The sequence below is a fragment of the Pseudomonas sp. DE0157 genome, from assembly GCF_007678615.1.
Lineage (GTDB): Bacteria > Pseudomonadota > Gammaproteobacteria > Pseudomonadales > Pseudomonadaceae > Aquipseudomonas > Aquipseudomonas parafulva_B.
In genome coordinates, this window is record NZ_VEJN01000015.1 from 55570 (window position 1) to 113240 (window position 57671).

General features: G+C 62.1%; 44 protein-coding genes (2 of these 44 only partly in view). 27 read left to right on the plus strand and 17 right to left on the minus strand.

Translation table 11 applies throughout. The features are described from left to right. Nucleotides 1-228 carry the end of a bacterioferritin gene (gene bfr / locus FS777_RS17265; RefSeq protein WP_058605176.1) on the plus strand. It extends 246 nt beyond the left edge of the window, so 228 of the gene's 474 nt are visible here — the last part of the coding sequence; its start codon lies off the left edge, out of view; it ends in the stop codon at nt 226-228. 53 nt (nt 229-281) lie between these two features. Here bfr and grxD read toward each other — a convergent pair whose 3' ends face one another. Beyond that, nucleotides 282-617 (minus strand): Grx4 family monothiol glutaredoxin, encoded by a 336-nt coding sequence (gene grxD / locus FS777_RS17270; protein ID WP_023535214.1) that lies wholly within the window; start codon nt 615-617, stop codon nt 282-284. Between the two features lie 91 nt (nt 618-708). Continuing rightward, a complete protein-coding gene (locus FS777_RS17275; RefSeq protein ID WP_145256634.1) occupies nt 709-2817 on the minus strand; it encodes a molybdopterin-dependent oxidoreductase in 2109 nt (702 codons plus the stop codon). A 370-nt stretch (nt 2818-3187) separates the two neighbouring features. Between FS777_RS17275 and argF the strand changes: the two genes are divergently transcribed. Both argF and FS777_RS17285 read left to right on the plus strand, forming a co-directional pair. Next, complete coding sequence (gene argF, locus FS777_RS17280) at nt 3188-4108, plus strand: ornithine carbamoyltransferase (RefSeq protein WP_058605178.1); 921 nt, start codon at nt 3188-3190, stop codon at nt 4106-4108. Then, entirely contained in the window at nt 4105-5214 is a 1110-nt protein-coding gene (locus FS777_RS17285; RefSeq protein ID WP_145256637.1) for an ABC transporter ATP-binding protein, read from the plus strand. The genes argF and FS777_RS17285 overlap by 4 nt, the downstream gene beginning before the upstream one ends. Before the next feature lie 74 nt (nt 5215-5288). Here FS777_RS17285 and ybaK read toward each other — a convergent pair whose 3' ends face one another. Beyond that, nucleotides 5289-5759, minus strand: coding sequence for a Cys-tRNA(Pro) deacylase (gene ybaK, locus FS777_RS17290; RefSeq protein WP_058605180.1), 471 nt, complete (start codon nt 5757-5759; stop codon nt 5289-5291). Between the two features lie 298 nt (nt 5760-6057). On the opposite strand from ybaK, the gene FS777_RS17295 reads away from it, so the two are divergent. The 4 genes from FS777_RS17295 to glpD all read left to right on the plus strand — a co-directional run bounded on the left by FS777_RS17295 (nt 6058) and on the right by glpD (nt 11073). Continuing rightward, the gene (locus tag FS777_RS17295; RefSeq protein ID WP_058639698.1) at nt 6058-6909 is read left to right on the plus strand and encodes an MIP/aquaporin family protein; all 852 of its coding nucleotides are present in this window, start codon (nt 6058-6060) and stop codon (nt 6907-6909) included. A gap of 48 nt (nt 6910-6957) precedes the next feature. Further along, entirely contained in the window at nt 6958-8457 is a 1500-nt protein-coding gene (glpK, locus tag FS777_RS17300; RefSeq protein WP_058639697.1) for a glycerol kinase GlpK, read from the plus strand. A gap of 128 nt (nt 8458-8585) precedes the next feature. Further along, nucleotides 8586-9341, plus strand: coding sequence for a DeoR/GlpR family transcriptional regulator (locus tag FS777_RS17305; protein ID WP_058639696.1), 756 nt, complete (start codon nt 8586-8588; stop codon nt 9339-9341). Between the two features lie 202 nt (nt 9342-9543). Beyond that, nucleotides 9544-11073, plus strand: a complete 1530-nt coding sequence (glpD, locus tag FS777_RS17310) for a glycerol-3-phosphate dehydrogenase (RefSeq protein ID WP_145256640.1) — start codon at nt 9544-9546, stop codon at nt 11071-11073. A gap of 28 nt (nt 11074-11101) precedes the next feature. Here glpD and FS777_RS17315 read toward each other — a convergent pair whose 3' ends face one another. Continuing rightward, nucleotides 11102-15172 carry an NEL-type E3 ubiquitin ligase domain-containing protein gene (locus FS777_RS17315; protein ID WP_256675191.1) on the minus strand — a complete coding sequence of 1357 codons (4071 nt, stop codon included), beginning with the start codon at nt 15170-15172 and terminating at the stop codon, nt 11102-11104. Between the two features lie 370 nt (nt 15173-15542). On the opposite strand from FS777_RS17315, the gene FS777_RS17320 reads away from it, so the two are divergent. The 7 genes from FS777_RS17320 to metR all read left to right on the plus strand — a co-directional run bounded on the left by FS777_RS17320 (nt 15543) and on the right by metR (nt 23090). After that, the gene (locus FS777_RS17320; protein ID WP_058639693.1) at nt 15543-16460 is read left to right on the plus strand and encodes a glutamate/aspartate ABC transporter substrate-binding protein; all 918 of its coding nucleotides are present in this window, start codon (nt 15543-15545) and stop codon (nt 16458-16460) included. A 142-nt stretch (nt 16461-16602) separates the two neighbouring features. After that, nucleotides 16603-17349: an amino acid ABC transporter permease gene (locus FS777_RS17325; RefSeq protein ID WP_058605186.1), complete on the plus strand. Its 747-nt coding sequence runs from the start codon at nt 16603-16605 to the stop codon at nt 17347-17349. Next, a complete protein-coding gene (locus FS777_RS17330) occupies nt 17350-18021 on the plus strand; it encodes an amino acid ABC transporter permease (RefSeq protein ID WP_023535230.1) in 672 nt (223 codons plus the stop codon). It begins immediately after the preceding gene. Continuing rightward, complete coding sequence (locus tag FS777_RS17335) at nt 18018-18752, plus strand: amino acid ABC transporter ATP-binding protein (protein WP_058605188.1); 735 nt, start codon at nt 18018-18020, stop codon at nt 18750-18752. The genes FS777_RS17330 and FS777_RS17335 overlap by 4 nt, the downstream gene beginning before the upstream one ends. A 73-nt stretch (nt 18753-18825) precedes the next feature. Beyond that, nucleotides 18826-20730 carry an ATP-binding protein gene (locus FS777_RS17340; protein WP_058639300.1) on the plus strand — a complete coding sequence of 635 codons (1905 nt, stop codon included), beginning with the start codon at nt 18826-18828 and terminating at the stop codon, nt 20728-20730. Further along, entirely contained in the window at nt 20727-22055 is a 1329-nt protein-coding gene (locus FS777_RS17345; protein WP_027915364.1) for a sigma-54 dependent transcriptional regulator, read from the plus strand. Before FS777_RS17340 ends, FS777_RS17345 begins: the two co-directional genes overlap by 4 nt. 117 nt (nt 22056-22172) lie before the next feature. Further along, nucleotides 22173-23090, plus strand: coding sequence for a transcriptional regulator MetR (gene metR / locus FS777_RS17350; RefSeq protein WP_023535218.1), 918 nt, complete (start codon nt 22173-22175; stop codon nt 23088-23090). Here the strand turns inward: metR and FS777_RS17355 are convergent. Beyond that, nucleotides 23074-23487 (minus strand): NUDIX domain-containing protein, encoded by a 414-nt coding sequence (locus FS777_RS17355; protein ID WP_078478093.1) that lies wholly within the window; start codon nt 23485-23487, stop codon nt 23074-23076. The genes metR and FS777_RS17355 overlap by 17 nt on opposite strands. Nucleotides 23488-23619: 132 nt before the next feature. On the opposite strand from FS777_RS17355, the gene FS777_RS17360 reads away from it, so the two are divergent. The 5 genes from FS777_RS17360 (at nt 23620) to FS777_RS17380 (ending at nt 34226) form a co-directional block, all read left to right on the plus strand. Continuing rightward, nucleotides 23620-27948 (plus strand): DNA glycosylase AlkZ-like family protein, encoded by a 4329-nt coding sequence (locus FS777_RS17360; protein ID WP_145256646.1) that lies wholly within the window; start codon nt 23620-23622, stop codon nt 27946-27948. Between the two features lie 29 nt (nt 27949-27977). Then, the gene (locus tag FS777_RS17365; protein WP_145256649.1) at nt 27978-29597 is read left to right on the plus strand and encodes an FMN-binding glutamate synthase family protein; all 1620 of its coding nucleotides are present in this window, start codon (nt 27978-27980) and stop codon (nt 29595-29597) included. A 125-nt stretch (nt 29598-29722) separates the two neighbouring features. Further along, nucleotides 29723-32872 (plus strand): transglycosylase domain-containing protein, encoded by a 3150-nt coding sequence (locus tag FS777_RS17370; protein WP_145256652.1) that lies wholly within the window; start codon nt 29723-29725, stop codon nt 32870-32872. A 57-nt stretch (nt 32873-32929) separates the two neighbouring features. Then, nucleotides 32930-33472 (plus strand): PadR family transcriptional regulator, encoded by a 543-nt coding sequence (locus tag FS777_RS17375; protein ID WP_145256667.1) that lies wholly within the window; start codon nt 32930-32932, stop codon nt 33470-33472. Continuing rightward, nucleotides 33465-34226 carry a siderophore-interacting protein gene (locus FS777_RS17380; RefSeq protein WP_078478088.1) on the plus strand — a complete coding sequence of 254 codons (762 nt, stop codon included), beginning with the start codon at nt 33465-33467 and terminating at the stop codon, nt 34224-34226. Before FS777_RS17375 ends, FS777_RS17380 begins: the two co-directional genes overlap by 8 nt. 98 nt (nt 34227-34324) lie before the next feature. Here FS777_RS17380 and FS777_RS17385 read toward each other — a convergent pair whose 3' ends face one another. Continuing rightward, entirely contained in the window at nt 34325-34948 is a 624-nt protein-coding gene (locus tag FS777_RS17385; protein WP_058605196.1) for a Pr6Pr family membrane protein, read from the minus strand. Between the two features lies 1 nt (nt 34949). Continuing rightward, nucleotides 34950-35171 carry a VF530 family DNA-binding protein gene (locus FS777_RS17390; RefSeq protein WP_027915371.1) on the minus strand — a complete coding sequence of 74 codons (222 nt, stop codon included), beginning with the start codon at nt 35169-35171 and terminating at the stop codon, nt 34950-34952. A gap of 160 nt (nt 35172-35331) precedes the next feature. On the opposite strand from FS777_RS17390, the gene FS777_RS17395 reads away from it, so the two are divergent. The 7 genes from FS777_RS17395 to cmoB all read left to right on the plus strand — a co-directional run bounded on the left by FS777_RS17395 (nt 35332) and on the right by cmoB (nt 46276). Next, entirely contained in the window at nt 35332-37371 is a 2040-nt protein-coding gene (locus FS777_RS17395; RefSeq protein ID WP_145256655.1) for a TonB-dependent receptor, read from the plus strand. Between the two features lie 239 nt (nt 37372-37610). Next, nucleotides 37611-38945 carry a carbohydrate porin gene (locus FS777_RS17400; protein ID WP_145256658.1) on the plus strand — a complete coding sequence of 445 codons (1335 nt, stop codon included), beginning with the start codon at nt 37611-37613 and terminating at the stop codon, nt 38943-38945. A gap of 27 nt (nt 38946-38972) precedes the next feature. Beyond that, nucleotides 38973-41384 (plus strand): glucose/quinate/shikimate family membrane-bound PQQ-dependent dehydrogenase, encoded by a 2412-nt coding sequence (locus tag FS777_RS17405; protein ID WP_145256661.1) that lies wholly within the window; start codon nt 38973-38975, stop codon nt 41382-41384. A gap of 134 nt (nt 41385-41518) precedes the next feature. Further along, entirely contained in the window at nt 41519-43939 is a 2421-nt protein-coding gene (lon, locus tag FS777_RS17410) for an endopeptidase La (protein ID WP_058605200.1), read from the plus strand. Nucleotides 43940-44049: 110 nt separating this feature from the next. Further along, on the plus strand, nt 44050-44442 hold the full coding sequence (locus tag FS777_RS17415) for a protease inhibitor I42 family protein (protein ID WP_058639310.1): 393 nt from the start codon (nt 44050-44052) through the stop codon (nt 44440-44442). A gap of 137 nt (nt 44443-44579) precedes the next feature. Continuing rightward, complete coding sequence (cmoA, locus tag FS777_RS17420; RefSeq protein ID WP_078478085.1) at nt 44580-45323, plus strand: carboxy-S-adenosyl-L-methionine synthase CmoA; 744 nt, start codon at nt 44580-44582, stop codon at nt 45321-45323. Continuing rightward, nucleotides 45320-46276 carry a tRNA 5-methoxyuridine(34)/uridine 5-oxyacetic acid(34) synthase CmoB gene (gene cmoB / locus FS777_RS17425; protein WP_078478084.1) on the plus strand — a complete coding sequence of 319 codons (957 nt, stop codon included), beginning with the start codon at nt 45320-45322 and terminating at the stop codon, nt 46274-46276. Before cmoA ends, cmoB begins: the two co-directional genes overlap by 4 nt. An 8-nt stretch (nt 46277-46284) precedes the next feature. Here the strand turns inward: cmoB and pdxJ are convergent, their stop codons facing one another. The 10 genes from pdxJ to rpoE form a co-directional block, all read right to left on the minus strand. Next, nucleotides 46285-47007, minus strand: coding sequence for a pyridoxine 5'-phosphate synthase (pdxJ, locus tag FS777_RS17430; RefSeq protein WP_230377170.1), 723 nt, complete (start codon nt 47005-47007; stop codon nt 46285-46287). Nucleotides 47008-47067: 60 nt separating this feature from the next. Further along, nucleotides 47068-47751 carry a DNA repair protein RecO gene (gene recO / locus FS777_RS17435; protein ID WP_058639314.1) on the minus strand — a complete coding sequence of 228 codons (684 nt, stop codon included), beginning with the start codon at nt 47749-47751 and terminating at the stop codon, nt 47068-47070. Nucleotides 47752-47830: 79 nt separating this feature from the next. Continuing rightward, a complete protein-coding gene (gene era / locus FS777_RS17440; RefSeq protein ID WP_058605208.1) occupies nt 47831-48733 on the minus strand; it encodes a GTPase Era in 903 nt (300 codons plus the stop codon). Next, on the minus strand, nt 48726-49415 hold the full coding sequence (gene rnc, locus FS777_RS17445) for a ribonuclease III (protein ID WP_078478083.1): 690 nt from the start codon (nt 49413-49415) through the stop codon (nt 48726-48728). Before rnc ends, era begins: the two co-directional genes overlap by 8 nt. 157 nt (nt 49416-49572) lie before the next feature. Then, on the minus strand, nt 49573-50427 hold the full coding sequence (gene lepB / locus FS777_RS17450; RefSeq protein ID WP_058605209.1) for a signal peptidase I: 855 nt from the start codon (nt 50425-50427) through the stop codon (nt 49573-49575). Nucleotides 50428-50432: 5 nt separating this feature from the next. Then, a complete protein-coding gene (lepA, locus tag FS777_RS17455; RefSeq protein WP_058639316.1) occupies nt 50433-52232 on the minus strand; it encodes a translation elongation factor 4 in 1800 nt (599 codons plus the stop codon). 182 nt (nt 52233-52414) lie between these two features. Continuing rightward, entirely contained in the window at nt 52415-53800 is a 1386-nt protein-coding gene (locus FS777_RS17460; protein WP_372239223.1) for a DegQ family serine endoprotease, read from the minus strand. A 226-nt stretch (nt 53801-54026) separates the two neighbouring features. After that, nucleotides 54027-54986: a MucB/RseB C-terminal domain-containing protein gene (locus FS777_RS17465; RefSeq protein WP_058639318.1), complete on the minus strand. Its 960-nt coding sequence runs from the start codon at nt 54984-54986 to the stop codon at nt 54027-54029. A 12-nt stretch (nt 54987-54998) separates the two neighbouring features. Further along, nucleotides 54999-55589 carry a sigma-E factor negative regulatory protein gene (locus tag FS777_RS17470; RefSeq protein ID WP_023535291.1) on the minus strand — a complete coding sequence of 197 codons (591 nt, stop codon included), beginning with the start codon at nt 55587-55589 and terminating at the stop codon, nt 54999-55001. Between the two features lie 31 nt (nt 55590-55620). Beyond that, nucleotides 55621-56202, minus strand: coding sequence for an RNA polymerase sigma factor RpoE (gene rpoE / locus FS777_RS17475; protein ID WP_003252049.1), 582 nt, complete (start codon nt 56200-56202; stop codon nt 55621-55623). Between the two features lie 433 nt (nt 56203-56635). Between rpoE and nadB the strand changes: the two genes are divergently transcribed. After that, nucleotides 56636-57671, plus strand: partial view of an L-aspartate oxidase gene (gene nadB, locus FS777_RS17480; protein WP_145256664.1) — the 5' portion only. 569 nt of this gene lie beyond the right edge of the window; the window shows 1036 of its 1605 coding nt (coding positions 1-1036); it begins with the start codon at nt 56636-56638; the stop codon falls past the right edge of the window.

Here is a 57671-nt window from a genome sequence, read left to right on the forward strand (position 1 = left end):
ACCAAGGAGATGCTCGAATGCGACCTGCGCATCGAGCAGAAAGGCCTGATCGACCTGAAGGCGGCCATTGCCCACTGCGAAACAGCAGGTGACTTTGGTTCGCGTGACGTCCTGGAAGATATCCTGGAGTCCGAAGAAGAGCATATCGACTGGTTGGAAACCCAGCTGGGCTTGATCGACAAGATCGGTATCGAAAATTACCTGCAGTCGCAGATGGGCGAAGAATAAGACGCCCAACACAAAAAAACCCGCCAATGGCGGGTTTTTTTATAAGCGCATTTTTACGCTTCGGCAGCCTTCGCCTTGGCGGCGGCATCCTTGATCAGGGTCTGCAGCTCACCCTTTTCGAACATTTCCAGCACGATGTCGCTACCGCCGACCAGCTCACCACCGACCCACAGCTGGGGGAAGGTTGGCCAGTTGGCATATTTGGGCAGGTTGGCGCGAATTTCCGGGTTCTGCAGGATGTCGACGTAGGCGAACTTCTCGCCGCAACCCATCACTGCCTGGGAGGCACGGGCCGAAAAGCCGCACTGCGGCGCATTCGGCGAGCCCTTCATGTAAAGCAGAATGGTGTTGTTGGCAATCTGCTCTTTGATCGTTTCGATGATATCCATGTAGCACCTCGGCTTGACTTTCCGACACGGGCGTCGGCACGGTGACGCATTGTAACGGAAAGCCGAGCTGCATGCTCGGCCTTGCCAAAGCTCAAGCGGCTTCCACGTGCACTGGAACGCCATTGAGCGCAGCATTGCCGCAGACCGAGTCGCGCAGCAGCTCGTCAGTGAGATCGTTGGCGCTGACGCCGGGCTGTGCCTGGGCGGTCTGAAGGCGCACACCGTGACGACCATGCCCGAAGCCATGGGGCAGGCTTACCACCCCTGGCATCATGCTTTCGCACGCCTGTACCTGCACCTGCACCGCCCCTGCTCGCGAGCTGACCCTGACCTGCTGGCCATCCTGCAGTTGGCGCTGGCGCAGGTCATCGGGGTGCATCAACAAGTGATGGCGCGGTTTCCCTTTGACCAGCCTGTGATAGTTGTGCATCCAGGAGTTGTTGCTGCGTACGTGACGCCGCCCTATGAGCAGCAGTTGCCCGGTTTCTGGCGGCGCCTGCCGGGCCAGGCGCTGCAGGTCATCGAGCAGCACACGCGGCGCTGCCTCGACGGTTTTGCTCGCCGTGCCCAGGCGATGGGCAAGGTTGGCCTGCAAGGGGCCCAGGTCCAATCCATGTGGGTGTGCATCGAGTGTTTCGAGTGACAGCTGCCAGGGCGTCGCGTGTCCATAACGCCCACCGCGCAAGGCTTTGTCGATCATCTGCGCTGGCGCTACGGTCGGCGGCAGCTCACGTCCGGCACGGCGCGCATACGCCTTGGCCAGGCCGACGAAGATTTCCCAGTCGTGCAGGGCGCCCTCGGGCCTGGGCAGAATCGCTCGGTTGAACCGGCTCACATTGCGGACCGCCAGCAGGTTGAAGGTGGTGTCGTAGTGATCGTTTTCCAAGGCTGAAGTCGATGGCAGGATCAGATCGGCATGGCGCGTGGTTTCGTTAATGTACAGGTCGATACTGAGCATGAAGTCGAGCGCCGACAGTGCCCTGTCCAATTGCCGCCCGTTGGGCGTCGACAGTACGGGATTGCCCGCGACCGTGACCAGGGCGCGGACCTGCCCCTCACCCGGGGTCAGCATCTCCTCGGCAAGCGCCGCCACCGGCAGTTCTCCGGCGTACTCTGGCAGGCCCGAGACCCGACTCTGCCAGGCGTTGAAGTGGCCACCCGAAGTGCTCGCCACCACGTCCACCGCAGGTTCGGTACACAGTGCCCCGCCCTTGCGATCAAGGTTACCGGTGACCAGGTTGATCAGTTGCACCAGCCAGTGACAGAGCGTGCCGAACACTTGGGTCGATACCCCCATACGCCCGTAACACACCGCCTTGTCGGCGGCGGCGAAATCACGCGCCAACTGGCGAATGGCCTGCGCCGAGATGCCGCACAGGCCGCTCATGTCCTCGGCCGTCATGGGAGCCAGGGCGGCGCGGACATCGGCCAGCCCGGTAATCGGCAGATGCGAGCCGCGTGTCAGGCCCTCCTCGAACAGGGTATTGAGCAGCCCGCACAACAAGGCCGCGTCGCCGCCCGGCCGAATGAATAAATGGTTGTCTGCGATGACCGCAGTTTCAGTGCGCCGCGGATCGATCACCACCAGACGTCCGCCCCTGGCCTGCAAGGCCTTGAGGCGTTTCTCCACATCCGGGACCGTCATGATGCTGCCATTCGAGGCCACGGGGTTGCCGCCCAGTACCAGCATGAAATCGGTGTGGTCGATGTCCGGAATCGGCAGGAGCAGCCCATGGCCATACATCAGGTGGCTGACCAGGTGCTGGGGCAGTTGGTCCACAGATGTGGCGGAATAGCGATTGCGGGTCTTCAACAGCCCTAAAAAGTAGTTGCCATGGGTCATCAACCCATAGTTGTGCACACTCGGGTTGCCTTGATACACGGCAACCGCATTATTGCCGTGGGCCTGCTGCACGCGCCAAAGGCGCTCGGCGGCCAGCTCAAATGCCTCCTCCCAGCCAATCGCCTGCCACTGGTCGCCCACGCGCCGGTGGGGTTGGCGCAGCCGGTCAGGATCATTCTGGATATCCTGCAGTGCCACCGCCTTGGGGCAGACATGGCCGCGGCTGAAGGGGTCCTGAGGATCGCCTTTGATGGACTCGATCCGGGCAGGTTCGCCAGGCGAGTGGCTCAGCACGATGTTCAAACCACAAATGGCTTCACACAGGTGGCAAGCACGGTGGTGCAGGGTACGGGTCATGGCCGCATGCCTCATTGTCTTGATGGCTCGACTATGAACTCAGCCTTGTACAGGAGCCAGCGTGCTTCGCGGTGTGAATTGGTCTTTATCACTCATACAGCAGGACCTGCCCGTTTGCCAATGTGCCCTCAAGCCGTGTACAAACAGCCGTAGCAAATAAAACACAGCGATACAGTGCCCTGCGAAACCCCTTGCAACATCGCCGGGGGGTGCCAAGCGGTTTCACCCCTTGGTTTCAGGCGACATTTAATTATAGTATTGCGCCTTTCCCTATTCGTCCGCCCCGTGCGGCTTACGCCGCAGGTCACCGCCGTTGTCAAAAAAAATCGCACGGTCGGCCTGCATACTGTTGCAGATAAGGTAGTCAATCATGAGCGCTAGGCACTTTCTCTCCCTGCTGGACTTCACCACCGACGAATTGCTCGGGGTGATCCGCCGCGGCATCGAGCTGAAGGACCTGCGCAAGCGGGGCGTGCTGTTCGAGCCGCTGAAGAGCCGTGTGCTGGGCATGATCTTCGAAAAATCGTCGACCCGCACCCGCGTGTCGTTCGAAGCCGGGATGATTCAGCTTGGCGGCCAGGCCATTTTCCTGTCCCCGCGCGATACCCAACTGGGCCGGGGCGAGCCGATCGGCGACAGCGCCATCGTCCTGTCGAGCATGCTCGACGTGGTGATGATACGGACCCACGCCCACAGCACCCTGACTGACTTTGCCGCCAAGTCCCGCGTACCGGTGATCAACGCCCTGTCGGACGAGTCGCACCCCTGTCAGCTTCTGGCCGACATGCAGACGTTCCTCGAGCACCGTGGGGCAATCGAGGGCAAGACCGTCGCGTGGATCGGCGACGGCTTCAACATGTGCAACTCGTACATCGAAGCGGCCCGGCAATTCGGTTTCCAGCTGCGCATCGCCTGCCCCGAGGGATATGAGCCCGACCCACGGTTCCTGGCCATCGGCGCTGAGCACGTGCAGATCGTGCGCGATCCCCGTGAAGCGGTAAAAGGTGCTCACTTGGTGACCACCGACGTCTGGACTTCCATGGGCCAGGAGGAGGAAACTGCTCGTCGCCTGGCGCATTTCGCGCCGTACCAGGTCACCCGCGACATGCTCGACCTGGCAGCACCCGACGTCTTGTTCATGCATTGTCTGCCCGCCCACCGTGGCGAGGAAATCAGCCATGATCTGCTCGATGACCCCCGTTCGGTCGCCTGGGATCAAGCTGAGAACCGTCTGCATGCACAAAAGGCACTCCTGGAATTTCTTGTCGAACCGGCTTACCACCACGCATGAGTCAACCTCTACTGCTCAACCTGCGCAACCTTGCCTGCGGCTATGGCGACCAGCGCATCGTCCAGAACCTGAACCTGCATCTGAATGCAGGCGACATTGGCTGCCTGCTGGGCTCGTCCGGCTGCGGCAAGACCACGACCTTGCGAGCCATCGCAGGTTTCGAGCCGGTGCACGAAGGCGAAATCCAACTGGCCGGCAACGTCATTTCCAAGGCCGGTTTCACCCTGGCGCCGGAGAAGCGCCGCATCGGCATGGTGTTTCAGGACTATGCCCTGTTCCCCCATCTGACGGTGGCGCAGAACATCGCCTTCGGCATCGCCAAGCACCCGCGCCAGGCGGCGGTCATCGACGAGATGCTGGACCTGGTCAAGCTGGGTGGGCTTGGTGGCCGTTACCCTCACGAGCTGTCCGGCGGCCAGCAGCAGCGGGTGGCACTGGCACGGGCGTTGGCGCCAGAGCCGCAATTGCTGCTTCTGGACGAGCCGTTTTCCAACCTTGACGTGGAGCTTCGTCGCAGGCTCAGCCACGAGGTGCGGGATATCCTCAAGCAGCGCGGTACCAGCGCCATCCTGGTCACCCATGATCAGGAAGAAGCCTTCGCGGTCAGCGATCAGGTTGGGGTGTTCAAGGAAGGCCGGCTTGAGCAGTGGGATACACCCTACAACCTGTACCATGAACCGCAGACACCTTTCGTGGCCAGTTTCATCGGCCAGGGCTATTTTATCCGTGGCCAGATGACCAGTGTGGAAGCCGTCAGCACCGAGCTGGGCGAGCTGCGAGGCAACCGCGCCTATCGCATGGCTGTCGGCAGCTCGGTGGATGTGTTGCTACGTCCGGATGACATCGTGCATGCCCCCGACAGCCCGTTGCGCGCAGTGATCGTGGGCAAGAGTTTTCTCGGCGCCTCGACCTTGTACCGCCTGCAACTCCCCACCGGCAGCCAGCTCGAAGCGATCTTCACCAGCCATGTGGATCGTCAGCCAGGAGAAGAGGTGGGCATCGCAGTAAAAGCCGATCACTTGGTGGTGTTTCCGGTGCCAGGCAGCATTGCAACCCAGACGGTGCAGCAGGCAACAGGCGTTCGTCGCCACAGTGGGCCGAACTGACGCCAGGCCCGGGCTACGTCTTGAGCGGGCCCGCTACCGGCTCAACCCGAGCAGGTAGCAAGGATGAATGGGCATCACGTTCTGCCAATACTGGCAAAGGTGGCCTGGGTATGCTCGGCCAGGGTCGTTGCCGCCAGTTCCACCTCCAGCCCACGTCGTCCGGCGCTCACATGGATAGTCGCAAAACGCTGCGCCGCCTCGTCGATGAAGGTGCGCAGACGTTTCTTTTGCCCTAGCGGGCTGATCCCACCTACCAGATAGCCTGTTGCCCGCTGCGCCTTGACAGGGTCGGCCATCTCGCACTTTTTCACCCCCGCCGCATGCGCCAAGGCCTTGAGATCAAGGGTACCCACCACAGGCACCACCGCTACCAGCAACTCCCCTTTCTCGCTACAAGCCAGCAGCGTCTTGAATACCTGCTGCGGGTCCAGGCCGAGCTTATCTGCAGCTTCCAGTCCATAGGACGCTGTCTTGGGGTCATGCTCGTAGCTGTGAACGTGATAGTGCGCGTGATGCTTTTTCAGCAGGTCCAGAGCGGGCGTCATACGAAGTTCCGGTGTAAGACAGATCGGCAGCTACTTTAGGTCAATTCCCACATTCCAGCCAAGAAGCCCGTGCGCCCCGCTCTACGATGGGGCATCACGCTGGTGGCCGTTGCCCAAAACGTGACTGACCGTTCACTTTCGACCTTTGACATCAGCGTTTCTTGTCTATATTTTTTCGTTTCTGAATGCCGGGGGTGCACCTTCACGGTGCACCTCATATCCGCCCAGGACCATCCGGAAGGTCCGGGCCTTGCTGTCGAGCCCCGCGCGACTCACAACAAAAACAACGAGGTCATACATGACAATTGCCCAAGGCCAACCCACGCTGTCCAGTCAGTGCCTGGCCGAATTCCTCGGTACTGCGCTGCTGATCTTCTTCGGTACCGGCTGCGTCGCCGCGCTCAAAGTCGCAGGCGCAAGCTTCGGACTCTGGGAAATCAGCATCATTTGGGGGGTGGGAGTCAGCATGAGCATCTACCTCACCGCCGGGATCTCCGGTGCACACCTGAACCCTGCCGTCAGCATCGCGCTGACCCTGTTCGCCGGCTTCGAGCGGCGCAAGCTGCCTTTCTACATGCTTGCCCAAGTGTGTGGTGCCTTCTGCGGCGCGGCGCTGGTCTACACCCTCTATAGCAGCCTGTTCTTCGATTTCGAACAAGCGCACGCCATGCTGCGCGGTAGTGAATCCAGCCTGGACCTGGCAGCGGTTTTCTCGACCTATCCCCATCCTTCCTTGTCTACGGCGCAAGCGCTGCTGGTGGAGGTGGTGATCACGGCGATCCTCATGGCCGTCATCATGGCCCTGACCGACGATAACAACGGCCTACCCCGCGGCCCGATGGCGCCGCTGCTGATCGGCCTGCTGATCGCGGTGATTGGCAGTGCCATGGGGCCCTTGACCGGCTTTGCCATGAACCCGGCACGCGACCTGGGCCCGAAAATCATGACGTTCCTGGCAGGCTGGGGCGAAATCGCCTTTACCGGCGGCCGAGATGTGCCTTACTTCCTGGTGCCGATATTCGGCCCTATCATCGGCGCCTGCCTGGGTGCTGCCACCTATCGTGGCTTGATTGCCCGCAATTTGCCCGCAGCTCCAACGTCCACGCCTGCGGCAAGCGATGGTCGCCAAGGCGATACGCAAGTCAACTGAGCACGGCAGACAGACCCGCCACGACCCCTATTTTGCAAGGCCAACACCATGACAGACACTCAGGACAAGCAGTACATCATCGCCCTGGACCAGGGCACCACCAGTTCGCGTGCGATCATCTTCGACCGCGACGCCAATGTGGTCGGCACCTCCCAGCGTGAGTTCGTCCAGCATTATCCGCAGGCAGGTTGGGTCGAGCACGACCCCATGGAAATCTTCGCCACCCAGAGTGCGACCATGGTCGAAGCACTGGCCCAAGCTGGCATCAGCCATGCCCAGGTCGCGGCCCTGGGCATCACCAACCAGCGCGAAACGACCGTCGTCTGGGACAAGGAAACCGGCCGCCCGGTATACAACGCCATCGTCTGGCAATGCCGGCGCAGCACCGAAATCTGCGCCCAGCTCAAGCGCGACGGCTTTGAGGACTACATTCGTGAAACCACGGGTCTGGTCACCGACCCGTACTTTTCCGGTACCAAGCTCAAGTGGATCCTGGACAATGTCGACGGCGCCCGGGAACGCGCCGAGCGTGGCGAGCTGCTGTTCGGCACCGTCGATACCTGGCTGATCTGGAAGTTTTCCGGCGGCAAGGTGCATGTCACCGACTACACCAACGCCTCGCGAACCCTCATGTTCAACATCCACACGCTGCAGTGGGATGAAAAGCTGCTCGACATCCTGGGCATCCCTGCGCAAATGCTGCCAGAGGTGCGCTCCTCTTCCGAGGTCTATGGGCATACCAAAAGTGGCATCGCCATCGCCGGCATCGCCGGGGACCAGCAATCGGCCCTGTTCGGGCAGATGTGCGTGGAACCGGGGCAGGCGAAGAACACCTATGGCACTGGTTGTTTCCTGCTGATGAACACGGGCGACAAGGCCGTCACTTCCTCCCATGGCCTGTTGACCACCATCGCCTGTGGCCCGCGCGGTGAAGTGGCCTATGCCCTGGAGGGGGCCGTGTTCAACGGCGGCTCGACGGTCCAGTGGCTGCGCGATGAACTGAAGATCGTCAATGACGCGTTGGATACCGAGTACTTCGCCAGCAAGGTCAAGGACAGCAATGGCGTCTACCTGGTGCCTGCCTTTACCGGCCTTGGCGCCCCCTACTGGGACCCTTATGCCCGCGGCGCGCTGTTTGGCCTGACCCGCGGCGTCAAGGTGGATCACATCATCCGCGCAGCACTGGAGTCCATCGCCTACCAGACCCGCGACGTGCTCGATGCAATGCAGCAGGACTGCGGCCAACGCCTGTCCGAACTGCGGGTTGACGGCGGCGCGGTGGCCAACAACTTCCTGATGCAGTTCCAGGCCGATATCCTCGGCACGTGCGTCGAGCGCCCCAAGATGCGCGAGACCACGGCGCTGGGTGCAGCCTACCTGGCGGGCCTGGCTTGCGGTTTCTGGAGCAGCCTGGACGAATTGCGCAACAAGGCGATCATCGAGCGGGAGTTCAGCCCGCAACTGGATGAAGCGCAGAAAGAGAAGTTGTACGGTGGCTGGAAAAAAGCCGTCGATCGCACCCGCGATTGGGAAGAACACGACGCCTGATCACCGTAGGCAACGGCGCAGTCCGCTCCATGGCCTGCGCCGGATCCACCCTTCGGACGCCACGCTGGTCGTCATCCCCGTCCTACGGCATCATTGCAGCATTTGTCAGGCTGCTCCGAAGGACGTCCATGAATTTGCCTCCACGCCAACAACAAATCCTCGAACTGGTCCGCGACCGCGGCTACGTCAGTATCGAGGAAATGGCGCAGCTGTTCGTCGTTACCCCGCAAACGATCCGCCGCGACATCAATCAACTGGCAGAGCTCGACCTGTTGCGCCGTTACCACGGGGGCGCAGCCTACGATTCAAGCGTCGAGAACACGGCGTATGCCATGCGCGCCGACCAGATGCGTGATGAAAAGCAGCGCATCGCCGAGGCTGTCGCTCGGCAGGTGCCCGATCATGCCTCACTGTTCATCAATATCGGCACCACCACCGAATCCATCGCGCGTGCCTTGCTCAACCACAGCCAACTGAAGGTCATCACCAACAACCTGCACGTCGCCTCCATCCTGGCGGCCAAGGATGACTTCGAGGTCCTGGTGGCGGGCGGTACCGTGCGCCGTGACGGCGGCGTCGTAGGCCAGGCCAGTGTCGACTTCATCAATCAGTTCAAGGTCGATTACGCCCTGGTCGGTATCAGCGGCATCGATGAAGACGGGAGCCTGCTGGATTTCGACTATCAGGAAGTGCGCGTATCCCAGGCGATCATTGCCAATGCTCGGCAGGTGATCCTGGCAGCGGACTCCAGCAAGTTCGGGCGCAATGCCATGGTGCGCCTGGGCGCCATCAGCCTGGTCGACTGCCTGGTGACCGATCAGACCCCAACCCCTGCCCTGGTCCAACTGCTCAATGAACACAAGGTGCGTGTCGAAGTGGTTTAGGTTGTCTCTACAGGCGCTGCAACTGTGGGCGCGGCACAAGCCCGCGCCGTACTGGCTTTTTTCGTTAATGTTCATTTGCTTGTCACCTGATCAGTATTTTCTATGAATACGGACTGGCGAGTCGCGTCCTCTTGCGCTAGTATTTTCGGAAACGAACATAAATGTTCACTTTCGATACAAATTGCTCCAGGAGGCCTTCCCTGTGTCCCAGCCCGATTCGACCAGCGCTCCCGTCGCCGATTGCTATGACCTGGTGGTGATAGGCGGTGGCATCAACGGTGTGGGCATCGCCGCCGACGCTGCCGGCCGCGGCCTGAAAGTCTTTCTGTGTGAAAAGGACGACCTGGCCCGGCACACCTCATCAGCCAGCAGCAAGCTGATTCACGGTGGTCTGCGCTACCTTGAGCATTACGAGTTTCGTCTGGTACGTGAGGCCCTGGCCGAACGCGAAGTCCTGTTGGCCAAGGCACCGCACATTGTTAAGCCCATGCGCTTCGTGCTGCCCCACCGCCCCCATCTGCGCCCAGCCTGGATGATCCGTGCTGGCCTGTTCCTGTACGACCACCTGGGCAAGCGCAAGCGCCTGGGCGCCTCGCGCAGCCTGCGATTTGGCGCGGGCTCCGCGCTCAAGCCGGCCATCACCCGCGGTTTCGAATATGCCGACTGCTGGGTTGACGACGCTCGCCTGGTGGTCCTCAACGCCATGGCCGCCCGTGAACATGGCGCGCATATTCACACCCAGACACTGTGCCTGGGCGCCAGGCGTGTCGGCGCCATCTGGGAAGTGGATGTGCAGCACGCCGACGGCAGCACCCGGACAGTGCGGGCCAAAGGGCTGGTGAACGCCGCCGGCCCATGGGTTGCGCAGTTCATCAAGAACGACCTGAAACTGGACGCTCCTTACGGCATTCGCCTGATTCAGGGGAGTCACCTGATCGTCCCCCGGCTGTATGAAGGCGAGCACGCTTACATTTTGCAGAACGAAGACCAGCGCATCGTTTTCTGCATCCCGTATCTTGATCGTTTTACGCTGATCGGCACCACTGACCGTGAATACACAGGCGACCCTGCCAAGGTAGCGATCACCGATCAGGAAACCGACTATCTGCTGAAGGTGGTCAACGCCCACTTCAATCACCAGCTGCAGCGCAGTGACATCTTCAGCACCTATGCAGGCGTTCGCCCCCTGTGCAATGACGAGTCGGACAACCCGTCGGCCGTTACCCGTGACTACACCTTGGCACTGTCCGCCGCCCACGGTGAAGCCCCCCTGCTCTCGGTCTTCGGTGGCAAGCTCACCACTTACCGCAAGCTGGCCGAATCGGCCATGGCCGAACTCAAGCCATTCTTCAGCCAGATGGGCGGCAGTTGGACGGCCGAAGCAACCCTGCCGGGCGGCGAGGACATGACCACGCCCCAGGCACTTGAAGAAGCCTTGCTTGCTCGGCATACCTGGCTCGCCCCGGCCATTGCCCAGCGCTGGGCACGCACCTATGGCAGCCGCGTCTGGACACTGTTGGCAGGCGTCGAAGGCCCGCAGGACCTGGGTCAAGCCATTGGTGCGGGGCTCTTTGCCCGCGAGGTGGATTACCTGTGCGAGCATGAGTGGGCAACCTGCCTTGAAGATATCCTGTGGCGTCGTACCAAGCTTGGGCTGTTTACCACGGAGGCGGAACAGAACACCCTCGCCCAGTACCTGAAAAAGGCAACGCAGCGCAGCCACGCCGCCTGACCCAGGTGCGCCGCCTGTCAGCCCATGCTCACAGGCGGTTGTAGGCCTCAATGGCGAGCTCATGGTAAAGCGCCTGCTCCTGGGCATCGAGTTCAGCCTTCAAGGCAGCAGCTTGCTGTAGATAGACCTGCTCCCCGTGCTCGCCGGCGGTGCGCTCGGCGGCCTCGAGCCGTTCGTGAAACGGTGCCGCCAGCGCCTCGAAACGTTCGCGATAATAGCTGCGCACAAACGACTGCCAGAACTCGCGTTGCGCCAGCGCTGCTGCCAGCACATCCAGACTTTCACCCGCCAGTACCCGGTCTCCGGCCAGCCTGACCTGCCGACTGATGACGTCGCTGAATTCCGGGTAGTTCATGTAGCTCGGCTGAGCCGGCAACCCCAAGCGACTCGCCAGATTGACCCGATAAGCCAGGTACACTTCGATGTCATCCACCATCGCATAGGGATCGCGTCGCATTTGCTCGATGTGCCGAGCGGCAATACTGTCCACCTGGTCCAGGCGGTACAGCGAACGGCCAAGTCGCAAGAGTTCGCGCTCAGTCTGCCCGGCACTCGTCCCAGCCGTATGCATGGCGATATGCGCCCTCACCTCCAGTTGACTGAGCAGCAGCAACAGACGGTCATCGCAGGTTTGCGGACCTTGGGTCTGCAAGTAGACCGATTCGCGGACATCCGTACTTTCAGCACACAACTCCAGGATGTGCCATATACGTGCGCGGTAGTACTGCGGCCGTTCGTCAAAATCGTCAGACTCGGCAAAGTCGGCGAGGAACCGGAACAGATCGGCCGACCCCTCATCGTCGAGCAAGGCGCTCCAGATGCGTTCATACCGATGGCGTATCTCTGGCTTGGCCGGCCCAATCCAGCTGTCTCGCAGTTCGTTGTCAACGGACACTCGGGCATGGTGGCGTGGGGCGCGTGAGCCCTCGTTTGCAGTGGCGAGTGCTTGCTGACTGGCTTCGTCCAACGGATTGTCGTGCAGGGACAGTTGCTGGATGCGGTCTCCAAGCGCGCGCAGGTGCTCGTTGACCTCACGAATCTGGTTTTCACGGATGTCCATCAGGCCGCGCCACAGCACTTGATGGGGCTGCGGGGGGTTCAACAGGCCCGTGTTGCGCAGTGAAATCGCACGCAGATGACGCAGGGCAGACAGGTTCGGTACGCGGCCGATCGGATTACCGCTCAAGCTGATGTGTTCAAGGTGGGTCAGCCCGGTCAGCACCGTGTCACTGTCGGGTTGCAGTACGATCCGATTGTCATCAAGGCGCAGTGTGCGCAACTGCCCCAGACCGCTGAGTCCTGTAGGCAGCTGCGTCAACTGGTTGCCGCGCAAATCGAGCACCTGCAAGTGCGGGAAGCGTCTGAGAAAGGCATCGCTGACATAGGTAAGCGCCAGGTTGCGCAAGGCCAGTTGCCGCACGTGATTGAAATCGATGTCACCAGGCAGGTCAGGTAGCGTGCCTACCTGCTCGCCCTCTAGACGCAGCACATACTCATCATTCTCGGACGCGACCGTCTTGCGTCGCCAAGCGCGACGAATGTGGGTGGCCACCCTGCGTCGGCGGCGCCGATCAATGAAGCCATTGCCCTGGCGCTCCCAGGAGGCGAGGGACTGACGCAGACGTTCCAGTCGCCCTTCGAGATCGCTCAGGTGGTCCCAAAGGTTCACGTCGCGCTCGATCAATTGCGCCAGATAAGCGTCCATCTGGTCATCGGTCAGTGTCGGGTAAATGCGGCGTATGCCCCGACGCAGTGCTTGCCGACTGCTCTCGCCCCGCCCGCTGAGGGGATAACCGACACGGCCATCCTGGAGTCGGCGAGGCGGATTGAAGCGACCACCCAGCGCCGTCATCCCCAGCGACTGGGCCGTCTTCCCACGGTCGGCAGCCGCCCTATGCAGCAGATCTGCCCCTAATTCGGCTGTCGTAATCGATGGGCCGCCGAAAGCGGTTTTCTGGGTTTCATCCAGGGTCTGCAGCAGGCATGCCAGCAGCCCTTGGTCCCGGGCCTGGATAGGATGTGCTTGCAACTGATATCCCCCGATGGTCTGCACGATCACCTCGGTGCGCTGTGCATCAGCCGGGCCGTGGAAGACCACTAGCTGGCCCTGAGCCTCCCCCAAACGCACCTCGATACGTGTTGACACGGGCCATGGCGATGTTTCATCGATCAGCGCCAGGGCCAGGCGCAGTGTGTCCAGGTTGGCGGCATGCTCATGCTCGAGCCCCAACAACGCGCGATCGATGCGGCTTTCACGCAAAGCCCAACGCGCTCGCTCAGCAAGCGGCAGGGGTACCTTGCCGCTCATCAGCGTCGCCAGTTGTTCGGTGGTGGCGCACTCCACGATTTCTTGCGCCAGTGGCACTGACAGGCCGGTGAAGTCGCGAGTGAGCGTATCCACGCCAACGCCTGGCTCGCCCACTGAAAGTGCCAGCGCTTGCTCGACCAACAGCTCGGAGGTCGGCCCTTGGCTATGCAGCAGGTGCCGTGCCTGCGCTTCCCTGAGCCGTGCTGGCGCCGGCTCCTCGTGTAAACGCAAGCTGCGCAAGTGTTCAGGCGACAGACCCGTGACCTGCATCAGCACGTCGGCATCCAGGTTGGATACCTGCTCAAGATCGGCGCCAAAACTGCGCATCAATTCACCCGGATGCTCCAGGCTGTGGGCCGACGCCGGCATCTTTTTCAGACGCAACCCCCTGTTGGCCACCCTCACCGGCGTGAGGCCGTCGACCAAACCGATGCGCTCTAGCGCGCCGCCGATCGTAGACTGCGCAGCCCCAAGCACTGCGCCCGTGGCCACGACCTGCGCCACATTGAACACATGGGCCAGCGCTTGCTGCCTGTCGCCTATCTGCCAAGCCTCGTAACCGTCGTAGACTTCGCGCGCGACGTCTACGGCTGCCGCTACGAACAAAACTTCGCCCAAGCCGGGAACGAACTGCGCGGCCAGGGTGAGCGCATCGAGCCCTGCCCCTTTCAAGGCGTCGATGCGCTCGTGCCGCTCAAGTTGAGTCAAATCGCCCGTAGGGACGGCCAGCACCCGGGCATCGTCGATCATTGTATTGAGCAAGCGTTTACGCAGGCAGGCAAAGACAGAGCCTTTTATTGCGAAATGGCGACCATCGATGGCGAGCGGTGTAGATCCACCAGAGGATTTGTTCAATTGCGCCAACTGGGCCAGGAACGCAGGCTGCTCGCGCTGGGCGATCAAGCTGACGAAATACCGTCTATATTGACGCTCACGCAGCCGCTTGCCGAGGTGCTCGTAAAATCCAGCCCAGTCCGCATGCCGCCCGATGGGCTCGGCCGGGTCATCGGAAAACCAGCTTATCAAGCCGTGCATGGCCCCATTGGCCGCTGCGCGAAGCTCAATGACCAGGCAACGCTGAACGGGCTTGCCCAGGACAAATAGCTCGAACGGCTGGAACCCCTGAGTCACGGCCGGTACGGTCGGCTTCTGGGCTATCAGTGGCAGAAGTGCCAGGTAGTCTTGCTCGGTCAACTGCCCTTTGAGCCTGGCCATCCTGACTGCAACATCGAGTGCCGCACGTAGACGCTCCTCGAAAATCTGTTCTACCGCACGCTGCCCAAAATCGGCGGGTGCTGGGGGGCGCGCCTTGGGGAACAAGCACGTACGCAGCTGCTGCTGGTACTGCCCGCCCAGGTCCAGCTGCCGGCAGAGCCGAGCAAACGCTTCGAAGGAGAGCGGCAATACAGTGCCGTTTGCCTCTTGCAAGTGAGCGCGCCGGTGCAGGCCGGGAAAGGTCTCGCTTTCATGAAAGTTGTGCAGCGCGGCCACCAGCAGCGACTCTTTGCTGTAAAGCGCTCTCATGGGTGTCTGCAGTCGAGGCGCGGCACTGGGTATCGCAACTTTGTCATGCAGCACCACCTGGGCGGTGTCTACATTCACCTCACCCAAGCCCCTGGCTCGCAGCGCCTCCTGAAGTAATGGGCGGGCAAAGGTCTCTAGCCCAGGCAACGTTTTCAAACGCGCCCTGACCGCCTCGCTCGACAACTGTTCAAGATCGAGCGCCCGGTGGAATGTGCTCAGCAGGTCCGGATCAGCGCTGGTCAGCCAAGCCGGCAACGCCTTCGCCACACATGCATCAACGGAAAGGTGAGGTAGTGCGTTATCTGCCACAAATCTTCCTCTGGTCTGGAAAATGGCGTAGCAGAACATCGGGCTGTCATGGGCAGGTGTTACATATGGCTGGGTACACAAGCATGAACACTCATTCGGATAACCGAACATGAAATTGAAGGTCATTCGAATTTCCGACTCTGTTGAAAAACTCGAATTAGTCGAACAAGGCTAACGCCCACGCTTTCAGCGGGGCTAACATGCTTCACGGACCTTGGCACGACTTCTGCTCATATCCATCAACCGGATGCAACAGCTGCCGTATCCGTTGAACGAAAGAGTCCGCCAACGGCTCCATAAAAAAAACAAACACGTCGAGGAAAATTTGATGCGTATCGTTCGTCAATTGCTGGGCGCCGCCATCGCGGCTGCTGTAATCGCTTCGCCGGCCATGGCCGAAGAACTCACCGGCACCCTGAAGAAGATCAAGGATTCAGGCACCATCACCTTGGGCCACCGCGACTCCTCCATCCCGTTTTCCTACCTGGCCGGCAAGCCAGAGCCTGTAGGCTATTCCCACGACATCCAGCTGGCCGTCGTCGAGGCCCTGAAGAAGCAACTGGGTACCGACATCAAGGTCCGCTATAACCTGGTCACTTCCCAGACCCGCATCCCGCTGGTGCAGAACGGCACCGTCGACCTGGAGTGCGGCTCCACCACCAACAACGTCGAGCGTCAGCAGCAAGTCAGCTTCTCGGTGGGTATCTTCGAGGTTGGCACCCGTCTGCTGACCAAGGTCAAAGACGGTCAGCCGGCCTACAAGGACTTCGCAGACCTGGCTGGCAAGAACGTAGTGACTACCGCAGGCACGACCTCCGAGCGCATTCTCAAGGCCATGAACGCCGACAAGCAGATGAAGATGAACGTGATCTCCGCCAAGGACCACGGTGAAGCCTTCAACATGCTCGAGAGCGGCCGCGCCGTGGCCTTCATGATGGATGACGCGCTGCTGGCTGGCGAAATGGCCAAGGCTCGCAAGCCGTCGGACTGGGTCATCACCGGTACGCCGCAATCCTATGAAATCTACGGTTGCATGGTGCGCAAGGGTGATGAGCCCTTCAAGAAGGCCGTGGATGATGCGATCGTTGGCTACTTCAAGTCCGGTGAAGTCAACAAGAGCTACGACAAGTGGTTCCAGCAGCCAATCCCGCCAAAAGGCCTGAACCTGCAATTCCCGATGAGCGACGAGCTCAAGAAGCTGATCGCCGAGCCGACCGACAAGGCGGCAGACGAGAAGAAATCCTGACCCCCAGCCTGGAGCCTGCCGCGCTGCAAGGCGCGAATTAAACCGGCAGGCTCCCCGTTAGTGTCTAACCTTTCATCCGAGGGCAGTTTGCCCTCGGAAGCTGGAAGGTGCCCGTAAAACAATCGTCTGAGGGGAAATCCCGATGAATTACAACTGGGACTGGGGCGTGTTCTTCAAGTCCACTGGCGTGGGCAGCGAAACCTATCTGGACTGGTACATCACCGGCCTGGGGTGGACCATCGCCATCGCCATTTCCGCCTGGATCATCGCCTTGCTGCTGGGGTCGATCCTGGGCGTGATGCGTACCGTGCCTAACCGGCTCGTTTCCGGTATCGCCACCGCTTACGTCGAGCTGTTCCGCAACGTGCCTTTGCTGGTGCAGCTGTTCATCTGGTACTTTCTGGTGCCGGACCTGCTGCCAGAGGGGCTGCAGGAATGGTTCAAGCAGGACTTGAACCCGACCACGTCGGCCTTGATCAGTGTGGTCGTGTGCCTGGGCCTGTTCACCGCCGCACGGGTGTGCGAGCAGGTTCGCACCGGCATCCAGGCCCTGCCACGTGGCCAGGAATCGGCAGCGCGGGCGATGGGCTTCAGCCTGTCGCAGATCTACACCAATGTGCTGCTACCACAGGCCTTCCGCATCATCATCCCGCCACTCACCTCCGAATTCTTGAACGTGTTCAAGAACTCCTCGGTGGCTTCGTTGATCGGCCTGATGGAACTGCTGGCGCAAACCAAGCAGACCGCCGAGTTCTCGGCCAACCTGTTTGAAGCGTTCACCTTGGCCACGTTGATCTACTTCACCCTCAACATGGGCCTGATGCTGCTCATGCGCGTCGTCGAAAAGAAAGTGGCGGTACCTGGCCTGATCTCTGTAGGGGGCAAGTAAATGGACCTGGATTTCAGCGAAATCATCCCCGCCCTGCCCGCCCTTTGGGATGGCATGGCCATGACCCTGCAACTGATGGTGATGGGCGTCATCGGCGGCATCGTGCTGGGCACCCTGCTGGCGCTGATGCGCCTGTCGTCGAATAAACTGCTGTCCAGGTTGGCCGGCGCCTACGTCAACTATTTCCGCTCGATCCCCTTGTTGCTGGTGATCACCTGGTTCTACCTGGCGGTGCCGTTCGTGCTGCGCTGGATCACCGGGCAGGACACGCCGGTGGGGGCCTTCACCTCCTGCGTGGTCGCCTTCATGATGTTCGAGGCGGCCTATTTCTGCGAAATCGTGCGTGCCGGTGTGCAATCGATCTCCAAGGGCCAGATGGGCGCGGCCCAAGCATTGGGCATGACTTATGGCCAGACCATGCGCCTGATCATCCTGCCCCAGGCCTTCCGCAAGATGACGCCCTTGCTGCTGCAGCAAAGCATCATCCTGTTCCAGGACACGTCCCTGGTCTACACGGTAGGCCTGGTCGACTTCCTCAACTCGGCACGCTCCAACGGCGACATCATCGGGCGCTCCCATGAGTTCCTGATCTTCGCCGGCGTCGTGTACTTCATTATCAGCTTCTCCGCTTCGTGGCTGGTCAAGCGCCTGCAAAAAAGGATCACCGTATGATTTCCATCAAGAACGTCAACAAGTGGTACGGGGACTTCCAGGTGCTGACCGACTGCAGCACCGAGGTCAAGAAAGGTGAGGTGGTGGTGGTGTGCGGGCCTTCGGGGTCGGGCAAGTCCACCCTGATCAAGTGTGTGAACGCGCTGGAGCCTTTCCAGAAAGGTGACATCGTGGTCGACGGCACTTCGATCGCCGATTCCAAGACCAACCTGCCCAAACTGCGCTCGCGCGTGGGCATGGTCTTCCAGCATTTCGAGCTGTTCCCCCACCTGACCATCACCGAAAACCTGACCATTGCCCAGCGCAAGGTATTGGGCCGCAGTGAAGCCGAAGCCACCAAGAAGGGCCTGGCCCTGCTCGACCGCGTCGGCTTGAGTGCCCACGCCAAGAAGCACCCCGGGCAGTTGTCCGGCGGCCAGCAGCAACGGGTCGCCATTGCGCGAGCATTGTCCATGGACCCGATCGTCATGCTGTTCGACGAGCCCACCTCGGCCCTGGACCCGGAGATGGTCAACGAAGTGCTGGACGTGATGGTCGAGCTTGCCCACGAAGGCATGACCATGATGTGCGTGACCCACGAAATGGGCTTTGCCCGCAAAGTGGCCAACCGCGTGATATTCATGGACAAGGGGCACATCATCGAGGATTGCCAGAAGGAAGACTTCTTCGGCAACCCCGAAGGCCGTCACGAACGCACCCAGCACTTCCTGAGCAAGATCCTTCAGCACTGATCCTGCCTCATCGAGCCGCTCGGCCCCGCCGCCCTTCCGGGCAGCGGGCGCTGGCCGTGACGAGGTCACTGTGATGAAATGCGACCCCTCGCTCCTGTTACCTGCCAAGCCTGCCGTGAAAGCCCGCCTTGTTCGCCAACTGCTGTTACCCCCGCTGATCATCCTGCTGATGATCGGGCTGGGCATGGCCGGGTTCCTGATCAGCGAGAGCAACGGCATACGCGTGCTCAGTGAAAATGGCGAGCGCCAGTTGGAATTGCATGCGCGTACGGTCGAGAGCGAAATCAGCAAGTACACCTACCTTCCCAGCCTGCTGGAACTCGAAGACAGCGTGTCGCACCTGCTGACAGACCCTGATGGTGGCTCACGGCAAACCGTCAACGAATACCTCGAAGGCCTCAACCGGCGCAGCCGCAGCCGTGCGATCTTCGTGCTCGATACCCAAGGGCGGGTGCAGGCCACCAGCAACTGGCGCGATACCGACTCGTTCCTGGGCGAGGACCTGTCGTTTCGCGCGTATTTCCAGACCGCCGTGCGTGGCGAACCCGGGCGCTTCTACGGCATCGGCAGCACCACGGGCGAAGCTGGCTACTACTTGGCCCACGGGCTTGAGGAGCACGGCAAAATCATCGGCGTTGCCGTGATCAAGGTGCGTCTCGATACCCTGGAGGAACGTTGGCAGCGGGCCCGCCTGGAAGCGTTCGTCAGCGACGAGAACGGGATCATCATTCTTTCCAGCGATCCGGCTCGACGCCTCAAATCGGTGCGTCCACTGACCCCGCAAACCAAGGAGCGCCTGGCGCGCAGCCTGCAATACTACTGGTGGCCGCTCAATGAGCTGCAACCGCTGGGGCGCGAGACCCTGGCCGACGGGGTAGAAAAGCTGACCTTCCCGGCCAACAGCGAAACGGCCCAGGGCAACCCCGATGAGGTGGCCTACCTGGCCCAGACACGTCGTCTGGTCGATACACCCTGGCACTTTACGCTGCTCACGCCGCTTCAGGATCTGCGTCGCGAATCCATGGTGCAGGGCATCCTGGTCGGTGTGGCGTTTGCCTTGCTGACCATTCTGGGCATCGCCTGGAACGAGCGACGCAAAGTCATCGCTACCCGCCTGGCAGCCCGCGAGGCGCTGGAGCAAGCCAATAGCCAGCTCGAGCGCCGCATCGCCGAGCGTACGGCCGACCTGCGGGCCAGCAACGAACGGCTCAAGGGGCAGATACGCGAGCGCCGTCATGCCGAGCAGACCCTACGCCAGGCGCAAGACGAACTGGTTCAGGCTGGCAAGCTGGCAGCCATCGGACAGATGTCCACCAGTATCGCCCACGAACTCAATCAACCCTTGGCGGCGCTGCGTACCTTGTCGGGCAACACCGTTCGGTTCATCGAACGCGGCGCACTGGAGACCGCCAGTACCAATCTGCGTACCATCAATGGCCTGGTCGACCGCATGGGCCGCATCACCGCCAGCCTGCGTTCATTCGCCCGACGCAGTGACGACAGCGGCCAGGCCGCGGTGGCCAAGGCGGTCGAAGCCAGCCTGCAGGTGCTGGCAGAACGGATCAACAGCAGCCACCTGCAGGTGCACCGCCATTACCAGGACCTGCAGTTGGCCATCGACCAGACCCGGCTGGAGCAGATCCTGGTCAACCTCATCGGCAACGCCCTGGATGCCATGGCTGTCCAGCCCCAACCGGCCTTGTGGCTCGAAGGCGAACTGCAGGGGGATAAATACCGCTTGCAGGTGCGCGACAACGGCCATGGCATCGATCCAGAGGCACGCAAGCATCTTTTCGAACCGTTCTTCACCACCAAGCCGGGCGACAATGGCCTTGGCCTGGGCCTGACCCTCTCGGCTAGCCTTGCTGCGGCCGCCAAGGGCAGCCTCAGTGTCGAGCACCCTGCCAGCGGCGGCACAGCTTTCGTGCTGATCCTGCCCTTGGCCTCCACCCCCAGCGAATCGGCAGACTCTCCATGACCCAAGCGCCCCTTACCGTTCTGATCGTCGAAGACGACCCCCATGTCCTTCTTGGGTGCCAGCAGGCACTGGCGCTGGAGGACATCGGTTGCGAAGGCGTAGGCAGTGCCGAACAGGCGCTCGAGCGCATTGGCGATGACTTTGCCGGCATCGTGGTCAGCGACATTCGCTTGCCGGGTATCGACGGCCTGGAACTGCTCAACCGTCTCAAGGCGCGCGACCGCAGCCTGCCGGTGGTATTGATCACCGGGCACGGTGATATCGACATGGCCGTCGGCGCCATGCGCAACGGCGCGTATGACTTCATGGAAAAGCCCTTCTCTCCCGAGCGGCTGGTCGATGTGGTGCGCCGTGCGCTCGAGCAACGCGGCCTGTCTCGTGAAGTCTCGGCGCTGCGCCGCCAGCTTGCCGGGCAGAGCAGCCTGGAGGGGCGCATCATCGGTCGTTCGCCCGCCATGCAGCACCTACGCGAACTGATCGCCAACGTGGCCGATACCTCCGCCAATGTGCTGATCGAGGGTGAGACAGGCACCGGCAAGGAACTGGTGGCCCGCTGCCTGCATGACTTCAGCCGTCGCCAGGGCCAGCCCTTCGTGGCATTGAATTGCGGTGGCCTGCCCGAGAACCTGTTCGAAAGCGAGATATTTGGCCATGAAGCCAACGCCTTCACCGGTGCTGGCAAACGGCGTATCGGCAAGATCGAGCACGCCAACGGCGGCACGCTGTTTCTCGATGAAGTGGAAAGCATGCCGATCAACCTTCAGATCAAACTGTTGCGGGTGCTCCAGGAGCGCACCCTGGAACGGCTCGGCTCGAACCAGAGCATTCCCGTGGATTGCCGGCTCATCGCGGCGACCAAGGCCGACCTCGACAGCCTGGGTCAGAGCGGGCAGTTTCGCAGCGACCTGTATTACCGCCTGAACGTGGTGACCCTCGAACTGCCACCGCTGCGCGAACGCCGCGAAGACATCCTGCAGCTGTTCGAGCACTTCCTGCAGCAATCGGCGCTGCGGTTCGACCGTGAGACGCCCACCCTGGACAGCCAGACGCTGTCACGGCTGATGGCCCATGACTGGCCGGGCAACGTGCGCGAACTGCGCAATGTGGCCGAACGCTATGCACTAGGGCTGCCCGCCTTCAAGAAAGGCCCCACGGGCACCAGCAGCCAAGGGCTGGGCTTTGCCGAGGCCGTGGAGGCCTTCGAGCGCAACCTGCTCAGTGACGCCTTGCAGCGCACCGGGGGCAACCTGAGCCAGGCGAGCCAGGAGCTGGGCATGGCGAAGACCACGTTGTTCGACAAGGTCAAGAAATACGGTCTGGGTTGATGGACCGAGGCGCCGCAATAGATCACTCAATGGGCAAGGCACAGTCGACAGCGGCGGTAACATGAGGGAAACTCAACTCCAAGATGTTTACCCTCAGCCCTACCCTCGGAGTTAGCTGTGCTGGAGATCCGCCACCTGAAAACCCTTCATGCCCTGCGTGAAGCAGACAGCCTGGTCGAAGCGGCCGAGCGGCTGCACCTGACCCAGTCGGCCTTGTCCCACCAGTTCAAGGAACTGGAAGAGCGCCTGGGCCTGACGTTGTTCGTGCGCAAGAGCAAGCCCATTCGCTTCACCAGCGCAGGGCTGCGCCTGCTGCAACTGGCCGACGCCACGCTCCCCCTGCTGCGTGGCGCCGAGCGGGATATCGCCAGACTGGCCGGCGGCACTGCCGGTCGCTTGCACATGGCTATCGAATGCCACAGCTGCTTCCAGTGGCTGATGCCCACCATCGATCAGTTCCGTGATGCCTGGCCTGAAGTGGAACTGGACCTGGCCTCAGGCTTCGCGTTCGCGCCCCTGCCCGCCTTGGCCCGTGGTGACCTGGACCTGGTGGTGACCTCCGATCCCCTGGACCTGGCCGGCATTACCTACGTTCCCCTGTTCACCTACGAAGCCATGCTGGCGGTGGCCAACCAACATCCGTTGGCCAGCAAACCCTACATGGTGCCCCAGGACCTGGCGGACCAGACCCTGATCACCTATCCGGTGGAGCGTGACCGTCTGGACATCTTCACCCGCTTCCTGGAGCCAGCCGACATCGAGCCTGCGGCCGTACGCACCTCGGAGCTTACGGTCATGATGATGCAGTTGGTGGCCAGCGGCCGCGGCGTGTGCGGCATGCCCCATTGGGCCTTGCACGAATACAGCTCGCGCGGTTACGTCAAAGGCAAGCGCCTGGGCGAAAAAGGCCTGTTCGCAACACTCTACGCTGCCGTGCGCACCGACATGCTAGATGCACCCTATATGCGCGATTTTCTGCTGACGGCCAAAGACACTTCGTTCGCCACCCTCGACGGGGTCAGTGCGGTGCGCTGAGCAACTGGCGGTACAGCGGCAGGATCAGGTCACGGGTCAGGGGCGCCAGGGGCATTTCTGGCGTCTGGTCAGCGGCCAACCAAGTGATCTCCTCGATTTCGGCCGCCGGCATTACTGATGCCGCGCAGTCCACCCGGAACAACTCGGCCTGCACCTCGAACCCTGGCTCATTGGCTGCCGGAGCGCTGAACTGACCAAGGCGCACGGCCTTGGCGGGGTCGATCTGCAGGCCCAGTTCCTCGTGCAGCTCACGGGCCAACGCTTGAACCGGGGTTTCTCCGGCATCGATCTTGCCGCCCGGCTGCATGAATGCCTGAGTGCCGCGCTTGCGCACCAGCAGCGTGCGACCTTGCGAGTCCAGCAATAAGGCGGCGGCAATGCGGATGGTATTGGCCATGGGTGATCTCCCTGAAAATGGGCGGCGAGCATCCCATGCCTCCCCAGCCGTGACAAGGCTACTGCCAGGTTTGGACCTGGGCAGACGAATGGCCACTTGCCAACCCGGCCGGGACCCTTCATAACCTTCCCAATGACGCTTCCTGCCGCCAACCATCCCGTATTCGAGCTGTTCCATCCAGGCGTTGCGGCCTGGTTCTCAGACCGTTATCCGTCGGTGACCGATGCCCAGGCTCAGGCCTGGCCGCTCATCCAGGCCGGTCAGTCCGTGCTGCTGGCAGCGCCGACCGGCTCAGGCAAAACGCTCAGTGCGTTTCTGGCGGTGCTCGACCGGCTGTTTCGCCAAGGGCTGGAGCAGGGCGGCACATTGCCCGCCCACACGCAGGTCGTCTACGTATCGCCTTTGAAAGCCCTGTCCAACGACATCCGCTTGAACCTGCAAATACCGCTGGAGGGCATCCAGCGCACACTCCAGGCGCAAGGGCGCGCAGCCCCCACCATCACCACGGCGGTGCGCACTGGTGATACGCCCCAGAAAGAACGCATCGCCATGCGCAAACAGGCACCGCATATTCTGGTCACGACCCCTGAGTCCCTGTACGTGCTGATGGGTTCGGCCTCTGGGCGTGAAGGCCTGCGTACGGTGCACACCGTCATCGTCGATGAGATCCATGCCCTGGTCGGCAACAAGCGCGGTTGCCACCTGGCGCTGACCCTCGAACGCCTGCAAGCGTTGTGCGACCGTCCGCTGCGACGCATCGGCCTGTCTGCTACCCAGCGTCCGGTCGAGCGGGTGGCGCAGTTTCTGGTGGGCAGCGGGCGCGCCTGTGCCATCGTCGATGTAGGGCACGCCCGCCAGCGTGACCTGGCCATCGAAATCCCACCCGTGCCACTGGGGGCAGTGCTCGACCAGGATGCCTGGGGGCTGGTGTACGATCGTCTGGCCGAACTGGCCCGTGCGCATCGCACCACCTTGGTGTTCGTCAACACCCGGCGGCTGGCCGAGCGCATCACCCGTCACTTGAGCGATCGGTTGGGCGCGGCTGCGGTGGCCGCTCACCACGGCAGCCTTTCCAAGGAAAGGCGCCTGAGCGCCGAGCAGCGCCTGAAGGCGGGCGAGCTGCAGGTGCTGGTGGCCACGGCCTCGCTGGAACTTGGCATCGACATCGGCGACATCGACCTGGTGTGCCAGATCGCCTCACCCGGCTCGATCGCAGCGTTCCTGCAGCGCGTGGGGCGTGCAGGACATCAGGTGGACGGGGTGCCCAAAGGACGGCTGTTCGCGACATCGCGAGACGACTTGATCGAGTGCGTGGCGCTGCTCGATTGCGTGCGCCGCGGCGAGTTGGATGAAGTGCAGGTACCGAAGGCCCCGCTGGATGTGCTGGCCCAGCAGATCGTCGCCGAGGCCAGCAACCAGCCCTGGCACGAGCGAGCGCTGTTCGACTGCCTGCGCCAGGCCATGCCGTTCGAAACGTTGGCGTACGAAGATTACGACGCCTTGCTTGGCATGCTTGCCGAAGGCTACAACGGCCGCCAGGGCGTGCGCGGGGCCTACCTGCACCGTGATGCCGTCAGCGCCATGGTGCGAGGGCGCCGTGGCAGCCAACTCACCGCCTTGACCAGTGGCGGGACGATTCCCGACAACGCCGACTACGCCGTCGTGCTCGAACCTCAGGCGCTGAACATCGGCAGCGTCAACGAAGACTTTGCCGTGGAGAGCATTGCTGGCGACATCTTCCAGCTAGGCAACGCGTCTTATCGCATCCTGCGCGTGGAGGCCGGGCGGGTCCGGGTCGAAGACGCCCACGGCCAGCCCCCCACGATTCCGTTCTGGCTGGGCGAAGCCCCTGGCCGCAGCCGCGAGCTCAGCGCCGCCGTGGCCAGGCTGCAAGGGCAGATCGATGAGCGCCTGCAACACGCCGATGGCTCGCTGGCGCATGTGCTGGCCTGGCTGCAAGCCACATTCGAACTGGACGCCAGCTGTGCCGAGCAGTTGCTGGACTACCTGGCCCGCACCCAGCAGGTATTGAGCGCCCTGCCCTCCCAGGACACCCTGGTGATGGAGCGTTTCTTCGACGAGTCAGGCGGCACGCAGCTGATCATCCATTCGCCGTTCGGTAGCCGCATCAACCGCGCCTGGGGTTTGGCCCTGCGCAAGCGGTTCTGCCGTACCTTCAATGTCGAGCTGCAAGCGGCAGCCAGTGAAGATGCCATCGTGCTGTCGCTGTCTACCAGCCACAGCTTTGCCCTCGACGAGGTGTGGCGCTACCTCGACAGCCGCAGCGCCGAGCAGGTGCTGATCCAGGCTGTGCTCGATGCCCCGCTGTTCGGTGTCCGCTGGCGCTGGAACGCGGGTGTGGCCATGGCCTTGCCGCGCTTTGCCGGTGGTCGCAAGGTTGCACCGCAGATCCAGCGCATGAAGAGCGAAGACCTGATCGCCTCGGTGTTTCCCGATCAGATCGCCTGCCTCGAAAATCTGTCCGGCGAACGGCACGTACCGGACCACCCGCTGGTTCGTCAGACCCTCGACGATTGCCTGCACGACGCCATGGATTGCGACGGTTGGCTGGCGTTGCTGCGGCGCATGGAAAGCGGTGCCGTGCGCCTGCTGGCGCGCGACCTGCCGGCGCCCTCGCCGCTGGCGTCAGCCATTCTCAACGCCAGGCCCTACACCTTTCTGGATGACGCCCCGCTCGAAGAGCGCCGTACCCAGGCGGTGCTCAATCGCCGCTGGGCGGATGTGCAGTCAGGTGATGAGCTGGGTGCGCTGGATGCGGACGCCATTGCGGCAGTGGCAGCCGAGGCCTGGCCGCAGCCGGTCAACGCAGATGAAATGCATGAAGCGCTCATGAGCCTGGGCGCCATCAGCCAGCCCGAAGCTCAGGCAGGCGCACGCTGGCGTACGCTGCTTGATCAGCTTGCCAAGCGGGGCCGAGCCGTCTACCTGCCCGAGCAGAAGTTGTGGCTGGCCCGTGAGCGCCTGACGCTGTTGCAAGCCGTCTACCCCGATTGCCGCCTGGCGCCCGTGGTCGAGCCACTGCCAGGCTTCGATCAGCCAGTGGACCATGACCTGGAGCTGCCCGAACTGCTGCGTGCCCGGCTCAGCGGTCATGGGCCTGCCACCGTTGCCCAGCTTGCGACGCCGCTGGGCAAGTCCATCGCTGATGTGGAGCAGGCATTGGCCCGGCTCGAGGCCCAAGGCCATGTGCTCAGGGGGCATTTCAGCCCAGATGCAATTGACACTCAATGGTGCGAACGCCACCTGCTGGCGCGTATCCACCGCTATACCGTCAAACGTCTGCGCCGGGAGATCGAGCCGGTCAGCCTGCAGGACTTCATGCGTTTCCTGTTCCACTGGCAACACCTTGATCCGGGGCAACGGTTGCAAGGGCCGCAGGCGCTGCCTGTTGTGCTGGCCCAACTGCAGGGGTTTCCAAGTGCGGCCGGGGCGTGGGAAGCCGAAGTGCTGCCTGCACGCGTGCGCGATTACAGCCCCAGCTGGCTCGACGAGGCCTGCCGCAGCGGGCAGTTCGCCTGGAGCCGGTTGGCAAGTACCGTGTCAGCCAGCACGGTGGCCAGCACGCCCGTGGTGTTGCTGCCTCGCGAACACCTGCAGCTGTGGCGAAGCCTGGCCCCACCCCCGTGCCTCGACACCTTGGGACCACGTGCCCAGCGGGTGCATGACGCCCTGAAAACCCGGGGTGCACTGTTTTTCGACGAGCTGGCCCAAGAGGCCCGCCTGCTCCCCAGCGAACTGGAAACGGCCTTGCAGGCGCTGGTTGGCGCTGGCCTGGCCAATGCCGACAGCTTCACCGGGCTGCGTAGCCTGATCGCGCCGGCCGCCCGGCGCACCGCGCGTCGGCCGCGCTTCGGTCACCTGCCCTTGTCCAGCAGCATGGCTTATGCAGGGCGCTGGGCCCTGCTGCCGCGCAGCGAAGCCGCGCCGGATCAGGATCAGCACATCGAAAGCATCGCTCGCCTGCTGCTGCAGCGCTACGGGGTGATGTGCTGGCGCCTGCTGGCGCGTGAGAGCGATGCGTTGCCGCCCTGGCGTGACCTGCTGCGCTGCTACCAGCGCCTGGAGGCGCGTGGGGAAATCCGGGGTGGGCGCTTCATTGCCGGGTTGTCCGGCGAGCAGTTCGCCTTGCCCGAGGCCGTGGCCATGCTGCGCCAGGTTCGCCGGCAAGCGGCGGACGGCACGTTGGTTCTGGTCAGTGCCAGCGATCCGCTGAACTTGATCGGCACGTTGCTGCCGGGGGCCAAGGTACCGGCCACCAGCGGCAACCGACTGCTCTACCGCGACGGCGTACCGGTGGCTGCGCGGGTGGGCAAGCGCTACGTCTATCTGGTCGAAGCTTGCGCAGCGCAGCAAACGCTGTGGCGACAGCTGCTGCTGCGCGACACGGCCTTTGCAGCGACGGACAAGTTGGCTATGGTCGGGGCTCACCCCAGGCCGTGAGCCTGACCGAGCCATCGCAAGGACCCTGTATGAGCCTGTCACTTCTCAGCCGTTATGCGGTGTTCGCCGTCTGCATCGTGTTTACCCTGGCCACCCTGCCATTGATTCATCACCACTGGCTTTGGCCGTTCACCCTGACAACAGGCTTGCTCAGCCTGATAGGCCTGTTCGACCTGTTGCAAAAACGCCACGCCGTGCGTCGCAACTACCCGATCCTGGGCAATATTCGCTACCTGGTGGAAACCATTCGCCCGGAAATCCGCCAGTATCTGCTCGAAGCAGACAGCGACGCCCTGCCCTTCTCCCGTGCCCAGCGCTCGCTGGTCTATTCCCGGGCCAAGAACCAGGTCTCGGACAAGCCGTTCGGCACCCTGATCGACGTCTACGCGTCGGGCTTCGAGTTCATCGGTCACTCCATGCGCCCGGCGCCTCTGGCTGACCCGGCGAGCTTTCGCATCACCATCGGCGGCCCGCAGTGCAGCCAGCCGTACTCAGCCTCGATCTTCAACATCTCCGCCATGAGTTTTGGCTCGCTCAGCGCCAACGCCATTCGCGCGTTGAACCAAGGCGCGAAGCTGGGCAACTTTCACCACGACACCGGTGAGGGCAGCATCAGCCCCTACCATCGCGAGCACGGCGGCGACCTGGTATGGGAACTGGGCAGCGGGTATTTCGGGTGCCGTACCTCGGACGGTCGTTTCGATCCGCAGGCATTTGCCGCGCAGGCGCGCAGCCCGCAGGTGCGCATGATCGAGGTCAAGATGAGCCAGGGCGCAAAGCCTGGGCATGGCGGCATTCTGCCCAAGCACAAGGTCACCCAGGAAATTGCCGACACCCGCGGCGTGCCGCTGGGCGAAGACTGCGTCTCGCCGTCGCGGCACAGCGCGTTTTCAACACCCATCGAAATGATGCAGTTCCTCGCCCAACTGCGTGAGCTGTCGGGCGGCAAACCGGTGGGGTTCAAGCTCTGCCTGGGTCACCCGTGGGAATTCATGGGCATTGCCAAAGCCATGCTGGAAACCGGCATCCTGCCCGACTTCATCGTGATCGATGGCAAGGAAGGCGGCACCGGGGCCGCCCCCGTGGAGTTCACCGACCATATCGGTGTGCCGCTGCGCGAAGGCCTGTTGTTCGTGCACAACACCTTGGTGGGCTTGAACCTTCGCGACAAGATCAAGCTCGGTGCCAGCGGCAAGATCGTCAGCGCCTTCGACATTGCCAGCGTCCTGGCCATCGGTGCGGACTGGGCCAATGCTGCGCGGGGGTTCATGTTCGCCATCGGCTGCATCCAGTCCCAGAGTTGCCACACCAACAAGTGCCCCACCGGCGTGGCCACGCAGGATCCGCTGCGCCAGCGTGCCCTGGTGGTGCCGGACAAAGCCGAACGGGTGCTCAACTTCCATCGCAACACCCTGCGTGCCTTGGCCGAAATGCTGGCTGCTGCCGGGCTGGAACACCCGTCGCAGCTCGAAGCCAAGCACTTGGTACGCCGCATTTCAGCCACCGAGATCAAGCTGTTCTCGCAAATGCATGTGTTCCTAAAGCCCGGCGAGCTACTGACCGGCGAGGTCGATGGGCAATTCTATTCGCGTATGTGGCAACTGGCCCGGGCGGACAGCTTCGAGCCCAACAGCGAGGTAGCCGCCTGAATGCTTGAGCGCGGCCAAGCCGCGCACCCGCTTTATTGCGCAGTTTCCACAAAATTTTCACATACCCGGCGCAACGTCTAAGCTCCAGGCAAGCAAGATGAAAATACCTGGTTGGATAGACGATTATGGGCGCACTGTGGCAAACGGAACCAAACACCAAGCAAGCCCCCGCACAAACGCCTGCCGAGACGCCAGAACCCAAGTCCCCTCGTCAGCGCCGGCTATGGTGGCGCCTGATCATCCTGATTCTGCTGGTGGCAGCTGGCGCGGTCGGCTTCGCGGCCTATGAAGAGTTCCGCACCTCCGAGCTGCAATCGCGCGAGTTCAGCAAGCTGGCAAGCACCTTGACTTACTCGCTGCAGCCCGGCCCCAGCGATTCGATCGTGTACCCAGGCGAAGGGCCGTTCGACAAGCGCCTGGGCTACAGCTCGCTCGGCGAGTTCCTGCCCCGCCTGCTCAAGCGCGATTACCTGATCAGCCAACAAGTGCGGTTCTCGCCGGCGCTGGTCAACTACGTCGATCATGGGCTGTTCGCGCCCTACATCGAAAAGGTCCAGGCAGGCCTGGCGATCACCGATTGCCGGGGCGACATGCTGTACCAGTATCAGTATCCCCAATACCTGTACCCGGACTTCGCCTCGATTCCCTCGGTGGTGGTCAACAGCTTGCTGTTCATCGAGAACCGCGACCTGCTCGATACCCGTGATCCGCGCAACAACCCGGCGGTGGACTGGCCCCGTTTCGCCAAGGCGGCCTACAGCCAGATCGCGCGCTACCTGGCCCTGCCTGGCCAATCTGCCGGTGGCAGTACCCTGGCTACCCAGCTGGAGAAGTATCGCCATTCACCTGACGGGTTGACCGTGTCGGGCGCCGAGAAGATCAGGCAGATGATTTCTGCCAGCGTGCGCGCCTACCAGGGCGGGCCGGACACCACCGAGGCGCGCCAGCGCATCGTGCGTGACTACCTCAACAGCGTGCCGCTGTCCGCCGTGCCGGGTCATGGAGAGGTGCACGGTATGGCCGAAGGCCTGCGCGTGTGGTACGGGGCAGACTTCGAGCAAGTCAACAAAGCGCTCAATGACACCGCCACGGACGCACAGAGCTTGGCGGCCCGTGGCCTTGCGCTGCGTCAGGTGCTGTCGTTGATGATCGCCCAGCGCCGGCCCTCGCACTACCTCTCCAAAGGGCGCCTCGAACTCGCCGAGCTGACCGACGCCCATGTCCGGGTGCTGGCCGCGAACCAGATCATCCCTCAGGCGCTGGCCGATGCCGCATTGGCCAGCAAGGCTGTCTACCGTGACTGGGTCGCGCAGCCGACCATCGTGCCGATCGTCACCAACAAGGGCATCAGCCTGGCCCGCAACCGTCTTTCGGCCATGCTCAACCGCCCGCTGTACGACCTCGATCGCCTGGACCTTTCTGCCACCAGCACCTTGCAGGCTGACTTGCAGCTGCAAGTCAGCGAGTACCTCAAGCATCTGGCCGACCCGGCCTTTGCCGCGCAGATCGGCCTGATCGGCGAACGTCTGCTGACCGCCAAAACCACCGACCAGGTCAGCTACAGTTTCACCCTGTTCGAACGCACGGCCGATGGCTCACGCGTGCGGGTACAGACGGACAGCACTGACCAACCCTTCGACATCAACGAAGGCAGCAAGCTGGAACTGGGGTCCACCGCCAAGCTTCGGGTGCTGACCACTTACCTGGAAATCGTCGCCGAGCTGCATGACAAGTACGCCGGCAAGCCTGTGGCCGAGTTGAAGAACGTCGAGGTCGCCGACCTGGATGTCATCAGCCGCTGGTCACTGGGCTGGCTGATGCAAAACAGCAAAAACCAGAGCCTGGATGCCATGCTCGATGCCGCCCTTGAGCGCAAGTACTCGGCCAGTACCGGAGAATCGTTCTTCACCGGGGGCGGTATGCACGTGTTCAACAACTTCCGCAAGGAAGACAACGGCCGCAACCCTACCCTCAAGGACGCCCTGCGCGAATCGATCAACCTGCCGTTCATCCGCCTGATGCGCGACGTGGTGCGCTACGTCACCTATCAGCAGCCACTGAACGCGGTGCCGCTGCTCAAGGATGATGCTGACCCGCGCCGGCAGGAGTACCTGGCAAAGTTCGCCGACAAGGAAGGGACAAGCTACCTGATGCGTTTCTGGCGCAAGTACCAGCGCAAGACCTCGCAGCAGCGCCTGGACACCTTCCTCGACAGCATGCGCGTGACACCCCAACGTCTGGCGGCCGTGCACCGCTACCTGTTCCCCGAGGCCGGTCAGGCCACGTTTAACGCCTTCGTACGGGCCCATAGCAAAGACAGCAAGCTCGCACAAAGCAAACTGACCGACGATCGCCTGGTACAGATGTACGATGCCTACGGCCCGGGGCGTTACAACCTGCCTGACCAGGGCTTCATCGCCAAGGTCCACCCGCTGGACCTGTGGCTGCTGGGTTACTTGCTCAAGCATCCGGCATCGACCTTGAGCGAAATGATCAACGCCAGCCGCTTCGAGCGCCAGGAGGTCTACAGCTGGCTGTTCAAGAGCCGTCACCAGGGCGCACGGGACAGCCGTATCCGAACCATGGTGGAAATCGAGGCGTTTCTCGACATTCACCAGCGCTGGAAGCGGGTCGGCTATCCCTTCGATCACCTGGTCCCGTCGCTGGCGACTGCTATTGGCAGTTCCGGTGACCGGCCTGCCGCGCTTTCCGAACTGGTGGGCATCATCCAGAACGACGGTGTACGGCTGCCGACACTGCGCATCGATACCCTGCACTTTGCAGCGGATACGCCCTACGAAACCAAACTGATCAGCGACCCGGACCGTGGTGTGCGGATACTGCCGGTCGAAGTGGCGCGAGCCCTCAAGGGCGCCATGTCGCAAGTGGTGGACGCGGGTACCGCGCGGCGCATCTCCGGCAGCTTCATGCTCAAGGACGGCACGCCTCTGGTCATGGGCGGCAAGACCGGAACGGGCGACAACCGCATCGAAAGCTTTGGCGCCGGGGGCCGCCTGATAGGGTCACGGTCGCTGAACCGTACCGCGACGTTCGTGTTCTTCCTGGGCGACAACCACTTCGGCACCTTGACCGCCTTCGTGCCTGGGCGCTCGGCGGAGGCCTTCAAGTTCACGTCTGCGTTACCGGTGCAGGTGCTCAAGGGCATGGCGCCGATCCTCATGCCGTACTTGCAGCCTGGCAACCCTAACGAATGCATCCCCCCACAGCGGTCAAACGCCGTCGCGGGTTCACCTGAGGATGTATCGAACGGGTAGATAAGAATCATCAGCATTTGTGGCTTGCCTAAGATACATCTTGAGTACTATCTTGAGATATATCTTAAACAGGCACTTTCCAGCATACGCGATTCTGAGTACTTCGAACGCGGCCCTCGGGTGTTCGCCCCGGGCGATCTGAAACTACTGCTGCTCTCACTGTTGGGCGAACAGCCAGGACACGGTTACGACCTGATCAGGCAAATCGAAAAGCGCTTCGATGGCAGCTATACGCCAAGCCCAGGCGTGATCTATCCCACGCTCAACTTTCTGGAGGAGGCCGAACTCATCCAGGGCCAACCTCAAGGCAGCAAGCGGCTGTACACCATTACCGACACGGGTCGCAGCGCCTTGACCGAGCAGGCCGTGGCACTGGACGGGTTACGCGTGCGTATCGAAGTCAGCAAGCATGCCCTGCGGGGTCACGACCGCCCTGCTGAGATTCACGAGGCCGTGGGCAATCTGCGCCACGCCTTGCACATGCACCATGGCCGCTGGACACCCGAGGAAATCGAGCGAGTCCGCGACCTGCTCAACGTAACCGCCAAGGCCATCGCTGGCGGCCCCCATGCCCCTGACCAGGAGAGCGTCGATGAGTGAAGCCATTCACCGCGTCAACCACGAGATTCGCCAGCGCCGCCTGAACGTGCTGCGCGTGACCGACCTGACCCCGCGAATGCGGCGCGTGACATTGGGCGGCGCTGAGCTGCAGGGCTTCATCAGCCTAGGCACGGATGACCATATCAAGCTGCTGTTTGCCGAGACTGCCGAGCAGCAGCAAGCCATTGATGCCCGGGCACTGGGTCGGGAAGGTGGCGAGCGGCCCATCATGCGCGAATACACCCCCCGGCGCATCGACTTGCAGGCCAACGAACTGGACATCGACTTCGTGCTGCACGGCGATGGCCCTGCTTCGACCTGGGCGGCGCAAGCGGCACCGGGGCAAACCCTGGATATCGCCGGGCCGCGCGCCTCGATGGTGGTCCCGGACATTTTCGATGCCTACCTGCTGATCGGCGATGAAACCGCCTTGCCCGCCATCGGCCGCCGTCTTGAAGCCCTGCCTGCGGGGCGACGGGTGGTGGCCGTCATCCAGGTTCACGATGAGCAGGAGCGTCAGCCCTTGCCGAGCCAGGCGCAGGTGGACGTGATCTGGTCGGTACGGGGGCGGGACGACCTGGTGGCCACGGTCGAGGCTTTGCCATTACCCGAAGGGGCCTTGTACGCCTGGGTGGCGCTGGAAAAGAGCCTGACGCGTGAGGTCAAGACGCTGCTGATCAGCAAAGGCGTAGCCCAAGACGCCCTCAAAGCCGCCGCCTACTGGCGCGCGGAAGGTTCAGCGAGCGATGACTGAAAGGGGCCGGGGCGGCCGGCCCGGCGCCTCGGCAATGTTCGTTGCGAAGCTCAAACCCCAGGGCAGCCTGAGAAGCTCGAATGACGGCACGCCCTTGCTCACCCCGCCCGCCACCTGTCCAGAATGAGCAGCACCCCGGCAATTGCCCAAAACCCTGCCAGCACACCCAGCGCATTGATCATCACCTGGCCGTACCCCAAGGTGGCGACGTCGATGAAAGGATAGGCGTAGACGCCAATCTCACTGCCGCGCCACAACGCATAGGCGAAATAGACGGCAGGATAGAACGCCCATAACCCAAGGTGGTGCAGCCGTAACCGCCCCTTGGGCACCTCGAACCACCAATACAAGACGTAAAGCGCTGGCATGACGTCATGCAACAGCTCGTCTGCCAACCATTGCCAACCCTCCGGCTGCCACAGATGGCGCAACAAAAGGCTATACGCCAACGCCACCAGCACGATGCTCGCCGCCACTGCCGAGCTGACCACAGGAGACAGGAAAAAGCGCTTGCTCGCCCCTTCCCGGCCAAATGCGGCGTAGCTCAGGACAGTGGCCACCAGCGTATTGGTCAGCACCGTGAAGTAGCCGAACACGTTGATCAGCCCACCTATCAGGCTCGCCTGCTCCTGCCATCGCCCCCACAACACCAAGTACACCTGCACGCTCAGGCCCAGCCAGCCCAGCATGGCCAGGGTGCTCAACCACGGGTGACGCCGCATGTCAGGCCTGGCGCTGCAGCTTGATGTACAGCTGCTCGACCTTCTCGCGGGCCCATGGGGTCTTGCGCAGAAAGGTAAGGCTCGACTTGACCGTCGGGTTGCTCTTGAAGCAGCGCACATCAATGCGCTCGGCCAGCCCCTGCCATTGATAGTGGGCGACCAGCTCGGTGAGGATCTGCTCGAGGGTCTTGCCGTGCAACGCGTTGTGTTGGGCAGTGCTCATGCCAAGGCTCCGGTACAAAGATGCGCACCTTACACCAGTGCAGGCATCGTCGCGCACCCTGCGCTGGACAAATAAGGCTGGCGGCGTGGGACACGGCTGTGCTGAAATAGAGATGTTATATTGTAACAATTAACATCTCTGCCAAGGATCGCTACAGCTCATGGTGCACTCACCGCTTCGCCTGTCTCCGCTTGCACTCGCACTTTGCATGGTCACCTCCTACAGTCAGGGGGTTGAACTTTCGCCCCAAGTCATCACTGCCAACCCGCTAGGCAGCGCCCAGTTGGCCAGCCCCAGCACGGTGCTGGAAGGCACCGACCTGCTGCAACAACAGCACAGCAGCCTGGGGGAAACCCTGAACCGACAGCCAGGTGTGGCCTCCACTTGGTTCGGGCCAGGGGCCAGCCGCCCGATCATCCGAGGCCTGGACGGGGATCGCATTCGCCTGCTGCGCAATGGCGTAGGCGCGCTGGATGCCTCGTCGTTGTCCTACGACCACGCCGTGCCCCTTGACCCCGTCACCGTCGAACGCATCGAGATCGTCCGGGGCCCCGCTGCCCTGCTGTATGGTGGCAATGCCATTGGTGGCGTGGTGAACACGTTCGACAACCGCATTCCTGATACCCCTATCGACGGCATCCAGGGAGCCGGCGAGTTGCGATACGGTGGCGCCGACACCACACGCAGCAGTGCCGGCAAGCTGGAGGCCGGCAACGGCGCCTTCGCTTTGCACGTGGATGCCAATGCCCGTCAGTACAATGACTTGCGCATCCCAGGCTTTGCTCGCAGCGCTCAGGTACGCGATGCCGACACCCCAGGCAGCAAGCATCGCCTGGAAAACAGCGACGGTCGCCAGGACGGCGGCGCGCTGGGCGGTGCCTATCACTGGGACCACGGTTATGCTGGCCTGTCCTACAGCCGTTATGACAGTAACTACGGTTCGGTGGCCGAGCCCGGCGTTCGGCTGGACATGGAGCAGGACCACTATGCTTTCACCTCGCAGTTTCGCGACCTGGACGGCCCGTTCAGCTCGGTGAAGCTCGATGCCGGGTATACCGATTACCAGCACCGTGAAATCGAAGAAGGCGAAGTCCACACCACGTTCAAGAACAAAGGCTACGAGGCCCGTGTCGAGGCCCGCCACCAACCCCTGGGTCCCGTCGAAGGTGTGCTGGGCGCGCAGGTCAGCCGCAACGAATTCTCAGCCCTGGGCGAAGAAGCGTTCGTGCCGCATACCGATACCGACACCCTTGCACTGTTCCTGCTGGAGCAATGGCACGCCACTGATCGGTTAGACGTGAGCCTCGGGGCTCGGATGGAACACACCCGCGTCGACCCGGACGGCAAGGGTAACGCGCAGTTTGCAGAAGCCGACAGCGCCAGTAGCTTCAATGCCTTTAGCCTGTCGTCGGGCGCCGTGTATCAACTTGACTCGATCTGGTCGCTCGCCGCCAACCTGGGCTACACCGAGCGGGCGCCCACCTTTTATGAGCTCTATGCCAACGGCGCGCATGTGGCCACCGGGGCCTATGAAGTGGGCGATGCCAGCCTGAGCAAGGAAAAGGCGTTCTCGGGGGACTTGGCACTGCGCTTTGACAACGGCACGCACAAAGGCAGCGTGGGCGTTTTCTACAGCCATTTTCGCAACTATATCGGCCTGATCGGCACCGGCAACCTGCGCGAAGGTCACGATCATGAGCATGAAGGCGAAGACCATGATCATGACCATGACGGCATTCCCGAATACCAGTACCAAGGTGTTCGAGCCCGCTTCTACGGCATCGAAGCGCAAGACCGGTGGCAGTTGGCGCAGAACCGCTATGGCAGCTTTGCGCTTGAGCTGTCGGGTGACTATACCCGTGCCAAGAACCTCGATTCCGGCGAGCCCCTGCCACGAATCGCACCGTTGCGCTTGAACAGCGGGCTGGTGTGGGAGCTTGACCGCTGGCAGGCGCGGGTGGACGTTGAGCACGCCGCCGCTCAACACCGCAAGCCGGCCAATGAAACCCGCACCGATGGCTATACCACCCTGGGCGCCAGCGTGGGGTATCGCTTCGACGTGGGCCACAGCCAGTGGCTGGCATTCGTGCGTGGCGAGAACCTGACGGATCAGACGGTGCGTTATGCCAGCTCGATCCTGCGCGATATCGCACCTGCGCCGGGACGAAGCGTGGAAGTCGGCCTGCGCACCACCTTCTGAGGTAGCCCGCTCGCCATGATGGGACGCATGGGGCGTCATCCGCCCCATTCAGCCGCACTGTTACTCAAGGGGTAACAATGCACTGCGACATTTTGTCTTTTTTTCCCGCGCTTTACCCTATATCCTCCCCGCCGCAAGCTGAATCGCTTCACCCAACCCCCTTTTTCGTCAACCCATTGCCAGGGCTGCCTGTCGATGCGCTTGCCGTTTTTCCAACAACCAGAAGATAGCGCTACCTCATGCTTCAACTGCCAAAATCCTGCTACCTCGGCCTCGCCCTGGCGACCCTGGCCAACGCAGCCCATGCCAACGAGCCATTTGCCAGTGACTCTCCCTGGATGTTTGGTGACTGGGCCGGGCACCGTACCGCCTTGCTTGACCAGGGTTACGACTTCACCTTGGGCTACACAGGCGAAATGGGTAGCAACCTGCGCGGTGGCTACGACCACGACCGCACTGCCCGCTACAGTGATCAGTTCACCTTCGGCAGCCACATGGACCTGGAAAAGATCTTCGGCTGGCACGACGCCGAATTCCAGCTCACGGTCACCGAGCGCCACGGCCAGAACATCAGCAACGACCGCATCAATGACCCCCGCGTGGGTGGCTTCACCTCGGCGCAGGAGGTATGGGGCCGCGGCCAGACTTGGCGCCTGACGCAGCTATGGGTCAAGCAGAACTATTTCGACGGCGCGCTGGACGTCAAGTTTGGCCGCTTTGGCGAAGGCGAAGACTTCAATAGCTTCCCCTGCGACTTCCAGAACCTGGCCTTCTGTGGCTCTCAGGTGGGCAACTGGGTAGGCGGCATCTGGTACAACTGGCCCGTCAGCCAGTGGGCCTTGCGCGTGCGTTACAACCTCAGCGACAGCCTCTTCGCCCAGGTTGGCGTATTCGAGCAGAACCCGTCCAACCTGGATTCGGGCAACGGCTTCAAACTCAGCGGCAGTGGCACCCAGGGCGCCGTCATGCCAATCGAACTGGTGTGGAGCCCGCGCATCAAAGGCATGAAGGGGGAATATCGCGCCGGGTACTACTACAGTAATGCCAAGGCAAGCGATGTACTCAAGGATAACGACGGGCAGGCGGCAGCGATCAGCGGTGCCGCCTACCGCAGCAGCTCAAGCAAGCACGGCGTGTGGCTGGGCGCCCAGCAGCAGGTGACTGCGCTGGCATCGGACGGCTCGCGTGGTTTGAGCGTATTCGCCAACGCCACGATGCATGACAAGAAAACCAATGCCATCGACAACTATGTGCAGGCTGGACTGGTATTCAAAGGGCCGTTCGACAGGCGGGCCAAGGACGACATCGGCCTTGCAATCGCCCGTGTGCATGTCAACCCGGCCTATCGCAAGAATGCTCGGCTGGCCAACCAGGCCGCTGGGCTTTACGACTATGACAACCCAGGCTTCTTGCCCGTACAGGACACCGAATACAGCGCTGAGCTGTATTACGGCATCCATCTTGCCGACTGGCTCACGGTGCGACCTAACCTGCAATACATCCGCCACCCCGGAGGCGTGTCGCAGGTCGACAACGCCCTGGTCGGCGGCTTGAAGATTCAAAGCACTTTCTAAAAACACATACCAAACGGAGAACATGCGATGAGCACTGAAGGTGCCAAAACGGGAAGCCGCTGGCTCCCCCGCCTGATCGGCGTCCTGCTGTTGTTGATGGGGCTGGCACTGCTGGCCGGCGGCATCAAGTTGAGTCAGGTGGGCGGGTCGCTGTATTACCTGATCGCCGGCATCGGCTTTGCCGTGTCTGGCGCCCTGCTGCTGGCCCAGCGCCGTATCGGCCTGGGTGTCTACGCCGTCGTATTGTTGGGCAGTACGGTCTGGGCACTGCTCGAAGTGGGCCTGGACTGGTGGCAACTGGTGCCGCGTCTGGCCCTCTGGTTCGCCATCGGCGTGGTGCTGTTGCTGCCCTGGTCGCGCCGCCCGTTGATCGGGCCAGCCAGCAAAGCCAACACGGCGCTGCTCACCGTTGCCGTGGTGGCTTCGGGTGCCTGCGCCGTCGCCAGTCAGTTCACCCACCCCGGTGAGGTGTATGGCGAACTGGGTCGCGACACCAGCGAAATGGCCAGCACCGCCCCGGCCATGCCCGACGGCGAGTGGCATGCCTACGGCCGCACCGAGCACGGCGACCGTTACTCACCGCTGCGCCAGATCACCGCGCAAAACGCCCATCGCCTTGAAGAGGCCTGGCGTATCCGCACCGGCGATTTGCCCAGTGAGAACGACCCGGTGGAACTGACCAACGAAAACACGCCGCTCAAGGCCAACGGCATGCTCTATGCCTGCACCGCGCACAGCCGCGTGCTGGCCTTGGATCCGGATACCGGTGCTGAAATCTGGCGCTACGACCCGCAGATCAAAAGCCCGGTAGGCACCTTCAAGGGTTTCGCCCACATGACTTGCCGTGGCGTTTCGTACTATGACGAAAACCGCTACGTAAGCCTTGACGGTAGCCCTGCGCCTACTATCAGCGAGGCTGGCAAGGCCGTGGCTCAGGCCTGCCCGCGCCGTCTTTATCTGCCAACTGCCGACGCACGCCTGATCGCCATCAATGCCGACAACGGCAAGGTCTGCGAAGGCTTTGCCAACCAGGGCAGCGTCGACCTGACCACCGGCCTTGGGCCATTCACGCCAGGTGGCTACTACTCCACGTCGCCTGTGGCCATCACTCGCGATCTGGTGATCATTGGCGGTCACGTGACCGACAACGAATCGACCAGCGAGCCGTCCGGCGTGATCCGCGCCTACGACGTACACGACGGCCGCCTGGTGTGGAACTGGGACAGCAACAACCCCGACGACACCGCACCACTGGCACCGGGCAAGATGTACAGCCGCAACTCGGCCAACATGTGGTCGATTGCCAGCGTCGACGAAGACCTGGGCATGATCTACCTGCCACTGGGCAACCAGACGCCGGACCAATGGGGTGCTGACCGTACGCCAGGCGCCGAGAAATACAGCGCCGGCGTGGTCGCACTGGACCTGGCGACCGGCAAGGCACGCTGGAACTACCAGTTCACCCACCATGACCTGTGGGACATGGACGTGGGCAGCCAGCCTACCCTGGTATCGCTGAAGACCGACGATGGCGTCAAGCCAGCGGTCATCGTGCCGACCAAGCAGGGCAGCCTGTACGTGCTGGACCGTCGTGACGGTACGCCGATCGTGCCGATCCGTGAAATCCCGACGCCACAAGGCGCGGTCAAGGGCGATCACACCTCGCCAACTCAGGCCCGTTCGGACCTCAACCTGCTCGGCCCTGAGCTGACCGAACAGGCCATGTGGGGCGCCACGCCGTTCGACCAGATGCTGTGCCGCATCCAGTTCCGCGAACTGCGCTACGAAGGCCAGTACACCCCGCCGTCCGAGCAGGGCTCACTGATCTATCCAGGCAACGTAGGTGTGTTCAACTGGGGCAGTGTCTCGGTCGACCCGGTGCGCCAACTGCTGTTCACATCGCCCAACTACATGGCGTTCGTCTCCAAGATGATCCCTCGTGAGCAGGTTGCCGACGGTAGCAAGCGTGAGAGCGAGACCAGCGGCGTGCAACCGAACACCGGTGCACCTTATGCCGTGACCATGCACCCGTTCATGTCGCCGCTGGGCGTGCCGTGCCAGGCGCCTGCCTGGGGCTATGTAGCCGCCATCGACCTGTTCACCAACAAGGTGGTCTGGAAGCACAAGAACGGCACCACCCGCGACAGCACGCCGGTGCCGATCGGCCTGCCGGTTGGCGTACCCAGCATGGGCGGCTCGATCGTCACCGCCGGCGGCGTAGGCTTCCTGAGCGGTACGCTGGACCAGTACCTGCGCGCCTATGACGTCAACAACGGCAAGGAATTGTGGAAAGCCCGCCTGCCAGCAGGCGGCCAGGCCACTCCAATGACCTACACCGGCAAGGACGGCAAGCAGTACGTGCTGATCGTGGCCGGCGGTCACGGCTCGCTGGGCACCAAGATGGGCGACTACATCATCGCCTACAAACTCGCCGAGTAACCGGCACGGTGTCACAAAAAGCGGAGCCTGACGGGCTCCGCTTTTTCATGCGCGCGCGCCACTGCCCGGCAGCGGCTTGAAACCCTTCCTGCCTTGCCCCATCTAAGCACCATAGTCATTCACGCAGGTGCCCCATGAGCGACCAGCAGGATTACCCTGAACACGCCGACGATTCCAACGAAGTCGAACACACCAGTAGCCAGCCGATAACCGGCCATGCCTTGGCCCTGCCTGGACAGCAACTGCCGGACAAGGTCTATGTGATCCCCATTCACAACCGCCCATTCTTCCCGGCACAGGTGCTACCGGTCATCGTCAACGAAGAGCCGTGGGCCGAGACGCTGGACTTGGTGGCCAAGTCTCCCGACCACTGCCTGGCGCTGTTCTTCATGGACACGCCGCCTGAAGACCACCGCCATTTCGACACCAAGGCCCTCCCGGAGTACGGCACCCTGGTCAAGGTGCACCATGCCAGCCGGGAAAACGGCAAGTTGCAGTTCGTGGCCCAGGGCTTGACGCGGGTACGTATTCGGACCTGGCTCAAGCACCATCGTCCGCCCTACCTGGTTGAAGTCGATTACCCGCGCCAACCGGCCGACCCCACCGACGAGGTCAAAGCCTATGGCATGGCCCTGATCAACGCGATCAAGGAGCTGCTGCCCCTCAACCCGCTGTACAGCGAAGAGTTGAAGAACTACCTCAACCGCTTCAGTCCCAACGACCCCTCCCCGCTGACCGACTTCGCCGCCGCACTGACCTCGGCGACCGGCAGCCAGCTTCAGGAGGTGCTCGACTGCGTGCCCATGCTCAAGCGCATGGAAAAAGTGCTGCCCATGCTGCGCAAGGAAGTCGAAGTCGCTCGCCTGCAAAATGAAATTTCCGCCGAGGTGAACCGGCAGATCGGCGAGCATCAGCGCGAGTTCTTCCTCAAGGAACAACTGAAGGTCATCCAGCAGGAACTGGGGTTGACCAAGGATGATCGCAGCGCGGATCTGGAGCAGTTCGAGCAGCGGCTCGAAGGCAAGACCCTGCCGGATCAGGCACGCAAGCGCATCGATGAAGAGATGGGCAAGCTGGCGATCCTGGAAACAGGTTCGCCCGAATACGCCGTGACCCGGAACTACCTGGATTGGGCGACAGCACTGCCCTGGGGTATCTACGGCGATGACAAGCTCGACCTCAAGCACGCTCGCAAGCTGCTCGACCAGCATCATGCGGGACTGGACGATATCAAGGAACGGATCCTCGAGTTTCTGGCCGTTGGGGCATGGAAAGGCGAGATCAGTGGCTCCATTGTGCTGCTGGTAGGCCCGCCAGGCGTGGGCAAGACCAGCGTAGGCAAGTCCATCGCCGAATCGTTGGGCCGCCCATTCTATCGCTTCAGCGTGGGCGGCATGCGCGACGAAGCCGAGATCAAGGGGCATCGCCGCACCTACATCGGGGCCCAGCCCGGCAAGCTGGTACAAGCCCTGAAGGATGTGGAGGTGATGAACCCGGTCATCATGCTCGACGAAATCGACAAGATGGGACAAAGCTACCAGGGCGACCCTGCCTCGGCGCTATTGGAAACCCTGGACCCCGAGCAGAACGTCGACTTCCTCGATCATTACCTGGACCTGCGCCTGGACCTGTCCAAAGTGCTGTTCGTGTGCACCGCCAACACCCTGGACTCGATTCCGGGCCCGCTGCTTGACCGCATGGAGGTCATTCGCCTGTCCGGGTACATCACCGAAGAAAAACTGGCCATCGCCAAACGCCACCTCTGGCCCAAGCAACTGGCCAAGGCGGGCGTGGCCAAAAGCAGCCTGAGCATCACCGACAGCGCCTTGCGCCTGGTGATCGAAGGCTATGCCCGCGAAGCCGGCGTGCGACAGCTGGAAAAACAGTTGGGCAAACTAGTGCGCAAGGCCGTGGTGAAGCTGCTTGAAGACCCTACCGCCAAGCTCAAGATCGGACCAAAGGACCTTGAAGGTGCATTGGGCATGCCGGTGTTCCGCAGCGAGCAGGTGCTGGCGGGCAAGGGTGTTATCACAGGTCTTGCCTGGACGAGCATGGGCGGTGCGACCCTGCCGATCGAAGCAACGCGCATTCATACGCTCAACCGCGGTTTCAAACTGACCGGCAAGCTCGGCGACGTCATGAAGGAATCGGCTGAAATCGCGTACAGCTATGTCAGCTCCAACCTCAAACAGTTTGGTGGCGACCCGGCGTTCTTCAACGAAGCGTTCATTCACCTGCATGTGCCGGAGGGCGCCACGCCGAAGGACGGTCCGAGCGCCGGCATCACCATGGCCAGCGCGTTGCTGTCCTTGGCAAGGGATCAGGCACCGAAGAAAGGCGTGGCCATGACCGGCGAGCTGACCTTGACCGGGCAGGTACTACCCATCGGTGGGGTGCGCGAAAAGGTCATCGCGGCCCGTCGGCAGAAGATCCACGAGCTGATCCTGCCCGAACCCAATCGCGGCGATTTCGAGGAGCTGCCCGAATACCTGCGTGAAGGGTTGACGGTGCATTTCGCCAAGCGCTTTGCAGATGTCGCGAAAGTGCTTTTCTAAAGCCCAGGAACAGGGGCTGTGCCACAGCCCCTGGTTCATTCGTAACTTGGTATGACTGCCGTGGCGCTTAATCGGTTATCCTCGGGCGTTCGACAACCCGTGGAGCCCCTATGTCCACCTCACGCCTTCTTGCCCCATTGGGGCTGACCCTGCTAACCGCCTGCGCCCAACATGGGTTCGAGCCTGTCACTCTGGATGCCGACAGTGAGTGCCCGGTCTACCTTGAAAAAGGGCAGGTGTTGAACTTGACCCTACCCAGCAACCCTTCCACTGGCTACCGCTGGCGCGTGGAAGCCGCTGCCACGCCTGTGCTCGTCAGTCTCGGGCCCGAGGTCTACAGCGCGCCTGATCAGGAGGATGTGGTCGGCAACGAAGGCCTCTCGACGTGGCGCTATCAGGCCGATCAACCCGGCAAGGCGGCATTGAAGCTGGTCTACCAGCAGCCCTGGGCTACGCAGGTGGCGCCTGTGCAAACCTTCGATTGCACTGTCGTCGTGCGCTAACGCTCGGCGCTGACGTACGTGGGCGTGCCTGCTCTTACATACGCATGGTTCAGGCCAATCGGCGCCAAGCTGGCATGGCAAGATCAACCGCCATTCGATAAAATGCGCGCCCCGTTTTACCCAGCCCCGAGCCCGCCGTGACCACAGATCCCGATCGTCTTTTCGCCCAACCGTTGGCGCAGGTCCCCGACTTCGTTTTCAACGAGGATGTGGTGCGCGTGTTCCCGGACATGATCAAGCGCTCCGTGCCGGGCTACCCGACCATTGTCGAAAATGTGGGCGTACTGGCCGCGCGCTTCGCCAAGCCCGGTACGGCGCTGTATGACCTGGGCGCCTCGCTCGGTGCGGTAACGCAGGCCTTGCGCCGGCACGTGCGCGGGGAAGGTTGCCGAGTCATCGCCGTGGACAATTCCGCCGCCATGGTCGAGCGCTGCCGGGAATACCTCGCGGCCCAGGATTCGATGTTCCAGGAGTTGTTGCCTGTCGAGGTGCTGGAAGCGGACATCCTCAACCTGGCGTTCGAACCGGCCTCGGTGGTAGCGATGAACTTCACCCTGCAGTTCATCGCACCCCCTCAGCGCCTGGCGCTATTGACGCGCATCCGCCAGTCACTGCTACCCGGCGGTGCCCTGATTCTTTCGGAAAAGCTGTGCTTTGCCGACACCACCACGCAGGCACTGCTCAATGACCTGCACCTGGACTTCAAGCGTGCCAACGGCTACAGCGAACTGGAAATTGCCCAGAAACGCAGCGCCATCGATAACGTGATGAAGCCCGACACCCTGGAAACCCACCGCCAGCGCTTGCTCGATGCAGGGTTCTCGACGGTGGTGCCCTGGTTCCAATGCCTTAACTTTGCCTCGTTGATAGCCCTACCATGATCGACCTTTCTCCTCTGGCGCGCCGCCTGGCGGGCACCCCCCTGGCTGCATGGTCGCAAGGCCTGCAGGCGCAGCTCGATACCAAGCTGGAAAAAGGTCATGGCGACCTGGACCGCTGGCGCGGTGCACTGGACGCGCTTCCGGCGCTGCAACCGAGCGAAATCGACCTGGTAAATGGATTACGCCTGGACTGCGACTGCGATGACGCCAGCCGTGTGCAGATGCGCCAGGCATTGATGGGGCTGTCGCCCTGGCGCAAGGGCCCCTTCGATCTGTTTGGCGTGCACGTCGATACCGAATGGCGCTCGGACTGGAAGTGGTCGCGCGTCGCACCGCACCTGGACCTCAAGGGCAAGCGGGTACTGGATGTTGGCTGCGGTAATGGCTATTACCAGTGGCGCATGCTAGGCGCCGGCGCCGACATGGTCATCGGGATCGACCCGAACTGGTTGTTCTTCTGTCAGTTCCAGGCGGTGCAACGGTACTTGCCGGACCTGCCCGCCTGGCACCTCCCCTTCGCCCTGGAAGACCTGCCTGCCAGCCTCGAAGGCTTCGACACGGTGTTTTCGATGGGGGTGTTTTATCACCGTCGCTCGCCTATCGAGCACCTGCTGGCGCTCAAGGACTGCCTGGTAAAGGGCGGCGAGCTGGTGTTGGAAACATTGGTGATCGAAGGCGACACACAACAGGTGCTGGTGCCCGAGGACCGTTACGCGCAGATGCGCAACGTGTGGTTCCTGCCCTCGGTCCCAGCCCTGGAGCGCTGGCTGCGCCGGGCTGGGTTCAGTGATGTGCGCTGCGTGGATGTCAGTGTCACGAGTCTGGAAGAACAGCGCAGCACCGAATGGATGCGCTACCAGTCGCTCAGTGATTTCCTCGACCCCAGCGATTCAGGCAAAACCATCGAGGGCTTGCCTGCCCCGCGTCGCGCCACGCTGGTGGCGCGCAAGTAACCACTGGCTCAACGCGAGGCCGCGAGGATCAACGTCTTCATTTCTGAAACGGCGGCCTTGAAGCCCACGAACAATGCGTGGGCGACCAGTGCGTGGCCGATGTTCAGTTCGTTGATGCCCTTGATGGCCGCCACGGCCTCGACGTTATGGTAGTGCAGACCGTGACCGGCATTGACGATCAGGCCCTGCCCGATGCCAAACGCAACGCCATCGACAATGCGCTTGAGCTCCTCGGCCACTTCGGTAGGTGATTGCGCGTCGGCATAACGGCCGGTGTGCAGCTCGATGGCCGGCGCGCCCACCCGGTGCGAGGCCTCGATCTGGCGTTCGTCAGCATCGATGAACAGCGACACTTCTGCGCCGATGCGCGACAGGCGTTCGACGGCCGCCTTGATCCGCGCTTCCTGGCCTGCCACATCCAACCCACCTTCTGTGGTGAGTTCCTGACGGGTTTCAGGTACCAGGCAGATGTGTGCAGGACGGATCTTTTCGGCAAAGGCCATCATCTCTTCGGTGACGCCCATTTCGAAGTTCATGCGCGTCTGCAATACATCCTTGAGCAGCAGCACGTCGCGCTCCTGGATGTGGCGGCGATCCTCGCGCAGGTGCACGGTGATGCCGTCGGCACCCGCCTCTTCAGCATCCAGCGCCGCCTTGACAGGGTCTGGATAGCGCGTACCCCGGGCCTGGCGCAGGGTGGCCACATGATCGATGTTCACGCCGAGAAGCATGCGGTTGCTGTGAGTCACGAAAGGCTCTCCTTGGATTGAGCCCTACAGCATACGTCGTGATCAGCGCTTGCGAAACAGTTCGCGGCTGACCAGCGGCTTGCCACCCAGATGAACGGCCAAGGCCTGGCGCATCAAGCGCTTGGCCGCCAGCAAAGCACCTGGCGTTTCCCAGTCCGCCTCGGCCAGGGCCAGCAACTCGGTGCCACCGAACAGCCCAGGCTGGGACAGTTCGACCCGCTCCAGCCCAGCGTCCACGCGCAGGCGGTACAGCCCCTCGGCGGCAATGGGCTGATCAACGACATCCCTGTGCAGCGAGAAGGCGTAACCCAGCTCATCGAGCAGCCGCCATTCAAAAGCCCGCAATAGCGGCTCAAGCGGGCGGCCGGCGAGTAGGGCTTGCAAGGTTTGCGCGTAATGATCGAACAATCCAGGCGAAGGTGCCTCTGCCGGTAGCAGGCGCATGAGCAACTCATTGAGGTACAAACCGCTGAAGACAGCGTCCCCATGCAGCCAGGGTGCCATGCCGACCGTTTCCAGCCTGCCAACGTTCTTCAGCTCCCCTCGCCCGCGCAGCTCAAGCTCCAGTGGCACGAAGGGGCGCACCAGGCTGCCACCCTTGCCACGCGCACGGCGCAACACAGCACGCACGCGCCCCTGGGGTGTAAAGAAGTCCACCAGCGCGCTGGTTTCCTTATAGGCACGGCTGTGCAGCACGTAGGCTGGCTGACCGACAGGTTGTTCCATGAAATTCACCAGCCCGCATGAGGCAGACGCTGGCGAGAACGCACCGACCGGGGCGTACTCGCATCAGGCCGCGTGAGCCTTAGAGGTCGCCGTAACCCAGCGAGCGCAGGGCGCGCTCGTCATCGGACCAGCCGCCTTTGACCTTGACCCAGAGGTTGAGCATCACCTTGGCGTCGAACAGCACTTCCATGTCCTTGCGCGCGTCGGAACCGATGCGCTTGATGCGCTCACCCTTGTCGCCGATGATGATTTTCTTCTGCCCGTCGCGTTCGACCAGGATCAGTGCATGGATATGCAACACATGCCCCTGCTGCTTGAACTCCTCGATCTCGACCGTGATCTGGTAAGGCAGCTCGGCGCCCAGTTGGCGCATGATCTTTTCGCGCACCAGCTCGGCAGCCAGAAAGCGGCTGCTGCGATCGGTGATCTGATCTTCCGGGAAGAAATGCTCGTTTTCCGGCAGGTGCTTGGCAATCAGCGCTTCGAGCGACTCGAGGTTGTGGCCCTGCTGTGCGGAAATGGGCACGATCTCGGCATTGGGCAGCTGGCCTTGCAGCCACTGAAGGTGCGGAATGAGCTCGGCCTTTTCATCCATGCGGTCAGTCTTGTTCACCGCCAGGATCACCGGGCCGGTCACATACTGGACGCGCTCGAGCACCAACTGGTCCTCATCCGTCCAGCGGGTGCGGTCCACCACGAAGATCACCACATCGACGTCCTTCAAGGCCGCCGAGGCGTTGCGATTCATGTAGCGGTTCAGGGCCTTGTCGTTGGCTTTGTGCATGCCGGGGGTATCGACGTAGATGGCCTGCACCTGGCCTTCGGTCTTGATGCCAAGCATGTTGTGGCGCGTGGTCTGTGGCTTGCGCGAGGTGATGGCCAGCTTCTGACCGAGGATGTGGTTCAACAGGGTCGACTTGCCGACGTTGGGGCGACCGACAATGGCGACGTAGCCGCAACGGGTAGTGGTGTTCTCAGTCATTGCCATTCTCCACGCCCAGGGCGATCAATGCGGACGCAGCGGCTACCTGCTCGGCGATACGCCGGCTGACACCCTGGCCACGACTCTTGTTATTCAGCAGCGCCACTTCGCATTCGACGAAGAACGTACGGCAGTGAGGTTCGCCCTGGATATCCACCACTTCGTAACGCGGCAGCTCGCAACTGCGCGATTGCAGGAACTCCTGCAGGCGCGTTTTAGGATCTTTGTTGGTATCGACCAAGGTCAGCCCTTCGAACTCGTTGGCCAGCCAGGCAAGCACGCGCTCGCGGGCCGTGTCCATGTCGGCGTCCAGGTAGATGGCCCCGATCAAGGCCTCCAGCGCATCGGCCAGAATGGACTCGCGGCGAAAGCCCCCGCTCTTGAGCTCGCCGGAACCCAGGCGCAGGTATTCGCCCAGGTCGAACCCGCGGGCCAGACGGGCCAGGGTCTCGCCCTTGACCAGGCGGGCGCGCAGCCGTGACAGCTGCCCTTCACGGGCCTGAGGGAAGCGCTCGAACAGCGCCTCGCCGGCGACGAAGTTGAGAATGGCGTCACCGAGGAATTCCAGACGCTCGTTATTGCGTCCGGCATAGCTTCGGTGGGTCAACGCCAGGAGCATCTGGTCCTGGTCCTTGAAGGTGTAACCGAGCTTTCGCTCCAGGCGGGTAAGGGAAGCAGTCATGCGGCCACCCGATCGTTGTTAAACGCGTTGTTCAAATCAGCATCCTGAAAGACGGTTTGGCCATGGTCACCGCACGCTGGGCGGCGAATCTCCCATCCCTGAGACACAGCCTATGTCAGAAAAGCATTCGGCGCTGTATGGACAGCGCCGAAGGGTATCAATGGATCAGTCCGACCCGCGACAAGTTAGGCAGGTGGCTGAGTTTCGGCTCAGGCCAGCTCATCCATACGGCGAAGGCCTTGCCGACGATGTTGCGGTCCGGAACCATGCCGTGCAGTTCCTTGGGAATATTGGGGTCATCCCAGTAGCGGCTGTCGTTGGAGTTGTCGCGGTTGTCGCCCATCATGAAGTAATGGCCGGCTGGTACCGTCCATTGCTGGTCCGGCGGCATGCGATAACGGCTCATCTCCTTGCGAATCAGGTGCTCTGCAGCACCGAGCTTCTCCTTGTACAGCTGAGCGCTGCCCAGGGTCCCAGGCTCGGTACCCACCAGTTGCTCGGCGACCCGCTGACCGTTGACAAACAACTGCTTGTCGTTGGTGTAGCGGATCTGGTCACCGGGCAAGCCGACGACGCGCTTGATGTAGTTGACGTTCGGGTCGCTGGGATAGCGGAACACCATGACGTCGCCGCGCTGCGGGTCGCCCACCTCGATGACTTTCTTGTCGATCACCGGCAAGCGGATGCCGTAGGAGAACTTGTTCACCAGGATGAAGTCACCCACTTCCAGCGTGGGTTTCATCGACCCCGACGGAATCTGGAACGGTTCGACCAGGAACGAGCGCAGCACCAGCACGATGAACAGCACCGGGAAGAACGACTTGCCGTATTCGACCAGCAAGGGTTCCTTGTTCAAGCGCTCGACCACCGCCGGTTCCGGCTGGCTGACACTGCCCTGGTAATTGGCGATCGCCGCACGTCGGCGCGGCGCCAGGAACAAAAGGTCGATCAGGCCCAACAGACCGCACACGAACACGGCAATGACGAGCAACAGCGGGAAATTTAGCGACATAGGACCTAACTATCCAACCTGAGCACGGCGAGGAAGGCTTCTTGTGGAATTTCCACGTTGCCCACCTGTTTCATGCGTTTCTTACCGGCCTTCTGCTTCTCGAGCAGCTTCTTCTTACGGCTGACGTCGCCGCCATAACATTTGGCCAGTACGTTCTTTCTGAGCGCCTTGACAGTGGTACGCGCGATGATCTGGCCACCAATGGCTGCCTGGATCGCCACATCGAACATCTGCCGCGGGATCAGCTCCTTCATTTTCTCGGTCAACGCGCGGCCTTTGTAGGCAGCGTTGTCGCGGTGCACGATCAATGCCAGGGCATCGACCTTGTCGCCGTTGATCAACACATCCAGCTTGACCAGGTTGGCCGACTGGTAACGATCGAAGTGATAGTCCAGCGAAGCATAGCCACGGCTGGTGGACTTCAAGCGGTCGAAGAAGTCCAGTACCACTTCGTTCATCGGCATGTCGTAGCGCACTTGCACCTGGCTGCCCAGGAACTGCATGTCGCGCTGAACGCCACGCTTCTCGATACACAAGGTGATCACGTTACCCAGGTGTTCTTGCGGCACCAGGATGGTCGCGGTCACGATCGGCTCGCGGAAGTCGGTGACCGACGAGACGTCTGGGAGCTTCGACGGGTTGTCGACGACAATGGTTTCACCCGTCTTGAGTTCCAGCTCGTAGATCACGCTGGGCGCGGTGGTGATCAGGTCCAGGTCGTATTCGCGCTCCAGGCGCTCCTGGATGATCTCCATGTGCAGCATGCCCAGGAACCCGCAGCGGAAGCCAAAGCCCAGGGCGTCGGAGCTTTCGGGCATGTACTGCAGGGACGAATCGTTGAGGGTCAGCTTCTGCAGGGCATCGCGGAAGTCTTCGAAGTCATCGGAACTGACCGGGAACAGGCCGGCGTATACCTGCGGCTGGATCTTCTTGAACCCAGGCAGCACTTCGACTTCCGGAGTGGACGACAGGGTCAGGGTATCGCCAACCGGGGCACCGTGGATGTCCTTGATGCTGGCAATGATGAAGCCTACTTCGCCGGCCTTGAGGTCGGCGGTCTGGGTGTGCTTGGGCGTGAATACGCCCACGCTGTCGACCAGGTGCAGCTTGCCGGTGGACTTGACCAGAATCTTGTCGCCTTTCTTGACGCGACCGTGGCGCACGCGCACCAGCGAGACCACCCCCAGGTAGTTATCGAACCAGGAGTCGATGATCAGGGCTTGCAGCGGCGCGTCGATATCGCCAGTCGGGGCGGGAATGGTATGCACCAGGCGCTCGAGCACCTCGTCCACCCCCATGCCGCTCTTGGCACTGCAGGCCACAGCGTCGGTGGCATCGATGCCGATGATCTTCTCGATTTCGTCCTTGACGCGATCGGGATCGGCCTGTGGCAGGTCCATCTTGTTCAGGACCGGCATGACTTCCAGGCCTTGCTCGATGGCCGTGTAGCAGTTGGCGACGGACTGAGCCTCGACGCCCTGACCGGCATCGACCACCAGCAACGCCCCTTCGCACGCCGCCAGCGAGCGCGAGACTTCATAGGTGAAGTCGACGTGGCCGGGGGTATCGATGAAGTTGAGCTGGTAGACCTTGCCGTCCTGGGCCTTGTAGTTGAGCGTGACGCTGTGGGCCTTGATGGTGATCCCGCGTTCGCGCTCCAGGTCCATGGAGTCGAGCACCTGGGCTTCCATTTCGCGCGCTGTCAGGCCACCGCACAGTTGAATGAAACGGTCGGCCAGCGTCGACTTGCCATGGTCGATGTGGGCGATGATGGAGAAATTGCGGATATGACTCAAATCACTCACGGGTCAACACTCGGAAAAGGCTGCGAGCCGGACGCCCGCCGAAAAATAGCCGGCAATTGTACCTGAAGCTGCCAGGATGTGGGAGATTCCTCTGCCCGGCCGTCACCTGCAGCTTGGCAGGGGAGTCTCACTGCACATGAAAAAGGGCAGCTGTCGCTGCCCTCCTCCCGTATCCGCCGCGCTTACTCGGCGAGCTTGAAGGTAATGAAGCTGGCGCGCCCCTGGCGCAACACGCGCATGGACACAGAGCGGTTCTTCGGCAGTTCCTTGGCGATCTGCGTGAATTCCTTGGCCGAACCGATGGCCTGGTTGTTCAGGTGACTGATGACGTCACCCGGACGCAGGCCGATCATCGCGGCCGGACCATCCTGCACTTCCTTGATGACCACGCCGCCCTTGAGCTCCAGGGACTTCTTCTGCTCGGCAGTAAGGTCGGCCACCGAGACGCCCAGGCGATTGCTGCTGCGCTCGACATTGCTGTCGCCGGCACCGGCACCGATGTCGGCATCGTCGTCTGGCAGTGCGCCAACGCTGACATCGAGGGTTTGACGCTTACCGTTGCGAATGATGTCCAACTTGGCCTTGGCACCATCCTTCAAGCCACCTACCAGGTGCGGCAGGTCGGCCGACATGATGATTGGCTGGCCATTCATGCTCAGGATGACATCACCGACCTGCAGGCCGCCTTTGGCAGCAGGCCCATTTTCAAGCACCTGGGCGACCAGCGCACCGGCCGGTTTGTCCAGGCCGAAGGATTCAGCCAGGTCCTTGTTGACCTCCTGGATGACAACGCCCAGCCAGCCGCGGCTGACCTTGCCGTCCTTCTTCAACTGATTCGAGACATCGATGGCCACGTCGATCGGGATCGCGAACGACAGGCCCATGAAGCCACCGGAGCGCGTGAAGATCTGCGAGTTGATCCCCACCACTTCGCCGTTCATGTTGAACAGCGGCCCCCCGGAGTTACCCGGGTTGATCGCAACGTCGGTCTGGATGAATGGTACGTAGGTGTCGTTAGGCAGCGTGCGGCCTTTGGCACTGACGATACCTTTGGTCACCGAGTGGTCGAAACCGAACGGCGAACCGATGGCCAATACCCATTCGCCGACCTTGAGCTTTTCCGAATCCCCCAGCTTGACGGTAGGCAGGTTCTTGCCCTCCACCTTCAGCAGCGCGACGTCGGTGCGCGGGTCGGTACCGACCAGCTTGGCTTGCAACTCGCTACGGTCGGACAGGCGCACGATGATTTCGTCGGCGTCGGCGATTACATGGTTATTGGTCAGCACATAGCCGTCGCTGGAGATGATGAAGCCCGAGCCCAGTGACTGCGCTTCACGCTGGCGATCACCACGCGGCGCACGCGGTTGCTGCGGAAGGTTGCGCTCGAAGAATTCGCGGAACATTGGCGGCAGGCCTTCAAGATCCGGCATTTGACCCGCAGCGATGCGACGGTCCGGAAGCTTCTGCTTGGTACTGATGTTCACGACCGCAGGCGAGGCTTGCTCGACCAGTGTCGTGAAATCCGGCAAGGCTTCTTCAGCCTGGACCGTCAGCACTTGCCCGAGCATCAGCACGGCCGCGAAGAACGATAGATAGGGTTTCAAGCGAGGTATTGACATACGGCTCCCGTCACAACGAGCGGTAATTAAAAAACGACCCTGCACAACGCAGCAATGGCCAGGCTCCCAGAAGCCTGACCTATAGAAAATTTGCCGTCAGATTGCAAATGACAATGCTTTAATTTCATTTCAAAAAGCCACGCTCTGCACAAGAACGCTCGCCATCAGCCTTCGATCAATGACTCGCCTGGGCGTCTTGAGGGCGCATCGACAAGGCGACGCGTTCGGCCGTGCCGAGCGGGATCTCGCCAACAACGGTCACCATCATCTGGCCCTTGGGTGTACTCAGACGCCGCGATACCGCCGATGTCGGGCCCAACTGGGTACGCACATCGGCGCCAGCCTCGCCTTTCACAGGCTCGATGAAAACAGAGAACCGCGCCAGACCGTCGTCATACATCAAGGTGCTGACCGGGCCACCCTGCCCAGGTTCGCGGCGGATGGTGCTATTGACCACTTCAAACCCCGAAGGCAGCCAATCGGAACGCCACCCAGACACAGCCCCGCCGGCAGGGGCTGCCGCCACCACGGGCTTGCAGGCGGAACTGGGGCGCAGATCGTCGTCGGTTGGCACACGCGCTTCGAGCCGCGTCATCTGGAAGCGCTCCAGCAACTGACCTTTCTCGTTGAGCATCAGCGAGCGCAGCGGCAAGCCCGTCACACGGTCCAGGTGCAGTTCGTAGCCATAGCGGTGCTGATCACGCGGCGAGAGTGACACGACCACCGCGTCCCGGCCTGCAACGCGAGATTTGCCGGACACGGACAGGTCATACCAACTCATGAGCTTGAGGGGGTCAAGGCGGCGTGGCGCACTGTCGGGCGGCGCCGAGATACCCTCGGCAAGCCCGCCACTGACGCACTGTACCTTGCCATCGACGCGCACGATTTCCTGGGCGGTGCCATCGAGCTGCAGCAGCCGCTCGCTGACCTTGCCCTCTTGGACACGGTGCCAGATATCGTGGGTTGAAAAGCTGCCGTTGCGTTCGTAAACGAAGGCGCCCAGGTAGCTCTGTCGTTGCTCGGCCTGTGCCAGCTTGTTCAGCCACTCGTTCGCCTCGGGCGAAGAATTGGCTGCCAATGCTGGCACCGTCATGCAGCTGCCGAGCAGCAGCGACAGGAGAGGTAGCGCGCGCATGAGCCTCCCTAATTAGCGGTTTTCCAGGCTGGCGGCGCGGGCGTAAGGCAAGGCGGTTTCAGAACCCTTCAGAGCGGACTCCTGGGCATGTTGACGCAGGTAACCTGGCAGGCGCTGATCCCAGCCAGCCTGGTTCTGCAGCACGCCGTTGGCCATTGGGCCGGTCGGCTGATCACTGCTTTCGCTGTAGCCGGCCAGCACGGCAGGGCCTTGGGCCTGAGGCACGGTCACACCCTGCTGAACAGGCTGCTGGGCAGCCAGCTGAGCACCGGTGATATCGTCCTGGTTGTACAGGCGCACACCTGCCAGTACGGCGAGGGTAACCGACGCGGCAACGGCCACACGGCTTACAGTGCGCCATGGGCCTTGCTTGGCCTTGGCAGGTACGGCCTCATCGGCCAGTGCCGCGGATACCGCCGAGGCGATGTCCAGGTTAGGCAGCAGCAGCTCCTTGTGCATGGCTGCGCGGGCTACCTGGTAACGCGACCAGGTGGCACGGGTTTCGGCATCGTCGACGGCGTTCAATACCCGACGCAATTCCAGTTGGTCCGCTTCGTTATCCATTACCGCGGACAGCGATTCCTGCAAAGCTTCACGACTCATGGCGGTTCCTCTTTTGGCTGTAGCCGCTGTCTCAGGTTTCCTGCAGCAAAGGCTGCAAGGCTTTGTCAATGGCCTCCCGAGCGCGGAAGATCCGAGAGCGCACGGTACCCACTGGACATTGCATGACGCTGGCAATGTCTTCGTAACTCAGGCCATCGAACTCTCGCAGGGTCAGCGCCGTACGCAAGTCTTCTGGCAGTTGCTGAATGGTGCGATGGACAGTGCCTTCGATCTCATCCCGCAACAACGAGCGCTCCGGGGACTCAAGATCCTTGAGGCCATGATCGCCGTCGTAAAACTCCGCATCCTCGGAGCTCACATCGCTGTCTGGCGGCCGTCTTCCACGGGACACCAGGTAGTTCTTCGCCGTGTTGATGGCGATGCGGTACAGCCACGTGTAAAACGCACTGTCACCGCGGAAATTACCAAGCGCACGGTACGCCTTGATGAACGCTTCCTGTGCTACGTCCTGGGCTTCGTGGGTGTCATGGACAAACCGCACGATCAACCCGAGAATCTTGTGCTGGTACTTCAGCACCAATAGATCGAAAGCTCGCCTGTCGCCGCGCTGTACGCGCTCGACCAGTTGCTGATCTTCTTCCTGGGTTAGCATGAACACTCCTCGGTGAACTCGAAGGAGTGTTGCAGCGGCCATTGCTCAGGCTTGCAACCATAGACTCGGGCTTTGCGCAAAAGTTCTCCCCTCCAAGCAAGTTTCCTGCAGACCTTGAGCGGCGTGCACGGAAGACGCGGTACGGCAGCAGCCGACAACGTCGATAATCAGGTTACGAATACGCAGGTGAGCCCAATGTCGAGCTACCGCCCTGCGTCGCCGCGGCAAATTGTTGGCGTGCGGGCAGCCTTCATAGGATTTCCAGGCACGCTGGAAAGTTCCCACAATGCCTGCCGTTACCGGGCGAGCGGCATGGAAAAGGGCCACCCGAGGCTGCTATAAAGGCTACCCGGCCAGTAAACGATAGTTTCACAATGCCATCGACGCGTGGCTATTGTGCCGTGCCCCTTCCGAAGATTACTAGTGTCCTGACATGAGCCAACAATTCCAACATGATGTCTTGGTTATCGGCAGCGGCGCAGCGGGCCTTAGCCTGGCCCTGAACCTGCCTGCGAATCTGCGCATTGCGGTGCTGAGCAAAGGTGACCTGGCCAGCGGCTCGACCTATTGGGCCCAAGGGGGCGTAGCGGCGGTGCTCGATGGCGCCGACACGATTCAGTCTCATGTAGAGGACACCCTCAATGCCGGTGGCGGCCTGTGCCACGAAGACGCCGTTCGCTTTACCGTTGAGCACAGCCGCGAAGCCATCGAGTGGCTGATCGAGCAAGGTGTGCCGTTCACCCGGGACGAGCCCCACGGCGTGGTCGACGCAGGCTTCGAATTTCATCTAACGCGTGAAGGTGGCCATAGCCACCGGCGCATCATCCATGCCGCCGATGCCACGGGCGCGGCCATCTTCAACACCTTGCTGGCCCAGGCCAGGCAGCGCCCGAACATAGAGCTGCTGGAGCAGCGTGTGGCCGTGGACCTGATCACCGAGCGGCGCCTGGGCCTGGACGGCGAGCGCTGCCTGGGCGCCTACGTGCTGGACCGCAACACGGGCCAGGTGGACACGTTCGGTGCGCGGTTCACGGTGCTGGCCACGGGGGGTGCGGCGAAAGTGTACTTGTACACCAGCAACCCGGATGGCGCGTGCGGCGATGGTATCGCCATGGCCTGGCGGGCCGGCTGCAGGGTCGCAAACCTTGAATTCAACCAGTTCCACCCTACGTGCCTTTATCACCCGCAGGCCAAGAGCTTTTTGATCACCGAGGCCCTGCGTGGCGAAGGCGCCCTGCTTCGCCTGCCCAACGGCGAGCGCTTCATGCCCCGCTTCGACCCGCGCGAGGAGCTTGCCCCGCGCGACATCGTGGCGCGGGCGATCGACCATGAAATGAAGCGCCTGGGGGTGGACTGTGTCTACCTGGATATCTCGCACAAGCCTGTCGAGTTCATCAAGAGCCACTTCCCCACCGTTTACGAGCGGTGCCTGAGCTTTGGCATCGACATCACGCGCCAGCCAATACCTG

Bases quoted from the DNA above. Each gene is read 5' to 3' on its own strand.
- FS777_RS17465 (WP_058639318.1), bottom strand. From the start codon at position 54,986: ATGCGCGCGCTACCTCTCCTGTCGCTGCTGCTCGGCAGCTGCATGACG.
- FS777_RS17330 (WP_023535230.1), top strand. From the start codon at position 17,350: ATGGACCTGGATTTCAGCGAAATCATCCCCGCCCTGCCCGCCCTTTGG.
- rpoE (WP_003252049.1), bottom strand. From the start codon at position 56,202: ATGCTAACCCAGGAAGAAGATCAGCAACTGGTCGAGCGCGTACAGCGC.
- FS777_RS17415 (WP_058639310.1), top strand. From the start codon at position 44,050: ATGTCCACCTCACGCCTTCTTGCCCCATTGGGGCTGACCCTGCTAACC.
- FS777_RS17405 (WP_145256661.1), top strand. From the start codon at position 38,973: ATGAGCACTGAAGGTGCCAAAACGGGAAGCCGCTGGCTCCCCCGCCTG.
- FS777_RS17340 (WP_058639300.1), top strand. From the start codon at position 18,826: ATGAAATGCGACCCCTCGCTCCTGTTACCTGCCAAGCCTGCCGTGAAA.
- glpK (WP_058639697.1), top strand. From the start codon at position 6,958: ATGACAGACACTCAGGACAAGCAGTACATCATCGCCCTGGACCAGGGC.
- FS777_RS17365 (WP_145256649.1), top strand. From the start codon at position 27,978: ATGAGCCTGTCACTTCTCAGCCGTTATGCGGTGTTCGCCGTCTGCATC.
- FS777_RS17295 (WP_058639698.1), top strand. From the start codon at position 6,058: ATGACAATTGCCCAAGGCCAACCCACGCTGTCCAGTCAGTGCCTGGCC.
- FS777_RS17305 (WP_058639696.1), top strand. From the start codon at position 8,586: ATGAATTTGCCTCCACGCCAACAACAAATCCTCGAACTGGTCCGCGAC.
- grxD (WP_023535214.1), bottom strand. From the start codon at position 617: ATGGATATCATCGAAACGATCAAAGAGCAGATTGCCAACAACACCATT.
- FS777_RS17370 (WP_145256652.1), top strand. From the start codon at position 29,723: ATGGGCGCACTGTGGCAAACGGAACCAAACACCAAGCAAGCCCCCGCA.
- FS777_RS17320 (WP_058639693.1), top strand. From the start codon at position 15,543: ATGCGTATCGTTCGTCAATTGCTGGGCGCCGCCATCGCGGCTGCTGTA.
- pdxJ (WP_230377170.1), bottom strand. From the start codon at position 47,007: ATGCTTCTCGGCGTGAACATCGATCATGTGGCCACCCTGCGCCAGGCC.
- FS777_RS17355 (WP_078478093.1), bottom strand. From the start codon at position 23,487: ATGGCCAATACCATCCGCATTGCCGCCGCCTTATTGCTGGACTCGCAA.
- recO (WP_058639314.1), bottom strand. From the start codon at position 47,751: ATGGAACAACCTGTCGGTCAGCCAGCCTACGTGCTGCACAGCCGTGCC.
- rnc (WP_078478083.1), bottom strand. From the start codon at position 49,415: ATGACTGCTTCCCTTACCCGCCTGGAGCGAAAGCTCGGTTACACCTTC.
- FS777_RS17325 (WP_058605186.1), top strand. From the start codon at position 16,603: ATGAATTACAACTGGGACTGGGGCGTGTTCTTCAAGTCCACTGGCGTG.
- lon (WP_058605200.1), top strand. From the start codon at position 41,519: ATGAGCGACCAGCAGGATTACCCTGAACACGCCGACGATTCCAACGAA.
- FS777_RS17460 (WP_372239223.1), bottom strand. From the start codon at position 53,800: ATGCTCGGGCAAGTGCTGACGGTCCAGGCTGAAGAAGCCTTGCCGGAT.
- cmoB (WP_078478084.1), top strand. From the start codon at position 45,320: ATGATCGACCTTTCTCCTCTGGCGCGCCGCCTGGCGGGCACCCCCCTG.
- lepB (WP_058605209.1), bottom strand. From the start codon at position 50,427: ATGTCGCTAAATTTCCCGCTGTTGCTCGTCATTGCCGTGTTCGTGTGC.
- FS777_RS17275 (WP_145256634.1), bottom strand. From the start codon at position 2,817: ATGACCCGTACCCTGCACCACCGTGCTTGCCACCTGTGTGAAGCCATT.
- era (WP_058605208.1), bottom strand. From the start codon at position 48,733: ATGACTGAGAACACCACTACCCGTTGCGGCTACGTCGCCATTGTCGGT.
- FS777_RS17390 (WP_027915371.1), bottom strand. From the start codon at position 35,171: ATGAGCACTGCCCAACACAACGCGTTGCACGGCAAGACCCTCGAGCAG.
- FS777_RS17400 (WP_145256658.1), top strand. From the start codon at position 37,611: ATGCTTCAACTGCCAAAATCCTGCTACCTCGGCCTCGCCCTGGCGACC.
- FS777_RS17285 (WP_145256637.1), top strand. From the start codon at position 4,105: ATGAGTCAACCTCTACTGCTCAACCTGCGCAACCTTGCCTGCGGCTAT.
- ybaK (WP_058605180.1), bottom strand. From the start codon at position 5,759: ATGACGCCCGCTCTGGACCTGCTGAAAAAGCATCACGCGCACTATCAC.
- argF (WP_058605178.1), top strand. From the start codon at position 3,188: ATGAGCGCTAGGCACTTTCTCTCCCTGCTGGACTTCACCACCGACGAA.
- FS777_RS17335 (WP_058605188.1), top strand. From the start codon at position 18,018: ATGATTTCCATCAAGAACGTCAACAAGTGGTACGGGGACTTCCAGGTG.
- FS777_RS17385 (WP_058605196.1), bottom strand. From the start codon at position 34,948: ATGCGGCGTCACCCGTGGTTGAGCACCCTGGCCATGCTGGGCTGGCTG.
- FS777_RS17380 (WP_078478088.1), top strand. From the start codon at position 33,465: ATGAGTGAAGCCATTCACCGCGTCAACCACGAGATTCGCCAGCGCCGC.
- FS777_RS17345 (WP_027915364.1), top strand. From the start codon at position 20,727: ATGACCCAAGCGCCCCTTACCGTTCTGATCGTCGAAGACGACCCCCAT.
- FS777_RS17395 (WP_145256655.1), top strand. From the start codon at position 35,332: ATGGTGCACTCACCGCTTCGCCTGTCTCCGCTTGCACTCGCACTTTGC.
- FS777_RS17470 (WP_023535291.1), bottom strand. From the start codon at position 55,589: ATGAGTCGTGAAGCTTTGCAGGAATCGCTGTCCGCGGTAATGGATAAC.
- FS777_RS17360 (WP_145256646.1), top strand. From the start codon at position 23,620: ATGACGCTTCCTGCCGCCAACCATCCCGTATTCGAGCTGTTCCATCCA.